52 protein-coding genes and 2 pseudogenes (1 of these 54 running past the window's edge) are annotated in these 56150 nt (G+C 71.1%); 23 read left to right on the top strand and 31 right to left on the bottom strand.

Annotation, left to right across the window (positions count from 1 at the left end; genetic code table 11):
* A protein-coding gene (locus tag VGD70_RS15955) for a glutamine synthetase family protein (RefSeq protein WP_331082241.1) crosses the window boundary here: on the top strand, nucleotides 1-526 show its end. It extends 776 nt beyond the left edge of the window; the window shows 526 of its 1302 coding nt (coding positions 777-1302); its start codon lies off the left edge, out of view; the stop codon is at nucleotides 524-526.
* 36 nt (nucleotides 527-562) lie between these two features.
* On the top strand, nucleotides 563-1687 hold the full coding sequence (locus VGD70_RS15950) for an amidohydrolase family protein (protein ID WP_331082240.1): 1125 nt from the start codon (nucleotides 563-565) through the stop codon (nucleotides 1685-1687).
* On the opposite strand, the gene VGD70_RS15945 is transcribed toward VGD70_RS15950, so the two are convergent.
* The 8 genes from VGD70_RS15945 to VGD70_RS15910 all read right to left on the bottom strand — a co-directional run bounded on the left by VGD70_RS15945 (nucleotide 1665) and on the right by VGD70_RS15910 (nucleotide 10190).
* Nucleotides 1665-2813 carry an alkaline phosphatase PhoX gene (locus tag VGD70_RS15945; protein ID WP_331082239.1) on the bottom strand — a complete coding sequence of 383 codons (1149 nt, stop codon included), beginning with the start codon at nucleotides 2811-2813 and terminating at the stop codon, nucleotides 1665-1667. The genes VGD70_RS15950 and VGD70_RS15945 overlap by 23 nt on opposite strands.
* A 196-nt stretch (nucleotides 2814-3009) precedes the next feature.
* Nucleotides 3010-4134, bottom strand: coding sequence for a 5-methyltetrahydropteroyltriglutamate--homocysteine S-methyltransferase (locus VGD70_RS15940; protein ID WP_331082238.1), 1125 nt, complete (start codon nucleotides 4132-4134; stop codon nucleotides 3010-3012).
* Nucleotides 4131-5312: a 4-hydroxybenzoate 3-monooxygenase gene (locus VGD70_RS15935; RefSeq protein WP_331082237.1), complete on the bottom strand. Its 1182-nt coding sequence runs from the start codon at nucleotides 5310-5312 to the stop codon at nucleotides 4131-4133. Before VGD70_RS15935 ends, VGD70_RS15940 begins: the two co-directional genes overlap by 4 nt.
* Nucleotides 5313-6794 carry an aldehyde dehydrogenase family protein gene (locus tag VGD70_RS15930; RefSeq protein ID WP_414637975.1) on the bottom strand — a complete coding sequence of 494 codons (1482 nt, stop codon included), beginning with the start codon at nucleotides 6792-6794 and terminating at the stop codon, nucleotides 5313-5315. It abuts the gene before it with no gap.
* Nucleotides 6791-7570, bottom strand: coding sequence for an ABC transporter ATP-binding protein (locus VGD70_RS15925; RefSeq protein WP_331082236.1), 780 nt, complete (start codon nucleotides 7568-7570; stop codon nucleotides 6791-6793). The genes VGD70_RS15930 and VGD70_RS15925 overlap by 4 nt, the downstream gene beginning before the upstream one ends.
* On the bottom strand, nucleotides 7570-8346 hold the full coding sequence (locus VGD70_RS15920) for an ABC transporter permease (protein ID WP_331082235.1): 777 nt from the start codon (nucleotides 8344-8346) through the stop codon (nucleotides 7570-7572). Before VGD70_RS15920 ends, VGD70_RS15925 begins: the two co-directional genes overlap by 1 nt.
* Nucleotides 8343-9119 (bottom strand): ABC transporter permease, encoded by a 777-nt coding sequence (locus VGD70_RS15915; protein ID WP_414637974.1) that lies wholly within the window; start codon nucleotides 9117-9119, stop codon nucleotides 8343-8345. The genes VGD70_RS15920 and VGD70_RS15915 overlap by 4 nt, the downstream gene beginning before the upstream one ends.
* A 114-nt stretch (nucleotides 9120-9233) precedes the next feature.
* A complete protein-coding gene (locus VGD70_RS15910; protein WP_331082233.1) occupies nucleotides 9234-10190 on the bottom strand; it encodes an ABC transporter substrate-binding protein in 957 nt (318 codons plus the stop codon).
* A gap of 197 nt (nucleotides 10191-10387) precedes the next feature.
* Between VGD70_RS15910 and VGD70_RS15905 the strand changes: the two genes are divergently transcribed.
* The 5 genes from VGD70_RS15905 to VGD70_RS15885 are packed head-to-tail and all read left to right on the top strand — an operon-like array spanning nucleotide 10388 to nucleotide 14035.
* On the top strand, nucleotides 10388-11206 hold the full coding sequence (locus tag VGD70_RS15905; RefSeq protein WP_331082232.1) for a CoA transferase subunit A: 819 nt from the start codon (nucleotides 10388-10390) through the stop codon (nucleotides 11204-11206).
* On the top strand, nucleotides 11203-11976 hold the full coding sequence (locus VGD70_RS15900) for a CoA-transferase subunit beta (RefSeq protein ID WP_331082231.1): 774 nt from the start codon (nucleotides 11203-11205) through the stop codon (nucleotides 11974-11976). The genes VGD70_RS15905 and VGD70_RS15900 overlap by 4 nt, the downstream gene beginning before the upstream one ends.
* Nucleotides 11973-12683, top strand: coding sequence for a protocatechuate 3,4-dioxygenase subunit beta (pcaH, locus tag VGD70_RS15895; RefSeq protein ID WP_331082230.1), 711 nt, complete (start codon nucleotides 11973-11975; stop codon nucleotides 12681-12683). The genes VGD70_RS15900 and pcaH overlap by 4 nt, the downstream gene beginning before the upstream one ends.
* Complete coding sequence (gene pcaG / locus VGD70_RS15890; RefSeq protein WP_331082229.1) at nucleotides 12680-13231, top strand: protocatechuate 3,4-dioxygenase subunit alpha; 552 nt, start codon at nucleotides 12680-12682, stop codon at nucleotides 13229-13231. Before pcaH ends, pcaG begins: the two co-directional genes overlap by 4 nt.
* A gap of 21 nt (nucleotides 13232-13252) precedes the next feature.
* A complete protein-coding gene (locus VGD70_RS15885) occupies nucleotides 13253-14035 on the top strand; it encodes an IclR family transcriptional regulator domain-containing protein (protein ID WP_331082228.1) in 783 nt (260 codons plus the stop codon).
* A 1-nt stretch (nucleotide 14036) separates the two neighbouring features.
* Here the strand turns inward: VGD70_RS15885 and VGD70_RS15880 are convergent, their stop codons facing one another.
* The gene (locus tag VGD70_RS15880; protein WP_331082227.1) at nucleotides 14037-14930 is read right to left on the bottom strand and encodes a hypothetical protein; all 894 of its coding nucleotides are present in this window, start codon (nucleotides 14928-14930) and stop codon (nucleotides 14037-14039) included.
* A 14-nt stretch (nucleotides 14931-14944) separates the two neighbouring features.
* Complete coding sequence (locus tag VGD70_RS15875) at nucleotides 14945-15412, bottom strand: hypothetical protein (protein WP_331082226.1); 468 nt, start codon at nucleotides 15410-15412, stop codon at nucleotides 14945-14947.
* 145 nt (nucleotides 15413-15557) lie between these two features.
* Here VGD70_RS15875 and VGD70_RS15870 point away from each other — a divergent pair, with 145 nt between their 5' ends.
* Together VGD70_RS15870 and VGD70_RS15865 are read left to right on the top strand one after the other, a co-directional pair.
* Nucleotides 15558-16676 carry a helix-turn-helix transcriptional regulator gene (locus VGD70_RS15870; protein ID WP_331082225.1) on the top strand — a complete coding sequence of 373 codons (1119 nt, stop codon included), beginning with the start codon at nucleotides 15558-15560 and terminating at the stop codon, nucleotides 16674-16676.
* 13 nt (nucleotides 16677-16689) lie between these two features.
* Nucleotides 16690-17250, top strand: a complete 561-nt coding sequence (locus tag VGD70_RS15865) for an HD domain-containing protein (protein ID WP_331082224.1) — start codon at nucleotides 16690-16692, stop codon at nucleotides 17248-17250.
* Nucleotides 17251-17296: 46 nt separating this feature from the next.
* Here VGD70_RS15865 and VGD70_RS15860 read toward each other — a convergent pair whose 3' ends face one another.
* From VGD70_RS15860 to VGD70_RS15850, 3 genes are all read right to left on the bottom strand, one after another.
* Entirely contained in the window at nucleotides 17297-17617 is a 321-nt protein-coding gene (locus tag VGD70_RS15860) for a hypothetical protein (RefSeq protein WP_331082223.1), read from the bottom strand.
* Nucleotides 17618-17749: 132 nt separating this feature from the next.
* Nucleotides 17750-22090, bottom strand: coding sequence for an AAA domain-containing protein (locus tag VGD70_RS15855; RefSeq protein WP_331082222.1), 4341 nt, complete (start codon nucleotides 22088-22090; stop codon nucleotides 17750-17752).
* A 23-nt stretch (nucleotides 22091-22113) separates the two neighbouring features.
* Nucleotides 22114-23055, bottom strand: a complete 942-nt coding sequence (locus tag VGD70_RS15850; RefSeq protein WP_331082221.1) for an MBL fold metallo-hydrolase — start codon at nucleotides 23053-23055, stop codon at nucleotides 22114-22116.
* A 121-nt stretch (nucleotides 23056-23176) separates the two neighbouring features.
* Between VGD70_RS15850 and VGD70_RS15845 the strand changes: the two genes are divergently transcribed.
* The 4 genes from VGD70_RS15845 (at nucleotide 23177) to VGD70_RS15830 (ending at nucleotide 26322) form a co-directional block, all read left to right on the top strand.
* Nucleotides 23177-24304, top strand: a complete 1128-nt coding sequence (locus VGD70_RS15845; protein WP_331082220.1) for a S1 family peptidase — start codon at nucleotides 23177-23179, stop codon at nucleotides 24302-24304.
* A gap of 264 nt (nucleotides 24305-24568) precedes the next feature.
* Nucleotides 24569-25474 (top strand): helix-turn-helix transcriptional regulator, encoded by a 906-nt coding sequence (locus tag VGD70_RS15840; RefSeq protein WP_331082219.1) that lies wholly within the window; start codon nucleotides 24569-24571, stop codon nucleotides 25472-25474.
* 300 nt (nucleotides 25475-25774) lie between these two features.
* Nucleotides 25775-25975 carry a DUF397 domain-containing protein gene (locus tag VGD70_RS15835; protein ID WP_331082218.1) on the top strand — a complete coding sequence of 67 codons (201 nt, stop codon included), beginning with the start codon at nucleotides 25775-25777 and terminating at the stop codon, nucleotides 25973-25975.
* Nucleotides 25975-26322, top strand: a complete 348-nt coding sequence (locus VGD70_RS15830; protein ID WP_331082217.1) for a hypothetical protein — start codon at nucleotides 25975-25977, stop codon at nucleotides 26320-26322. The genes VGD70_RS15835 and VGD70_RS15830 overlap by 1 nt, the downstream gene beginning before the upstream one ends.
* Here the strand turns inward: VGD70_RS15830 and VGD70_RS15825 are convergent.
* The 3 genes and pseudogenes from VGD70_RS15825 to VGD70_RS15815 all read right to left on the bottom strand — a co-directional run bounded on the left by VGD70_RS15825 (nucleotide 26319) and on the right by VGD70_RS15815 (nucleotide 27912).
* Nucleotides 26319-26995: pseudogene (locus tag VGD70_RS15825) on the bottom strand (SDR family NAD(P)-dependent oxidoreductase). The gene VGD70_RS15830 and the pseudogene VGD70_RS15825 overlap by 4 nt on opposite strands.
* Before the next feature lie 36 nt (nucleotides 26996-27031).
* Nucleotides 27032-27433 (bottom strand): rhodanese-like domain-containing protein, encoded by a 402-nt coding sequence (locus VGD70_RS15820; RefSeq protein WP_331082216.1) that lies wholly within the window; start codon nucleotides 27431-27433, stop codon nucleotides 27032-27034.
* Nucleotides 27430-27912: a cysteine dioxygenase family protein gene (locus VGD70_RS15815; protein WP_331082215.1), complete on the bottom strand. Its 483-nt coding sequence runs from the start codon at nucleotides 27910-27912 to the stop codon at nucleotides 27430-27432. The genes VGD70_RS15820 and VGD70_RS15815 overlap by 4 nt, the downstream gene beginning before the upstream one ends.
* A gap of 323 nt (nucleotides 27913-28235) precedes the next feature.
* On the opposite strand from VGD70_RS15815, the gene VGD70_RS15810 reads away from it, so the two are divergent.
* Together VGD70_RS15810 and VGD70_RS15805 are read left to right on the top strand one after the other, a co-directional pair.
* The gene (locus VGD70_RS15810) at nucleotides 28236-28625 is read left to right on the top strand and encodes a Na-translocating system protein MpsC family protein (protein WP_331082214.1); all 390 of its coding nucleotides are present in this window, start codon (nucleotides 28236-28238) and stop codon (nucleotides 28623-28625) included.
* 69 nt (nucleotides 28626-28694) lie between these two features.
* The gene (locus VGD70_RS15805; RefSeq protein ID WP_331082213.1) at nucleotides 28695-31805 is read left to right on the top strand and encodes an AAA family ATPase; all 3111 of its coding nucleotides are present in this window, start codon (nucleotides 28695-28697) and stop codon (nucleotides 31803-31805) included.
* An 86-nt stretch (nucleotides 31806-31891) separates the two neighbouring features.
* On the opposite strand, the gene VGD70_RS15800 is transcribed toward VGD70_RS15805, so the two are convergent.
* The 4 genes from VGD70_RS15800 to VGD70_RS15785 form a co-directional block, all read right to left on the bottom strand.
* Nucleotides 31892-32743, bottom strand: a complete 852-nt coding sequence (locus VGD70_RS15800; RefSeq protein ID WP_331082212.1) for an ABC transporter permease — start codon at nucleotides 32741-32743, stop codon at nucleotides 31892-31894.
* Nucleotides 32740-33723, bottom strand: a complete 984-nt coding sequence (locus VGD70_RS15795; RefSeq protein ID WP_331082211.1) for an ATP-binding cassette domain-containing protein — start codon at nucleotides 33721-33723, stop codon at nucleotides 32740-32742. Before VGD70_RS15795 ends, VGD70_RS15800 begins: the two co-directional genes overlap by 4 nt.
* On the bottom strand, nucleotides 33720-34304 hold the full coding sequence (locus VGD70_RS15790; RefSeq protein WP_331082210.1) for an NAD(P)H-dependent oxidoreductase: 585 nt from the start codon (nucleotides 34302-34304) through the stop codon (nucleotides 33720-33722). Before VGD70_RS15790 ends, VGD70_RS15795 begins: the two co-directional genes overlap by 4 nt.
* A gap of 245 nt (nucleotides 34305-34549) precedes the next feature.
* Nucleotides 34550-35578 carry a 2-dehydropantoate 2-reductase gene (locus VGD70_RS15785; protein WP_331082209.1) on the bottom strand — a complete coding sequence of 343 codons (1029 nt, stop codon included), beginning with the start codon at nucleotides 35576-35578 and terminating at the stop codon, nucleotides 34550-34552.
* Nucleotides 35579-35631: 53 nt separating this feature from the next.
* Between VGD70_RS15785 and VGD70_RS15780 the strand changes: the two genes are divergently transcribed.
* From VGD70_RS15780 to VGD70_RS15750, 7 genes are all read left to right on the top strand, one after another.
* Entirely contained in the window at nucleotides 35632-35883 is a 252-nt protein-coding gene (locus tag VGD70_RS15780; protein ID WP_331082208.1) for a DUF6457 domain-containing protein, read from the top strand.
* Nucleotides 35884-35980: 97 nt separating this feature from the next.
* A complete protein-coding gene (locus tag VGD70_RS15775; RefSeq protein ID WP_331082207.1) occupies nucleotides 35981-37714 on the top strand; it encodes a thiamine pyrophosphate-binding protein in 1734 nt (577 codons plus the stop codon).
* A gap of 13 nt (nucleotides 37715-37727) precedes the next feature.
* Nucleotides 37728-38957: a formyl-CoA transferase gene (gene frc / locus VGD70_RS15770; RefSeq protein WP_331082206.1), complete on the top strand. Its 1230-nt coding sequence runs from the start codon at nucleotides 37728-37730 to the stop codon at nucleotides 38955-38957.
* A gap of 119 nt (nucleotides 38958-39076) precedes the next feature.
* Nucleotides 39077-41215 (top strand): acetate--CoA ligase family protein, encoded by a 2139-nt coding sequence (locus tag VGD70_RS15765; protein WP_331082205.1) that lies wholly within the window; start codon nucleotides 39077-39079, stop codon nucleotides 41213-41215.
* Nucleotides 41216-41408: 193 nt separating this feature from the next.
* A complete protein-coding gene (locus VGD70_RS15760; protein ID WP_331082204.1) occupies nucleotides 41409-42815 on the top strand; it encodes an Nramp family divalent metal transporter in 1407 nt (468 codons plus the stop codon).
* Nucleotides 42816-42827: 12 nt separating this feature from the next.
* On the top strand, nucleotides 42828-43391 hold the full coding sequence (locus VGD70_RS15755; RefSeq protein WP_331082203.1) for a hypothetical protein: 564 nt from the start codon (nucleotides 42828-42830) through the stop codon (nucleotides 43389-43391).
* 106 nt (nucleotides 43392-43497) lie between these two features.
* A complete protein-coding gene (locus tag VGD70_RS15750) occupies nucleotides 43498-44496 on the top strand; it encodes a TerC family protein (protein WP_331082202.1) in 999 nt (332 codons plus the stop codon).
* Between the two features lie 74 nt (nucleotides 44497-44570).
* On the opposite strand, the gene VGD70_RS15745 is transcribed toward VGD70_RS15750, so the two are convergent.
* From VGD70_RS15745 to VGD70_RS15700, 10 genes are all read right to left on the bottom strand, one after another.
* The gene (locus VGD70_RS15745) at nucleotides 44571-44753 is read right to left on the bottom strand and encodes a hypothetical protein (protein ID WP_331082201.1); all 183 of its coding nucleotides are present in this window, start codon (nucleotides 44751-44753) and stop codon (nucleotides 44571-44573) included.
* A 79-nt stretch (nucleotides 44754-44832) separates the two neighbouring features.
* Entirely contained in the window at nucleotides 44833-45000 is a 168-nt protein-coding gene (locus VGD70_RS15740) for a hypothetical protein (RefSeq protein WP_331082200.1), read from the bottom strand.
* A gap of 113 nt (nucleotides 45001-45113) precedes the next feature.
* Nucleotides 45114-45863, bottom strand: a complete 750-nt coding sequence (locus tag VGD70_RS15735) for a GntR family transcriptional regulator (RefSeq protein ID WP_331082199.1) — start codon at nucleotides 45861-45863, stop codon at nucleotides 45114-45116.
* Between the two features lie 195 nt (nucleotides 45864-46058).
* Entirely contained in the window at nucleotides 46059-46826 is a 768-nt protein-coding gene (locus tag VGD70_RS15730; RefSeq protein ID WP_331082198.1) for an IclR family transcriptional regulator, read from the bottom strand.
* Between the two features lie 41 nt (nucleotides 46827-46867).
* The gene (locus VGD70_RS15725) at nucleotides 46868-48463 is read right to left on the bottom strand and encodes a thiamine pyrophosphate-binding protein (RefSeq protein ID WP_331082197.1); all 1596 of its coding nucleotides are present in this window, start codon (nucleotides 48461-48463) and stop codon (nucleotides 46868-46870) included.
* On the bottom strand, nucleotides 48460-50292 hold the full coding sequence (locus VGD70_RS15720; protein WP_331082196.1) for a GMC family oxidoreductase: 1833 nt from the start codon (nucleotides 50290-50292) through the stop codon (nucleotides 48460-48462). The genes VGD70_RS15725 and VGD70_RS15720 overlap by 4 nt, the downstream gene beginning before the upstream one ends.
* A 19-nt stretch (nucleotides 50293-50311) precedes the next feature.
* Nucleotides 50312-51043: an SDR family NAD(P)-dependent oxidoreductase gene (locus VGD70_RS15715; RefSeq protein WP_331082195.1), complete on the bottom strand. Its 732-nt coding sequence runs from the start codon at nucleotides 51041-51043 to the stop codon at nucleotides 50312-50314.
* The gene (locus tag VGD70_RS15710) at nucleotides 51040-52530 is read right to left on the bottom strand and encodes a sugar ABC transporter ATP-binding protein (RefSeq protein ID WP_331082194.1); all 1491 of its coding nucleotides are present in this window, start codon (nucleotides 52528-52530) and stop codon (nucleotides 51040-51042) included. The genes VGD70_RS15715 and VGD70_RS15710 overlap by 4 nt, the downstream gene beginning before the upstream one ends.
* Nucleotides 52531-53583: a sugar ABC transporter substrate-binding protein gene (locus tag VGD70_RS15705; protein ID WP_331082193.1), complete on the bottom strand. Its 1053-nt coding sequence runs from the start codon at nucleotides 53581-53583 to the stop codon at nucleotides 52531-52533. It lies immediately after the preceding gene.
* Between the two features lie 15 nt (nucleotides 53584-53598).
* On the bottom strand, nucleotides 53599-54588 hold the full coding sequence (locus tag VGD70_RS15700; RefSeq protein ID WP_331082192.1) for an ABC transporter permease: 990 nt from the start codon (nucleotides 54586-54588) through the stop codon (nucleotides 53599-53601).
* 164 nt (nucleotides 54589-54752) lie between these two features.
* Between VGD70_RS15700 and VGD70_RS15695 the strand changes: the two genes are divergently transcribed.
* On the top strand, nucleotides 54753-55709 hold the full coding sequence (locus VGD70_RS15695; protein ID WP_331082191.1) for an ABC transporter substrate-binding protein: 957 nt from the start codon (nucleotides 54753-54755) through the stop codon (nucleotides 55707-55709).
* 155 nt (nucleotides 55710-55864) lie between these two features.
* On the opposite strand, the pseudogene VGD70_RS15690 reads toward VGD70_RS15695, so the two are convergent.
* Nucleotides 55865-56150 (bottom strand): annotated as a pseudogene (locus tag VGD70_RS15690) (MFS transporter); the annotation flags it as partial.

Raw genomic sequence — 56150 nt, 5'->3', positions numbered from 1 at the left:
CGGCGACAGTTTCCTCGCGGGTGTGCTGCGGGAGCTGCCGGCGCTGGTGGCGATCGGGGCGGGGCACCCGGCGAGCTTCCTGCGGCTGCAGCCGTCCCGGTGGGCGGGCATCTGGCAGTGCTGGGGCGAGGAGACGCGGGAGACCGCGCTGCGCATGATCGCGGGGAGCGAGGAGTCGGCGAACGCGGAGCTGAAGTGCTTCGACGCGACGGCCAACCCGTACCTGCTGGTGGGCTGCGTGGTGGCGGCGGGCCTGGCCGGCGTGGCCGGGGACCTGCGCCTCCCGGACCCGGTGACCGGCGACCCGGCCCTGCTCTCGGAGGCCGCACGCGAGGCGGCCGGCATCGCGCGCCTGCCCACGTCGGCACTCGAGGCGGCCGACGCCCTGGCGGCCTCCACCGTGCTCGCCGACGCCCTGGGCCCGGAGCTGCACGACGCGATCCGTACCGTTCGCCGTGAGGAGGCCAAGCGCTGCGCCGGGCTGGACGCGCACGGTCTCTCGGCCGCCGTCCGCTGGCGCTGGTGACCGGACAGCGGCGGAGCGGACCATGAGCAGCAGACCATGAGCACAGTCACCGACGAGGTGCCGCTGATCGACCAGCACTGCCACGCGGTGCTGGGGCGGGACGTCGAGCCGGAGGAGTTCGCCGCCGGGCTCACCGAGGCGGCCGCGGCCGGCACCCGGGACCGGTGGCACTCCTCGCTGGGGCTCGCCGTGCGGCGGTGGTGCGCGCCGGTGCTCGACCTGCCCGCGCACGCCTCGCCCGAGGACTACCTGGAGCGCCGCGCCGAGCTCGGCTGGCAGGAGGTGACCGAGCGGCTGCTGCGGTCGGCCGGTGTCGAGCACTGGCTCGTCGACACCGGCTACGCGCCGTCGCCGGGGGTCGAGCCGGGGGAGGTGTGCGGCGCCGGGCACGAGGTGGTGCGCATCGAGCAGGTGGCGGAAACGCTTGCGCCGCGCGCGGGCTCACCCGCCGGGCTCCTCGACGGGTTCCGCGCGGAACTGCGGGAGCGGGCCGCGACGGCGGTGGCGCTCAAGACCGTCGTGGCCTACCGGTCCGGGCTCGACGTCCCCGGCGAGTGCCCGCCGGACCGGGACGCCGCGCTCGCGGCGCAGGGCTGGCTGCGCTCCGGCGACCCCCGGCTGACCGACCCGGTGCTGCACGCGTGGGTCGTGCACGAGGCGACCCGGGTCGGCGTCGAGCTGGGGCTGCCGCTGCAGTTCCACACCGGCTTCGGGGACGACGACCTGCACCTGCGGGAGGTCGACCCGCTGCTGCTGACCGACTTCCTCCGGTCCACACGCGACAGTGGGATCGCGGTGGTGCTGCTGCACTGCTGGCCGTTCCACCGCAATGCCGCCTACCTGGCGCACGTGTTCGACCACGTGTCCGTCGACATCGGACTCACGCTGCCGTTCGTCGGGGTGCGGGCGGACGACGTGCTCGCCGAGGCACTCGAGCTGGCGCCGTTCGACTCGGTGCTCTACTCCTCGGACGGCCACGCCCTGCCCGAGCTGCACCACCTCGGCGCCGTGCTGTGGCGGCACCACTTCGGCCGGCTGCTCGACAGCTGGCTGGCCGACGACGTGCTCGACGTCGACGCCGCCGAGCGGCTCGCGTTCGCCGTCGGCGCCGAGAACGCCGCCCGCCTGCACCCTCGGCTCAGGACCGGAAGGGCCCGGTGACCTCGTAGGTGATGCCGCCGCTGGACGAGCCGGACGTCCCGCGCTGCGAGGAGAAGTACAGCCGGTTGCCCGCCGGGGTGAACGCGGGGCCGGTGATCTCCGACCCGCTCTGCCCGGTGACCCGCAGGAACGGCGCGACGATGTCGTTCGGCGTGATGACGCAGATCTCCATGTTGCCGCCGTCCTCGGCGACGTAGAGGTCACCGGACGAGGAGCCGGTCACGTTGTCCACGCCGGTCAGCGGGGCCGTGCCGGGCGAGACCAGCGAGTCGTCGTAGGCCAGCTCGTACGTACTGGCGGCCAGGTTCAGCTGCCACACCCGGTTGTCGCCCTTGGTGGTGAACCACGCGGTGTCGTTGGCGTAGTGCAGCCCTTCGCCGCCGTTGAACCGCTTCGCGCCCGACACCTGGTTGCGGGTGGCGGTCGGGGAGCCGTCCGGGTCGGGCACCGTGCCCCAGGTGAAGCTGCCCGAGGTGGCGGTGCCGGCCCTGATGACCTGCAGCGTTCCCGAGGACAGGTCGCCCCACGTCGTCGGCAGGAACCGGTAGAGGCAGCCGTCGGGCACGTCCTCGGTCAGGTAGATGGCGCGGCGCACGGGGTCGGCGGCGGCCGCCTCGTGCTTGAACCGGCCCATCGCCGGGCGCTGCACCGCCGCGGCGCCCCACGGGTCGGTCTCGTACACGAAGCCGAGGTCGATCTCCTCGCAGGACAGCCACTTGTTCCACGGCATCGCGCCGCCCGCGCAGTTCAGCCTGGTGTTGGCCAGGATCCGGTAGGCGCCGGTGATGGTGGCGTCGGCGTCGAAGCGAAGCGCGCTCACGCCGCCGCCGGGGTTGATCTCCGAGTTGGACACGTAGATCCAGCCGCCGCCGTCGGCGAACACCGCACCGCCGTCCGGCGCGTTGTGCCAGGTGTAACCGGCGACCTGCTGGCCGGACCGGGCCACGACCCGGCTGGTGAACCCGGCCGGCAGCTGGATGCCGTTGGCGTTGGCCGGCTGTAGCGGGCCGTACGGACCGGGGCCGTTCTGTGCCGGCGCTGCCATCGCCGTGCGCGTGAGGGTGTTGCCGAACGCGGTCACTCCGGCGCCGATGGCGGCCGCCCGCAGGAAGTTCCGTCTCTGCACTTGTGCCTCCGCAGGGTGGTCACTCGCCTACGGTGTGTGGGCGAGTGACCGAAGTGTACGGTTTGCGCACCGCCAGCGGATGAACGTCAGCTGGCCGCTGCCTGGCCGCTCGCTCGACCGTGGCCGGGTCCCGCGGCAAGCGCCAGTGCCCAGGTCCTACCCTGACCCGCCCCTCGGCGAACGGGACCGGGCCGGCTCAGTCGCCCCAGACCTCGTCCGCTATCTCGACGATCAGCGCCAGCTTCGCCACCTGCTCGTCGTACGTGAGCGAGTTGCCGTCCACCGTCGAGGAGAAGCCGCACTGCGGGGACAGGCACAGCTGCTCCAGCGGGACGTACTTCGCGGCCTCGTCGATGCGGCGCTTGATCTCGTCCTTCGACTCCAGGGCGCCGCGCTTCGTCGTGATCAGGCCCAGCACCACCTGCTTGCCCGGCGGCACGAACCGCAGCGGCGCGAACGAGCCCGAGCGCGGGTCGTCGTACTCCAGGAAGAAGCCGTCCACCGCGAGGTCGGCGAACAGCGCCTCCGCCACGAAGTCGTAGCCTCCCTCGGCCGCCCAGGACGACTTGAAGTTGCCGCGGCACAGGTGCGTCGTCACCCGCAGGCCGTCGGGGCGGCCGGCCAGCGCGGTGTTGATCTGCTTGATGTAGCGCAGGTGCTGGTGCTCGGCGTCGTCGCCGCGGGCGGTCAGCTCCGCGCGCTGCGTCGGGTCGTTCAGGTACGCGAGGCTCGTGTCGTCCAGCTGCAGGTAGCGGCAGCCGAGCCGGGCCACCGCGGAAACCTGCCGCGCGTAGGCCTCGGACAGGTCCGCCCAGAACAGGTCCTCGTCCGGATAGACCGCCGGGTCCAGCGCCGCCGGGCCGCCGCGGTAGTGGACCATGCTCGGCGACGGGATCGTCAGCTTGGGGGTGACCGCGTCGCCCGTGAGGGACCGGAGGTAGGTGAAGTCATCGGCGAAGATGGTCTTCGCCAGCCGGACCGGACCGTCCACATGCAACGCCGCGGTGCTGAACTCGATCAGCCCGTCGGCGTTCTGGAACCGGACCTTGATCGACTCGTCGGACCGGCCGATGCCGCCGAGCTGGTAGATGAAGTCCATGTGCCACGACGTCCGCCGGAACTCCCCGTCGGTCGCCGAGCGCAGGCCCACCTCGGCCTGCATCGCCACCACGGACCGGATCGCCTCGTCCTCGGCGGCGCGCAGCTCCTCCGGCGAGATCCGCCCGGCGCCACGATCCTCCCGCGCCCGCAACAACGCGGGCGGCCGCAGCAGGCTGCCGACGTGGTCGGCACGGAACGGGGGAACGGTGTTGACGGTCATTGTGCTCCTTCCGGGAACGGCAGGCCGACGTAGTTCTCCGCGAACGAGGTCGCGGCGGCGGCCGAGCTGGTCAGGTACCGCAGCTGGGACAGTTGCAGGCGGCGGGTGAACGGGTCCGCGTCCGGGGCCCGGTGCAGCATCGAGGTCATCCACCACGAGAAGTGCTGTACCCGCCACACCCGCGCGAGACACGTGTCCGAATAGGACTCCAGGCCCGCGGCGTCGCCGTCGGCGAACCAGCGGGTCAGCGCCGACGCGAGCACCGCCACGTCGACGACGGCGAGGTTGAGGCCCTTCGCGCCCGTCGCCGGGACGATGTGGGCGGCGTCGCCGGCGAGGAACAGGCGCCGGTAACGCATCGGCTCCACCACGAAGCTCCGCAACGCGGTCACGGCCTTGTCCACGATCGGGCCGTCGGCCAGCTCGAACCCGCTCGTGCGGTCGAGCCGGGTGCGCAGCTCCGCCCAGACCCGCTCGTCGGGCCACGCCGACACCGAGGCGTCCGGCGACACCTGCAGGTACAGCCGGGTGAGCGTGGGGGAGCGCATGCTGTGCAAGGCGAAGCCCCGGTCGTGCGAGGCGTAGATCAGCTCCTCGGCCGACGGCGCCACCTCGGCCAGCACCCCGAGCCACGCGTACGGGTACTCGTACTCATACCTCGTCAGCCCGGCGGCGGCCGGGCGGCTCACCCCGTGGAAGCCGTCGCAACCGGCCACGAAGTCGCAGTGCAGCTCCTCGGTCCGTCCGTTGTGGACGTAGTGGACCACGGGCGAGTCCGTGTCGAGCCCGTCGATGCCCACCGCGGGCGCCTCGAACAGCAGCGGCCGCCCGGTGTCCAGCCGCGCGGCCACCAGGTCCGTCACCAGCTCGTGCTGGCCGTAGATCGTGAGCTCCCGGCCGGCCAGCTCGGTGAGCGGCACGTGGTGGCCGACGCCGTCGAACAGCAGCTCCAACCCGTGGTGTACCAGGCGTTCCCGGTGCAGCCGGTCGGCGAGGCCGGCCTTCGTCAGCAGGTCGACGCTGCCCTGCTCGAGCACGCCGGCCCGGATCCGCGCCTCGACGTAGGACCGCGTGTGCCGCTCGAGCACGACCGAGTCGATGCCGCGCAGGTGCAGCAGCTGCGCGAGCAGCAACCCGGCCGGGCCGGCGCCGACGATGGCTACCTGGGTGCGGGGCATCTAGAAAGGGTATTCCGGGATCTGGCCGCGCACGGTGATCCAGCGCGAGTCGGTGAACGCGTCGAGGTTGGCCGAGCCGCCGAACCGGGCGCCGGTGCCGGAGTCCAGCACGCCGCCGAACGGCGCGACCGCCTCGTCGTTCACCGTCTGGTCGTTGATGTGCACGATGCCCGTGGGGATCTGCTCGGCGAGCGCGAGGCCCCGCATCGCGTCGCCGGTGAGGATCGACAGCGACAGCCCGTAGTCGCTCGCGGCCGCGAGCCGCACCGCCTCCTCGGCGCTCGCGAACCGGACGACGGGTGCGACCGGGCCGAACACCTCGTTGGCGTAGGCCGGCATGTCGGTGCGCACGTCGTCGAGCACGGTCGGCCGGTAGAACAGGCCGTCGTAGGTGCCGCCGGCCACGAGCCGCGCCCCGGCGTCCACAGTGGACGTCACGAGCGCGTGCACCTTGTCCCGCTGGCCCGCGTCGATCAGCGGGCCGAGCGCGACCGGGCCGGTGGGGTCGCCGACGGGCAGCGCGTTCGCGTGCGCGGCCAGGGCCTCCACATAGGACTCCGCGATGCTCTCGTGCACGAGGTGCCGGCCGGTGGTCATGCAGATCTGGCCCTGGTGCAGGTAGGAGCCCCACGCGGCGGCGGACACCGCGCGGTCGACGTCCGCGTCCTCCAGCACGATCAGCGCCGAGTTGCCGCCGAGCTCCAGGTGCACCCGCTTGAGGTGCCGCGCGGCCAGCTCGGCCACCGCGCGGCCGGTCCGGCTGGACCCGGTGAACGACACGACGCGCACCCGGGGGTCGGCGACCAGCGCGGTGCCGGCCTCGGCGCCGCCGGGCAGCACGTGCAGCACACCCTCGGGCAGGCCGGCCTCGGCGAGCATCCGGGCGATCGCGAAGCCTCCGCTGACCGGCGTGCGCAGGTCGGGCTTGAGCACCACCGCGTTGCCGAGCGCGAGGGCCGGGGCGACCGAGCGGATCGACAGGATCAGCGGCACGTTGAACGGCGAGATCACGCCGACGACGCCGACCGGGACCCGGCGCAGCAGCGACAGCCGCGGCTCGGCGGTCGGCAGGATCTCGCCGGGAGACCTGGACGCGAGCGCCGCGGCCTCGTAGCACTCCTGCGCGGCGACGCCCACCGCGAACCTGGCGAGCCCGTCGACCGCGCCGGTCTCCCGGGTGACCCAGCCACGTAGCTCGTCGGCGTGCTCCTCGATGAGCGCGCCCGCGCGGCGCAGCACGGCGGCCCGGTCGGCGTAGCTCGCCGCGGCCCAGTCCCGCTGCGCGGCGGCCGCGGCCGTGCTCGCCTCGGTGACGTCCCGCACGTCCGCGACACCGGTGGTGCCCAGCACGTCGCCCGTGGCCGGCGCGACGATCGGCGCGCTGCCGCCGTGCGCGGCGACCCACCCTCCACTGTAGACACTTCCGGCGAAGGCGGCGGGGTCCAGGATGGTGGTCGTGGCGGTGGTCATCGCGGTGGTCATCGCGTCTTCCCTTCGAGCTTGGCCTTCTGGATCTGCGCGTACACCTGGCCACGCAGCTCGGTGAACCGGGCATCGCCGCGGGTGGTCAGCTGGTCGCGCTCGTCGGGCAGGTCGATGGCGAGGTCCTCGGCCACCCGGGTCGGCGACGCGGACAGCATGATCACCCGCTGGCCGAGGTACACCGCCTCGTCGATGTCGTGGGTGACGAACAGCAGGGTGACCCCGAGCCGCTGCCACACCGACCGGATCAGGTCCTCGAGGTCGGCGCGGGTCTGCGCGTCGACCGCGGCGAACGGCTCGTCCATCAGCAGCACCCGCGGCTGGTAGGCGACCGCGCGGGCGATCGCGACCCGCTGCTGCATGCCGCCGGACAGCTGCCACGGGTAGGCCTGGTGCGCGTCGCCGAGCCCGACCGCGTCGAGCGCCTCGTCCACGAGCTCGCGGCGCTTGCCCTTCGCCATGCCCGCGGCACGCAGCGGCAGGTCGACGTTGTCCGCGACCCGCAGCCACGGGAACAGGCTCCGGCCGTACTCCTGGAACACGACGGCGAGCCCATCCGGCGGGCCGGTGACCCGGTGGCCGGCGACCTCGACCTCGCCGCGGGTGGGCGGCAGCAGGCCGGCGATGCAGCGCAGCAGGGTGGTCTTGCCGCAGCCGGACGGACCGACGACGCAGACGAAGCTCCCCTCCTCGACGGAGAACGTCACCTCGCCGATGGCCTCGACCCGGCGACCGCGCGCGTCGTACACCTTCTGGAGCTCCTTGACGACCAGCATCATCGCTCCTTCTGTTGGGCCCGGCTGCCCTGGTACCAGCCGAGCACCCGGTGCTCGACGATCCCGAACAGCACCGACAGCAGCACGCCGAGCAGGCCGAGCAGGAGCACGCCGCTCCACATCTGCGGGATCTGGAAGCCGTCCTTGAACTGGATGACCGCGAAGCCGAGCCCGCTGCTCGCGGCGAACATCTCGCTGATGACCATGAGGATGATCCCGACCGACAGCGCCTGCCGCGCGCCGGTGACGATCTGCGGGCTCGCCGAGCGCAGCACGAGGTGCCACCAGCGCAGCCGGCCGCGGATCCGGTAGGTGCGGCACGTGTCGGCGAGGACCTGGTCGACCGCGCGCACGCCCTCGACCGCGTTGAGCAGGATCGGCCAGAGGCAGCCGGAGACGATGACGAGGATCTTCATCCCGTTGCCGATGCCCGCGATCAGCACGAGGATCGGGACCAGCACCGGCGGCGGCACCGCGCGCAGGAACTCCAGCAGCGGCTCGACGAGCGCCCGCAGCCACCGGCTCGACCCGATGGCCATCCCGAGCCCGATGCCGAGCACGAGCGCGGCCGCGTACCCGATGCCGAGCCGGGCGATGCTGGGCAGCACGTCGTCGTACATCCGCGCGCCGAACCAGGTGTCCGGGAAGACCTCGAGGATCGTGCGCAGCGGCGGGAAGTAGAAGTCGGTGCTGCTCGCGCTGGCGAACCACCACCCGACCACCAGGACGACCGGCAGCCCGATCGCGAGCCCGACCCGCCTGAGCACGGCGCTCACGCCGGCACCTCCGTCCGCATCGACGGGTGCCAGTGCAGGGCGCGGCGCTCGGCGGCGCGGGTCAGCAGGTTGGCGGCCACCCCGAACACGCCGGTCACCACGATCAGCGCGTACATCGCCGGCACCGCGCCACTCGCCCGCGCGGTCGCGATCTCCCGGCCCAGGCCCGGCGAGCCGACGACCAGCTCACCGGTGATCGTGAGGATCAGGGCCACGGTCGCGGCCAGCCGCACCCCCGTCACGACGTAGGGCAGCGCCGTCGGCCAGACCAGGTAGCGCACCCGCGCCCACCGGCCGAGCCGGTAGGACAGCGCCGTGTCGCGGGCGACCGGGTCGATGTCCGCGACCCCGTGCAGCACCTGGATGAGCACCTGCCAGAACGCGGCGTACACGACGAGCACGAGCGTCGAGCTGATCGTCGAGCCGTACAGCACCACCACGAGCGGGATCAGCGCGACCGACGGGATCGGCCGCAGGAACTCGATGGTGGACGACGTCGCCGCCCGCAGCAGGGGGATCGTGCCGATGAGGACGCCGAGCACCACCCCGAGCGCCACCGCGATGACCAGGCCGAGGAGCCACGTGCGGACCGTGTCCCAGACGGCGAGCCAGAACTGCCGCTCGTTGGCCTGGTCCGCGAGCGTGGCGAGGATCCGGCTGGTGGGCGGGGCGTACGTCGCGGACACCAGCCCGATCCGGGGTGCCAGCTCCAGCAGCAAACCGAAGCCGACCAACCCCGCCAACCCCAGCAGAACCTTCCGCACGGTGCTCATGGTTCGTTTCGCTCCGCCGCTAACACGCCGTCGTCCCTCCCGCGCTGCCCGCCGGTCGTTCCGCACGGCTGCGCCGCTCGTCGGTCCAGATGGCGTACGCCTCGTCGCTCCCGCTCACGGCAGCAGAGCGTCCACATCGGCCGCCTCGGACAGCAGGCTGTCCTCCAGGGCCAGGTCGGCGAGGGTCTGCACGGACGCCTTGTTCACCTGGGCGGGCCACTTGGGCAGGGTGACCTTGGCGATCACGTCGGGCGCGATCTCGGTGTAGCTGCCGATGATGTCGCGTGCCTCGGCCGGGTGAGCGTCGGCATAGGACAGTGACTCCCGCATGGCCTCGGTGAACCGCTTGACCAGGTCCGGGTTGTCGCCGATCAGCTGCTGCGCGGCGAAGTACGCGGCGACCGTGAGCTCGGGTGCCGCGTCGACGTAGCTGGACGCGATCTTGCGGCCGCCCTGGGCGAGCACCGCCTGCTGGAACGGCTCCACCACGAACACCGCGTCGACCCGGCCCGACGCGAGCGCGGCCGGCTGCTCGGGGAACGGCAGTGCGGCGAACTTCACCTTGGCCGGGTTCCCACCCGCCTTGCGCACCGACGCCCGCACGCTGGTGTCCACGATGTTCTTCAGCGTGTTCGCGGCCACGGTCCTGCCCTCGAGGTCGGCCGCGGTCTGGATGGGGCTGTCGCCCTTGACCATCAGCGCGGCGAAGTCCTGGCCGTCCACCCCCGTGGAGGCCGTGCCGTTGGACACCACCTTGAGCGGCAGGCCCTGCGAGTGCGCGAGCAGCAGGGAGATCATGTTGCTGAAGCCGAACTGGTACTGGCCCGACACCACCGCCGGCACGATCGCCGCGCCGCCCTCGGCCTGCTCGAGCGTCACGTCGATGTCGCGCTTCGCGAAGAACCCCTTCTCCACGCCGAGGTAGATCGGCGCCACGTCGAGGATCGGGATGACCCCGACGGTGACCTTGTCCGGCTGCCCCGAGCCGGCCGGCGCGCCCCCGCTGTCCGAGCCGCACGCGGCCGTGGCCAACAGTGTGGTCGCCAGGAGAACAGCGAGGGTTCGGCGCATCCGCGGGACTCCATCCACCTGGGGGGAAGATTGAAACAACGTTGTTCGGAGATCGCACGCTAGTTCTCAAGGAGAACGTAGAGGCAGGTCCCGCGAGCGTCAACACATTGACGTGCGACGACGTGGTTACCTATTGTGCGACTGGAGAACAGTCGTTCGTAATGCGTACAACCTTCAGGTGCACAGGAGGCCCGCTGGTGGCCGAGGTGGTGGGACTGGCCGACGGGATCGCCGAGCTGGTGCGGGACGGGGACACGGTGGCGCTGGAAGGCTTCACCCACCTCATCCCCGTGCGGGCGGCGCAGGAGATCATCCGGCAGCGGAGGCGCGACCTCACGCTGGTCCGGATGACCCCGGACATCGTCTACGACCAGCTGATCGGGGCAGGCTGCGCGCGCCGGCTGGTGTTCGCGTGGGGCGGCAACCCCGGCGTCGGCTCGCTGCACCGGCTGCGGGACGCGGTGGAGAACGGCTGGCCCGCGCCGCTGGAGCTGGAGGAGCACAGCCACGCGGGGATGGCCAACCGGTACGTCGCCGGCGCGTCAGGCCTGCCGTTCGCGGTGCTGCGTGGCTACCAGGGCACCGACCTCGCCAGGCACACCGACACGATCAGGACCGTGACCTGCCCGTTCACCGGCGAGGAACTGGCCGCGGTGCCGGCGGTCCGGCCGGACGTCACGGTGATCCACGCGCAGCGCGCCGACCGGCGGGGCAACGTGCAGCTGTGGGGCCTGGTCGGGGTACAGAAGGAGGCGGTGCTCGCGGCCGAGCGGTCGCTGGTGACCGTCGAGGAGATCGTCGACCGGCTCGAGCCCCGGCCGGACGCGGTGGTGCTGCCGTCCTGGGTGGTGTCCGCGGTGGCCGAGGTGCCGGGTGGGGCGCGGCCGTCCTACGCGCAGGGCTACTACGAGCGCGACAACGACGCCTACCGGGCGTGGGACGCGGTGAGCCGCGACCGTGACACGTTCGACGCCTGGCTCGCCGAGCACATCTACGAGACCGCGGAGCCGGTATGACAGACCGCGGACGCGCCCCGGCATGGACGGCCGAGGAGATGATGTCGGTCGAGGCCGCGCGGGCGCTCGCCGGCCACACGTCGTGCTTCGTCGGCATCGGGCTGCCGAGCACCGCGGCCAACCTGGCCCGCCGGGTGCACGCGCCGGACCTGGTGCTGGTCTACGAGTCCGGCGCGATCGGCGCCAAGCCGTCCGTGCTGCCACTGTCCATCGGGGACGGTGAGCTGGCGCTGACCGCGGACGCCGTGGTGAGCGTGCCGGAGGTGTTCAACTACTGGCTCCAGCCCGGCCGGATCGACGTCGGCTTCCTCTCCGCCGCGCAGCTGGACCGCTTCGCCAACCTGAACACCACGGTGATCGGCGACTACGCGCGCCCGCGGGTGCGGCTGCCGGGATCCGGTGGCGCGCCGGAGATCGCCGCGTCCTGCCGCGAGGTGTTCATCATGGTCCGGCAGAGCAAGCGGACGTTCGTGGACCGGGTCGACTTCGTCACCTCGGTCGGCTACGGCGACGGCCACGACTCGCGGGAGAAGCTCGGCCTGCGCGGTCGCGGGCCGGTGCGGGTGGTCACCGACATCGCGGTGCTGGAGCCGGACCCGGTGACCCGGGAGCTGACGCTGACCCGGGTGCACCCTGGTGTCGAGGTCGCCGACGTGCGGGCGGCGACCGGCTGGGACCTCAAGGTGGCCGACGAGGTGGCGGTGACCGAGCCACCGACCGACGAGGAGCTGGCGGTGCTGCGCCGGCTCGTGGAGGGGAGTCCGTCATGACCAACGTGGTGGTGCCCGGATACCGGCGCGACCCCGGCGGGACGCACCCGCCGCTCGCCTCGCCGGGGTACGGGTCGACCGTGCTGCGCGCGCCGAGCCAGGCGCCGGTGCTGCTGCCGCACTCGCTGACCGAGATCACCGGCCCGGTGCTGGGGGAGGGGCGGGTGCTGGCGACCGACCACGACCTCACCACCCAGCACGACGGCGAGCCGCTCGGCGAGCGGATCATCGTGCACGGCCGGGTGCTGGACAGCGACGGCCGCGCGGTGCCGGACACGCTCGTCGAGCTGTGGCAGGCCAACTCCGCCGGCCGGTACTCGCACGTGCGCGACCAGCACCCGGCGCCGCTGGACCCGAACTTCACCGGCGTCGGCCGGTGCCTGACCGACTCGGCCGGGCACTACCGGTTCGTGACGATCAAGCCGGGCGCGTACCCGTGGCGCAACCACGAGAACGCCTGGCGCGCAACGCACATCCACTTCTCGCTGTTCGGCCGCGCGTTCGTGCAGCGGCTGGTGACCCAGATGTACTTCCCGGGCGACCCGCTGTTCTACCAGGACCCGATCTACAACGCGGTCCCGGCGGCGGCCCGGTCCCGGATGATCTCGTCGTTCGACCTGTCCGAGACCGTGCCCGAGTGGGCGCTCGCGTTCGAGTTCGACATCGTCCTGCGTGGCCGGGACCAGACGCCGATGGAGTCGTCGTGACCTTTGGGCTGACCCCTTCGCAGACCGTGGGGCCGTTCTTCTCGCACGCGCTCACCTGGCTGGACGGCCCGGAGGTCGTCAGCGAGGGCACGCCGGGCGCGTTCTGGTTGCGCGGCACGGTGTTCGACGGCGCGGGCTCGCCGGTGCCCGACGCGCTGATCGAGAGCTGGCAGGCCTCGCCGGACGGCCGGTTCGACCATCCCGACGACCCGCGGGGTCCCGTGCCCGGCTTCCGCGGCTTCGGCCGGTCGGCCACCGACGAGGAGGGCCGCTGGGGGATCCGGACGGTGAAGCCGGGCCGGGTGCCCGGTGCGGACGGCCGGCCGCAGGCGCCGCACATCGACCTGTCGGTGTTCGCCCGCGGGTTGCTCGACCGCGTGGTGACCCGGGTGTACCTGCCGGACGAGCCGTCCAACATGGACGATCCGGTGCTGGCCGCGCTCCCGGAGCCCGGCCGCAGCACGCTGGTCGCCCGGCTCACCGACGACGGGTACGCGTTCGACATTCGGCTGCAGGGTGAACGTGAGACAGTCTTCTTCAGTGTCTAGCCGGTGAGCGGGGGTGGTGGCGTGGCCGGACGTGGGTCGGACTTCGTGCAGTCGCTCGAGCGCGGGCTGGCGGTGATCCGCGCGTTCGACCACGAGCACCCGGAGCTGACGCTGAGCGAGGTCGCCGCGGTGACCGGCGTGACCCGGGCGGTGGCGCGGCGGTTCCTGCTGACGTTGGCGTCGCTGGGTTATGTCCGGTCGGACGGCAGGTTCTTCTCGCTGACCGCGAAGGTGCTGGAGCTCGGGTACGCGTACCTGTCGAGCCTGTCGCTGCCGGAGGTGGCGGAGCCGCACCTGGAGGTCCTGGTCGGCGAGGTGAACGAGTCGTCGTCGGTGTCGGTCCTCGATGGTCACGACGTCGTCTACGTGGCGCGCGTCCCGGTGAGCCGCATCATGACGGTGTCGATCAGCGTCGGGACCCGCTTCCCGGCGTACGCGACGTCGATGGGCCGGGTGCTGCTGGCCGGCCTGCCGGACGACGAGCTGGCCTCCTACCTCGCCGACGTCCGGCTGGCGCGGTTGACGGCCCGGACGGTGTCGTCGGTGGCGTCGCTGCGCGGGGAGATCGCGCGGGTGCGGACCCAGGGCTGGGCGCTGGTGAACCAGGAGCTCGAGGAGGGCCTGCGCGCCGTGGCCGTCCCGATCCGCGACCGCACGGGCAAGGTGGTGGCCGCGCTGAACGTCTCGGCCCACGCGAGCCGCACGTCGCTGGAGGCCATGCGCCGGGATTTGCTGCCGCCGCTGCTGAAGGCCGCCGCCCGGGTGGAGGCCGACCTCCCCGGCTCCCGCAGCCGCCGCGCCTGACTCACCGCTCGGACCGCCGGTACTGCGCCCACTGCCGTGCCGCCCTGGTAGGCGCCTCGCGAATCGGCCGCGGGTCGATGTGTCGTAGGTACTCCCACATCCCATATGTCTCGACGGCGAAAGCGTCCACCGCTGCCGATGGTGCGGCAAGCCAACTCGGGGTGGTCGCCGCCCACCGTTCGGCCGACGCTGGACTGTGGCCGGCCTGGATGAGGCGGATCACGAGGTAAGCGGCGTCCACCCAGGCCGCGGCGACGTGCGCCCAGGCCCAGTCGACGAGGTAGGCGGATGCGTCCCGGACAAGCATGTTGTGCTCGTGAACGTCAGTGTGTGCCAGCGTGTTGCCGGCGACGAACTCGGCAGCGACGGGTTCTTCCGCGGCGAACTGTGCCAGATGCGCGTGTGTCCAGGCATCCAGCGCGGCTGGCCGGTCGTCACGGAGGCTCCGCCACGGCCGCACCCGGTTCCACTTGGCGCTGAGGTCGGGTACTCGAGGAGTTGGAGTCGGGGTCAGGTCTCGCACCAAGGTCGACAGTGACTCCGTGATGACCGGTAGGTCCGGTGAGCCCGGCGTGAGGTCTGCGTGCCGGCCAGCGATGTGTTCCAGGCCCAGGAGAAGCCACCCATCGACTTCGACGTCCCACAACAGACGCGGCGCGCGTGTCGAAGGCATCGACCCGTTGACGTGGGCCTCCCTCCGATGCATTCGTGTCACGTCTGTGCCGATCAGGACTCCCTTACAGAACACCCGGTCGCCGTTCGCCACACGCAGGTTTGCCGCGAACGCCGAGTTGCGCCCAACCGTCGACGCATCAACATGGACGATCTCCCCGCAGAGTTCGCGTACCGCTGCGCGGACCCCGTCGGGTAGCTCGTTCCAGTCGTGACGGTGCAACGGTCAGGTGCCTTTCAGTGCTGATCCGGGGAGGCGGGCGAATCGGCGCAGCCGTTGTGGCACTGCGAGCAGTCGCCCGGCGCAGACTTCCACAACTCGTCGTCCACGGCGAACCTCACGCGCCGCATCTCAGCCACCGTTCGCTCGATCGCGGCCCTTGCCTCGACACCGTGCGCCAATCGGTCGTCGTCGGCGATCGGCACGTGGTGGACGAAGAAGCCGAACGTCCTCGCGCAGAATCGCTCGTACTCCACCGTGTCCAGGATGAAGGTGTGCCATCCCAGGTCCACGGCGTTGCAGGGTGACAGCCGCAGGTCGGAGTGGGCGCATGTGTGGATGAACGCGAGGGCTTGATCCATGACTCGCATGGCGTACTTCTCGTTGACCTGCTCGTCCTTGGCCAGGCGCGCCGTTAGCCGGTCGAACACGGACGTTGGGACCAGCGAGCGTCCTGTCTTGAGCTCTGGAACGACCGTAGTCATGCCACCTGTCCTTTCCATCGGGGGTTCCGTCTTCGTTTCCCCTGGTCACTGACTTCGTCAGGAACGTTACGATCAGATGGCACCCGGCAGAACTGACCGGCAGTGCGACTGCGGTCACCGAACGCAGCGAGCGGACGGGAGTGCGATGAAACGTGGCCCGATAGCACTGACCGGCGGTCAGGGTTCGCGCTCGACGGGCGTCGTGTCGGGATTCGTGCTGAAGCTGGCGCGGCAGTCGGCGGCGTTGACACAGGACCAGCTCGCCGAGGCTCTGGCGGTGGACGTGACTACGGTCCAGGGGTGGGAGTCAGGTCGTCGCCCGCTTGCTGCCACGCACGCGGGTGACTTTCTCCGGCTGAGCGCTCGACTGTCTCGCCTCGGTGCGCCGCCGTCGACCCGTCGTCATCTCACGGAGGCGATAGAGGCCGATCAGGTGCTGTCCGCGGGCATCACAGGTGGAGGCGCTGTAGTTCACGCCGAGACACACCCCTTGGCCGCCAGGGTGCATCGCCGCACGCTCACCAACCTGATCACGTGGCCGATCACGCGGACGTTGCCGCAGCAGTTGGAGGAGTTCGCGTCGAAGGTGCCGCGTCGTGGACCGGTCGCGTCGCATCCGTCGTTGGCCGCCGAGGAGCAGCACCGCTTCTTCGACCACTTGCTGACGGTCGTTGAGCGCGGCCGTCGCACGGACGAGCCGCTGTTGCGGCGGCAAGCGGTTTATCTGCTGGGCTTCGACGGCCGGCTGCAGGTGGTCGACTGGCTGCGCGACGAGTGGCGGCGGGCATGGCGCAGCACTGTCCGGGATGGAAACATCACCGGTCTACTCGAGGCTCGGTCCGCCTCGGTGGCGCTCGCCTCGGCCGGCGACAGCACCCACATTCACGACTTCGTCGACCAGACGATCGATACGCGTGCCGAGGTCGCAAACCTGAACTACTGGGCGCATTGGATCGGCGAGCTGAGCGAGGAGCAGACAAGCGATGCTTTTATGTCGAATGACGACACCCGTTCGTGGACCGGGGTGCGGCTGCTACACCACCTCATCAACCGGCTCGATCCCAACTCGTCGCACCTGCCACTCAACCTGCACACACTGCACGTACTCATAGCGTCACGACCAGCGTTGCTCGCCGAGCGGACCGACGTCAGAAAGCGACTCGCCGAGGTGCTCGACAAGCTCGCGTCAAGTGGGAACGTGACGCGAACCGGTCGTGGTCAGGTAGTCGGGCTCCAGTACGCGCTACGCATCGCCGATCGTTGAGGGGGAACAGACATTGTCAGACGAGGCCGCCGAGCTTGCTGCCTTCGGCTACGAACTTGGCGTGCTCAAGCGCATTCGCCGCGCCGGGTGGTGGCACGCGGGCGTGCGCGACCCCGAGTCCGTCGCCGAGCACAGCATGCGGGTTGCTCAGCTGGCCGCGATCATCGCCGCCGAAGAAGGTGCGGATCCGGTGCGCGCTTCGTTCCTCGCGCTGTGGCACGACACGCAGGAGACCCGAACGGGCGACCTGCCGCACACGGTGACCGGTTACCTGACCAAGCCCGACCCGCGGCAGATCACGGCCGACCAGACGGCCGGCCTGCCCGAGCGGTCACGCGACGTGATCCGTGCGGCGGTTGACGAGTACGAGTCGCAGCAGTCCGCCGAGGCCCGCTGTGCCAAGGACGCTGACAAGCTGGAGATGCTCCTGCAGGCAGTCGAATACCGGGAGATCGGGGTAAACCGGGTCGACGGGTGGATCGACTCCGCCCGTAAGAGCATCAAGACCGACACGGGCCGCACGATTGCCGAAGCGGCGCTGACGCTCTCGCCGCTGACATGGCGGGACCGCTGAGTCGGTGACGGCGGCGCCCCGAGGGCGGTGCCAAGGTATTCCGGATCTACGGGTCGTCGGTGGCGCGGCGGACCGTCCAGTCCGCGGTGTGGCCCAGCAGGCCGGGGATGTCCTCGGTCAGGCGGGCGAAGTCGATCGCCTGGGAGATCAGGCCTGTGGGGTTGTCCTCGATCGCCGCCCAGGCTCGCTCGCGGTCGCGTTCGGAGGCGAAGCGGCCGTGGTCGAAGGACTTGCGGGCCGCCGCGCGGAGGGCGTCCAGGTCGTGGACGATGATCGTGATCTCGGCGGACAGCTCGAAGCGGCGCGCCGGGTCGTCGGCCAGGTGGGCTATGGCCCGCAGGTCCGCGCTGCTCAACTCGTGACTCATACCTCGATGGTCACCCCTCGAACACCCCGCTGCCAGCGAAAACGGCATAGATCGGGGAGTATTCCGGGTCGCCCCCTAGTGGGTCGGCGCATGGTGGTCCAGCAGCCGCGTCAGCCTTCACCGCCAAGCGAACTAGGCGCGATTGGGCGAGATGTCGAGCTGGCGCAGCGCGGCCGTGAGCCGGTCCAGCACGTCCGACGACGCCCCGTAGAACGACGACGCGCGGATGCGGAACAACCGCCACCCGCACCGCTCCAGGTCCCGCTGCCTGGCCAGGTCCCGTTCGTACGCGGCCGCGCCGCGCCACTCGTCGCCCTCGCACAGCACGGCCAGCCGGGCCCGGGCGCCGACCACCACGAGGTCCAGCGGGTAGGAGTCCACTGTGTACCGTGGCACCACCGAGTAACCCAGCGACACCAACCTGTTCGCCACGTGCTGGGTGAACAGCGACGGGAACGGCTCGACCAGCGTGTCCTCCGGCGACGGCAGCCGCAGGAAGTCGTCCGCGGGCGAGCCGAGCACGCCGTAGCAGTGGTCGAGCAGCTGGAACCGCATGTCCTCGGGGTTGTCCAGGGCACCCGGCGGGATGGAGTGGAACAACCACATCTGGTCCCGCGCCCGCGACGCCGCCACGTTGTACCGCTGCACGTAGAGATCCCGGGTCAGCGGCACCTGCGCCGGCCCGGCGGCCACCATCGACAGGAACATCACGTCGCGCTCGGCACCCTGGAAGTCCGCCGAGTCACCGCACTGGATCCGCCGCGCCGCCCAGTCCTCCGGCGCGATCCGCTCCAGCAGCCGCCGCTCGATCGCCTTGGCCTGCGCGGTGCCGAGCAGCGAGATGACCCCGAACGTCAGCCCGTCGTAGCGCGGGTCGGCGACGCACTTCTCCAGCTGCTCGACGATGGCCTCGACCTCGACCGGGTTGACCTTGTTGGTGGTCCCGACGACGCGGCCGTCCGGGAGATACACCGCGCGCACGGGCTCGAGCCGGTCGGCGCCGTACTGGCGCACCGGCACCAGCCGGATCCCGTCCGGCTCGTAGGCCACCCGGTTGGAGAACGCGATGATCTCCGGCACGCACCGCCGGTGCTCGGTGAGCGTGAGCAGCCCGCGGTAGCGCATCTTCGCCTCGTCGAACAGGCTCCGCTGCGGGTCCTGCCACGCCGACCGGTACGGGTCGTCCGCGAGGTACTGCCCCGCGAGGTCCCGCAGCTGCTGCTGGTCCACCCCGACCGCGGACGGCGACACCTGCTTGTCGTCGCCGATCACGACCATCCGCGGGGCCAGGTACTGCAGGAACGTCGCCTCGAGCCCGGCCTGGGACGCCTCGTCGACGATGACCACGTCGAACATGTCCCGGCGGATCTGCAGCTGCTCCGCGATCCGGTACACCGGCATGATCCACACCGGCACGGCCGGCCGGCAGCGGTCCATCGCCTGGCGCACCTCGACCCGCCGCTGCGCCGCGTACCGCCCGGTGCCCTTGCCCAGCCGGCGCACCAGATAGGCGTAGTGCTCCAGGTTGGCCCGCGCCTGCCCGGTCAGCCGGTCCGGCGACACCGCGTGCCCCCACGCCCGGGTGGCCGCCAGCGTCTCCACCTCGCGGCGGATCCGGTGCTCGGTGAGCCCGATCTCGGCCTGCAGCGCGTTGACGTCCACCGCGCCCTGGTCGAGCACCCACGCGCCGGTCGACGCCCAGGCCCACGCGTCGGCGAACCCGGCCAGCCGATCGTCCCAAGTGGACTCGGCGGCCGTGGTCTCGACGGCGGTGCGCAGCCTGGGGGAGAGGCGGGCGGCGAGCCCGTCGCGGCGCAGGACCAGCCGGCGCACCTCGTGCAGGCGCTCGAGCCGCTTGTGCGCCACCGCGTACGCGTCGGGATCGCGCTGCTTCGCGGCCTGGCGCAACGCGCGCACGCACGGCGCCGCGTCCGCGTGCCCGGCCGCGACCGAGAGCGTGGCCTCGATCCGGCGCAGCGGCACGATGGCCGCCGCGTGCGCGTCGGCCGCGGCCGCCACGTCGACGAGGTCGGCATAGGTCCGGACCGCGTCCAGGTCGGTCCAGTCCGGGCGCGGCAGGCCGGCGTCGTGGAGCAGCCGCTGCTCGGTCTCCAGCGCCTCGGACAGCCGCAGCACCCGGTGCAGCTGGTCCAGCTCCGTGCTGTGCCACTGCACCCGCTCGTACACCGACCCGGCCGGCATCGCGACCCCGGCGGGCCACCCCCGGTCGAGCGCGGCGAGGATCTTCGTCAGGTCGGCCCACACCAGGAAGGCGCTCAGCCGGCCCGCGTCGGTGGGCGGCAGCCCGTCGACCCGCACCTGGGTGAACAGTGCCTGCGCCTGCTTGACCGGCCGCGCCGAGAGAGCGCCGACCTTCGGCATGCCGTCCGGACCGGTCTTGAGCGCGCCGCCGGCCAGGTGCGCGAGCAGCTGCTGGGCCACCGGCACGAGCAGCGTGGCCTGACCGTCCACTTCGACCGTCGTGAGTGGACCCAAGCGGGCCACCAGGGTGTCCGCCTGGGCCACGAGCGTGGTGATCTGCTGCGCGCGGCCGTGCCACGCCCGGCCGCGGCCGGACCGGATGTCGGCCAGCGCGTCGTTCATCCACTCCTCCCGGCGCCGCGCCAGGTCGTCGGCCTCGTCCGCCAGCTCGCGCAGCCGCCTGCGCAGCTGCTCGCGGGCCTGGGCGTCGATCCGGCGCACGGCGTCGAAGGCGAGGTGCGTCTTCGCCGAGCGATGGTCCTGGTCGGCGGCGGCCGCGGCGCTCTCGGCGGCGACGAGATCGGCGAACCCGGGCGGCGGCGGAACCATGGTGATGTCGACGAGCCGGCCGCCGGCCTCGAGCTCGTCGGACGCGAGCGCCCGGTCGAGCAGCAGCCGCCGCCACTCGACGATGTCCGCAGTGGACAGTGGCGGCTCGTCGCCGGGCCGGACGTCGGCGAGCGCGGCGAGCCAGCCGTACCGTGGCCGCTGCGCCTCCAGCGACCGGGCGATGGCGGCGAGCGTGCCGCGGTAGCCGCCGTGGGTGTGCTCGCGGACCTCGTCCTCGCGGGCGGCGACGAGCCGGGCGTGCAGGTCCGCGCGGCGCAGCCGCAGGCGCTCGATGTCGTCGAGGCAGGCCTGCTCGGTGTCCCGGGCCGCCACCTCGTCGTGCTCGGTGGCGGCCGCGGCGATCCGCTCGACGGCCACCTTCAGGTCGGACATGTCCTCGCGCGAGGTGCCGACCACGGCCACCGACAACGGCTTGATCTCCGCCGGCAGCTTGTCCCGGACCTCGCGCAGCGCCCGGTCGGTGTGCGCGGTGACCAGCACCCGCTTGCCCTGCGCCAGGAGGTGCGAGAGCAGCGCGGCCGCCGTGTGCGTCTTGCCGGTGCCGGGCGGGCCCTGCACGAGCGTCTGCGCCTGGGTGTCGACCTGCCGGACGATCCGCAGCTGGGTGTCGTTGACCGGCAGCGGCAGGAACTCGTCGTCGTCCACGCCGACGAGCGCGCCGGGCACCGGCGGGGCGGCGTGCGGGTGCGGCCGGTGGTCCGGGTCGACGAGGGGCCGCAGCCCGTCGGGCACCTCGCCGGACTCGGTGAGCTGGTCGACGATGGTCTCGAAGATCTCGACGAGGCCCTGCTGCGAGCGCCGGCGCAGGATCACCGCGGGCGCGAACGCGGCCACCGCGTGCGTGGCCGGCGCGGGCACGGTGTCGGTGTCGCGGTACTCGCCGCCCGCGTCGAGCGTGTGCACGACCCGGCGGACCAGCGCGCCGGTCTCCGTCCGGTCGAGCGGGTGGCCGGCGAGCTCGCGGGCCTGCGTGCGGATGTCGTTGACGTGCCGCGGGTTCGGGATGAGGCCGGGGTCGAGCATGTCCAGCTCGACGTCGGCCGCGTCGACCGACTCGACCCGCCGGACCGCGAGCCGCCCGGTGTCGTCGTCGAGGGTGATGGTGACCGGCGCGGTGACCACGTGCCGGCGGACCTCGGGGTGGCCGGGCGGTGCCCACGCGAGGCAGCCGACGCCGACCACGAGCTCGAGCTCCTCGGGGTTGCCGGTGGCCGCGACGTAGGTGGCGAACAGCTGGCTGTACCAGGCCCGCACCTGGCCGTCGCGCCGTTCCCGCTCGGCCCACTCCTGCCAGCCGGCGAGCCACTCGTCGTACCGCTCGCGCAGCACGGGGTCCTCGGGCGGCGGGGGCGGCAGCTCCGGGTCGTCCCAGCGGTCGAGGCTGAACCCGGCCGGCTCCGGCGGCTCGACGCGCGCCACCCGGTCGACGGTGAGGACGGGCTCGTCCAGCCCCGGGTCGCCCCGGTGCGCGGCGACGACCGCGGGGTGGTCGGGCAGCTCGTGGAGCCAGAGGACAGACCGGTAGCCGGCCACGGTGTGCGGTGGGAGGTTGCGCAGCTGCTGGGTGCGGCCGAGGAACTCGAACAGCCGGACGGCGCGGCTCACCAGTGGGTCCGGAGCCACCTCGTTCGCCTCACTCACAGCCCCACGTTACCGGTCCGGGCTCACGCGAGGCAGGTCAACGGCTGCCCGTCGTTGTAGGCGACCATGTCCCGCAGGGCGGCGACCGCGTCGAGCTGGCCGCCCGGCTCGGTGCCGGCCAGCTCGGCGTAGGCACGGTGCAGGTTGCCGACGATCCGCTCCTTGTCCTTGAGCCCCTCGTAGTCGCCCAGCGAGACCTCCCGCGCGGCCTCCAGCGGGGAGAGGCCCGCCGCCTTTCCCTCGCGCGCGGTGGCCTGCACGAACCGCAGGTAGCCCAGCACGTCGTCGATCAGCTCGGGGCCGGAGACCGGGCCGTGGCCGGGGACGATCGTCGCCGCGTCCAGGGGCTTGAGGACCTGGGTGAGCACGTCGACGGCACCCGCGATCGAGCCCTGGAGGAGGAAGGGCGTGCCGCCGTTGAACAGCAGATCGCCGCAGAACAGCAGGCGGCGCTCGGGAACCCACACGATCGAGTCGTTCGTGGTGTGGCCGGGGGTGCCGGTGTGCTGGACCTCGCAGCGCAGGTCGTCGACCCACACGGTGACGCCCTCGGTGTAGGTGAGGAACGGTGGCTCGAGCGTCACGTCGCCCCAGTCGACCTTGGTCCAGAACGGCTCGTCGAACGGCTGGCCCCAGGCGAGCACGCCGTCCCGGGTGCCCTCGTGCGCCACGATCGTCGCGCCCTCGAACAGGAAGTTGCCGAACGTGTGGTCGCCGTGGTGGTGGGTGTTGATCAGCGTGCGGACCGGCCGCGGGGTGACCCGGCGGATCGCGTCGAGGTAGGCGCGGGTGCGCCGCACGGTCGAGCACGCGTCGACGCTGACCACGCCGCGCTCGCCCACGAGGAAGCCGGTGTTGTTGATCCACCAGGTGCCGTCCGGCTGCAGGTAGGCGAAGACGCCGTCGCTCACCTCCTCCAGCCGGGGCGGGGCGGGGGAGGTGATGTCGTGCGCCGTGGAGGTCATCCGTCCACCTTAGGAGCGGACGAAATTTGGTCTAGACCTTGACGCGACGGTGCCGGATACAGCACGTTGGTGAATTGAGAGCGCTCTCATCCTCTCACCCCTGCTGAGAAACGAGAGCACCATGAAGCGAGCGAGATTGCTCGGGTCGGTGGGCGCGTGTGCGCTCGTGGCACTGAGCACGATCGTCGCCGGCGGCACGTCGTCGGCGACCGAAGTGGACACCGCGGTCGCGTCGAACGGCGTGGTCGCGGCAATGCAGCGCGACCTCGGCCTCACCGAGGCGCAGGCGGTCACCCGCCTCGCGCGGGAGTCGACGGCGATCGGGATCGAGCCGGCGGCCCGCGCGGCGGCCGGCGCGGCCTACGGCGGCTCCTGGTTCGACGCGAAGCGCGGCACGCTCGTGGTCGGGCTGACCACATCGGACACCGCGGCCGCGGTCCGCGCGACCGGCGCCGAGGTGGCGCCCGTCGAGCACACCCAGGCCGAGCTGGACGCGGCGAAGGCGAAGCTGGACACGGTCAGGGCCCCGGCCGACGTCGCGGGCTGGCGTACCGACCCGCGCACCGGCAGCGTGGTCGTCACCGTCCGGCGCGGCGCGGACGTCAGCGACTTCCTCGACGTGGCAAGGAAAGCGGGCCCGGTGCGGGTCGAGGAGACCGACCACCTGCCGCGCCCGTTCTCGGCCGGCACGGTCGGCGGCGACCCGTACTACATCAACGGCAACACCCGCTGCTCGATCGGCTTCTCCGTGCACGGCGGCTTCGTCAGCGCCGGGCACTGCGGCGGGGTCGGCAGCTCGGTGGTCGGCTGGGACGGCTCGTGGATGGGCACCTTCGCCGGCTCGTCCTTCCCGGGCAACGACTACTCGTTCATCCAGATCGGCAACGGCTGGTGGGGCGCGCCGGTCGTGCTGGGCTGGGGCACCGTGCCCGACCAGCTCGTGCGCGGCTCCGGTGAGGCGCCGGTCGGCTCGTCGATCTGCCGGTCGGGCTCCACGACGCACTGGCACTGCGGCACGGTGCTGGCCAAGAACGAGACGGTCAACTACGCCCAGGGCGCGGTGTACCAGATGACGAAGACCAACGTGTGCGCCGAGCCAGGCGACTCCGGTGGCTCGTTCATCACCGGCGACCAGGCCCAGGGCGTGACCTCCGGCGGCTGGGGCAACTGCGGCAGCGGCGGGGAGACCTGGTTCCAGCCCGTCAACGAGATCCTCGGGGTGTACGGGCTCTCGCTGGTGACCGCGTAAGTGAGGTGCGCACCGCCGCGCCCCGGGTGGGCGCGGCGGTGCGCGCTCGGCCATCCGCGTGACGTCAGTCTCGACGGCCCGCCGGGCGGCCCCGATCGCCGGATCGCTGAGCTGCGGCTTCCGGTCGCCCGAGGCGTTCCGTACGGCCGTTTGCCGCGGGCGTCCGCACTGGCGGACGGCGGTGCGGCTTCCCGGTAGGGCGGTCGGACGCGTACTCTGAGTTGTCTGATGGTGACCCGAAGATCCAGACCTGGGGAGGCTGAGATGGCCGCGGACGACCCTCGCGGTGCCCCGGAGTCTGCGCCGCTCACCGCGGCCGAGGTCAGCGGAGCGCCGACGGCACGGCGCATCGTGCTCGGTGCCCAGCTGCGGCGGTTGCGCGAGGCGGCCGAGATCTCCCGGGCCGACGCCGGCTACGCCATCCGCGGGTCGGACTCCAAGATCAGCCGGATGGAGCTGGGCCGGGTCGGCTTCAAGGAGCGCGACGTCGGCGACCTGCTCACGATGTACGGCGTCACCGACGAGAACGAGCGTGCCTTCTATCTGGACATGGTGCGCAAGTCCAACGAGCGCGGCTGGTGGCACCGCTACACCGACCTCATGCCCGACTGGTTCTCCAACTTCGTCGGGCTCGAGGAGTCCGCGTCGCTCATCCAGAACTACGAGCTGCTGTTCGTGCCGGGCCTGCTGCAGACCGAGGAGTACGTCCGCGCGGTCGCCAGCCACGGCCAGACCACCCGCATCGACGACGAGACCGAGCGCCGGGTGCGGCTGCGCATGCAGCGGCAGCGGGTGCTGTTCCGCCAGGGCGCGCCCCGGCTGTGGGCGGTCCTCGACGAGTCGGTGCTGCGCCGCCCGCTCGGCGGCGTCGCCACGCTGCGGCGTCAGATCGAGCACCTGCTCGAGGTCACCAAGCAGCCGAACATCACGCTGCAGGTCGTGCCGTACTCGATGAGCGGCTACTCGGCCGAGGGCTCGTTCAGCATGCTGCGGTTCGCCGAGCCGTCGCTGCCGGACGTGGTCTACATCGAGCACCTCAACGGCGCGCTCTACCTCGACCGCCAGAACGAGATCGAGGTCTACGGCCGGGTGATCGACCGCCTGGCCGTCGACGCGGAGACGCCCGACCGCAGCCGCCAGCTCCTGTCGAAGCTCCGCGCCGAGCTCTGACCGCCCGCCGCCCATCGTGGATGGGCCCGCAGTTCTCGCCACCAGGGTGTTCTCATCACTCGATCGGGTGGTAACTGGCGGTATCTGGTTCTCGCCGTGACCCGTTCACCGGCCATTACCTGGGCGGACACCTGCCGTAGCGGATCTTGACCTAATCGTGTGCGCCCATTCATATGCACGTGCATTTACCGCTGCACTCGCACATGTTATCGTCATTGTATGCAGCTGCACGTGCAGGTGCACCCACTGTAGGTAGTCGGGAATCGGGGTGGGCACATGACAGGCAACGTCCGAAATGGCATGTCCGCTGATCGGCTCGAGCACGCTGTGTGGCGCAAGAGCAGCGCCAGCGGTGCGGTCGGCAACTGCGTGGAGCTGACCTGGCCGCAAGGCGAGGTCGTCGCCGTGCGGAACTCTCGCAACCCGGACGGCCCGGTGCTGGTCTACTCACGCACCGACCTGGTGACCTTCCTGGCCGACGTGAGGAAGCGGAGGGCTTGATGGCTTCCAGTGCCGCGTCGTCGGTCCACACCGCGACCAGCACCGATGCCCAACTCCGCGCGCTGGTGGCGCGCGGTTTCCGGTTCATCGACCCCAGAGACGAGAACGGCGAGGTCATCGCCGTCGTCGGCGTGCGGGCCCACCACAACGTGGTCGACGTGGTGCAGCTGCACGGCGAGGACGAGGTCGTCGCCGCCCGAATGCCCTCCGACCAGGACATCTTGGCGCCCAGCCGGGTGTTCTGGCAGGAGGCCGGGCCGGCCCTCGCGGTGCTGGGCGCGATGCTCGCCCTGCCGGACGACCGGATCCCGGGCGCGCTGCTCACCCCCAGCCGGGTCAGCGCCTAGAACGTGGCCCGCCCTCCGCTGATGTCGTAGACCGCGCCAGTGGAGAAGCTGCAACGATCCGAACCGAGCCAGGCGACGAGCTCCGCGACCTCGCCCGCCCGGCCGAGCCGGCCCATCGGGATCAGGCTCGCCAGTCTCGCCATCACCGCCGGATCGGCGGTCGCACTCATGGGTGTCTCGATCACCGCTGGTGCGACCGCGTTGACCAGTACGCCGGTGGTCGCGAGCTCCTTGCCGAGCGCCTTGGTCAGCCCGATCACCGCGGCCTTCGTCGCCGAGTAGACGGCGAGCCCCGGGTTCCCGTCCTTGCCGGCGATGCTCGCCAGGTTCACGACCCGGCCCCAGCCCCGCGCGACCATGCCGGGGGTGACCGCACGGCACAGGTGGAACGTCCCGGTCACGTTGACCGCGAACGTCGCCGCCCACTCCGCGTCGGCACCTCGGCGAGAGGCTTGGCCGGGCCGATCACGCCGGCGCTGTTCACCAGCACGTCGACCCGGCCCACCCGCTCGACCGCCGCCGCCACGGCGGCCGCGTCGGTGACGTCGAGCCGCACGTCGGCGCCGGCCGCGAGGTCCACGGTGACCACCTCGAGCCCGTCCGCCGCGAGCCGTGCGGCACACGCCTGCCCGATACCGCTCGCGCCGCCGGTGACCAGCGCCGTCCGTGCCATGCCGCCTCCTCGAACTAGAACACGTTCTAGGCGAGGTTACCTGGTCAGCCGGGACACCGTCGGCAGCCCGGCGTCCCGCCAGGCGGCGAACCCGCCGACGACGTCGGCCACGCTCGTGAGCCCGAGCTGGGTCATCACCTGGTGCGCGGCGAGGCTGGAGGTGTAGCCCTCGTTGCACATGAGGACGATCTCCTGGTCGCGGTCCCCGGCGCGCAGCTCCTTGAGCCGGTGCTCGCTGGTGACGTCGAGCCGCCACTCCAGCACGTGCCGGGACACCGCGATCGCCCCCGGCACCTCACCGAAGCGCCACCGGTACTCGGTGGGCCGCAGGTCGACGAGGATCGCACCGCGGCGCATGGCCTCCGCGGCCTCGGCCGGGGCGTACCGGACGATGTGCGTGCGCGCCTGCTCGAGCAGCGCGGACACCGTGTCACTCATGACGCGGCCTCCCGGAGAACCGCCGCCTCCGCCTCGAGCGCGGACACGTCCGGCTCCGGCGTGTGGCACGGGATCTCCCGCAGATGGTGCATTCCGCTCGGCAGCCAGCAGTAGAAGTTCATCGCCCGCAGCGGGGGAGAGTAGGCGTGGATCGACACCGTCGGCTCGGTGCTCACGTTCACGAGGTTGTGCAGGTAGTCGACGCCGAAACCGACCGAGTCCCCGGTCGTGTGCCGGCGAGTGCGCAACCCCGTCCGCCGCACCGCGCCGAAATCCTCCAGCAGCGAGCCGCGGGCCACGGTGAACGCGCCGACACTGCCGCCGTGGTCGTGCAGCAGGGTGTCCTGCCCGATGTCCCAGCAGATCAGCCACACCTCGACGGCGTCGTCGACGTGCAGGCGGGAGTAGAAGCGCTCGGTCAGGTCGAATCGCACGATATTCGCCCAGCGGGTCGGTGCCCCGGCGAATTCGGTGACCATTGCGCGCAATTCCGTCGGCGAATAGTGTCGTTCCGAATTGGTCGGAAAAGACGGCGCGACGGACTGATGATGCATTTCCACGAGACAAGCCCTTTCGCTTGGCACCCGCGGTGTCCTCGCTCGCCGGTCGCTGTGTGCGACCTTCGCTCGAGGCCAGCACGAGTGGTATCTCGCTCGGGTCGCCCCGCCGCATGTCCCGCCCTGTTCAGCGGGCACACTGCGGCACGGCCCGATCAGCCGTTAAGGTTTCTGTTCGTCCGGAGAATATCCGGCGGGGGAGCGCGGGCACAATGGGCCCGGCAGTCGGCGAAGGGAATGGCGCCATGCGGATAACGAGGGCGCAGCGCAACGTGGTCGCCGAGAAGATCACCAGCCTCGAGCGCACGTTCTACGGCCGGGGCCCGCGCAACGTCCAGGTGTCGGTCAGCGACGACGACCCGGTGAGCCTCATCGTGCTGTCCCTCGACAGCCTCACCGTCGCCGACGCGGTGCTCCGCGAGCGCGGCCACCGGGAGGCGGTGATCCGCCACCACGAGGCCCTGCACGAGGCCACCCGCAGCGACTTCCTCGAGGCCGTCGAGGGTGTCGTCGGCCGGCCGGCCACGGCCTACCTCGCCCAGGTCCACCCCGACACCGGCAACGCCATCCGCGTGTTCGTGTTCTCCGACCAGATGCACGAGGACGGCGAGTCCGGGTCCGGGGGAGAGGAATAGGCGGACTGTCGGTGGCCTTGCCTACTATCGGGCGCGCCTGAAGAACCTCGCAGAAACGGCGTATCCGATATGACGACAGCAGAGCTCATCGGCCGCGATCATCCCGCGGGCGTGCTGCGTGCCGAGATCGGCCGCGCCGCGGCCAGCCACGGCGGGCTCGTGCTGGTCACCGGCGAGGCCGGCATCGGCAAGACCACCTTGGTCACCGATGCCATGGAGGCCGCGCGGCGGGGTGGCGCGCTGGTGCTGTCCGGGTCCTGCTGGGACTCCGCCGCCGCGCCCGGCTACTGGCCGTGGGTGCAGGTCATCCGCGGGCTGCGCCGGCAGGCCTCCGCCGACGAGTGGGCGGCGGCGCACGAGGCGGCCGGCCCGCCGCTCGCGTTCCTGCTCGGCGACACCCGGTCCACCGAGCAGGCCGACGGCTTCCAGATGTACGACGCGGTCACCAGCGCGCTCGTCGCGGTCGCGCAGTGCCGGCCGGTCCTGGTGGTGCTCGACGACCTGCACTGGGCCGACCCGGAGTCGGTGCGGCTGCTGGAGTTCGTCGCGCAGCACACCTGGTTCGAGCGGCTGCTGCTGGTCGGCACCTACCGCGACGTGGAGGTCGAGGCCACCGACCACCCGCTGGCCCCGCTGATGCTGCCGCTGCTGGCCAGGGCCACCACGGTCACGCTCACCGGGCTCGGCGAGGCCGAGGTCGGCGCGCTCATCGCCCGCACCACCGGCACCGAGCCGGCCGCCGACCTCATCACCGAGGTCCACGTGCGCACCGGCGGCAACCCGTTCTTCGTCGAGCAGACGGCCCGGCTCTGGCACAGCGGCAGCGCGCTCACCACGGTCGCGCCCGGCGTGCGCGACGCGGTGCGCCGCCGGCTGTCGCTGCTGCCGTCGATGGTGTCCACGCTGCTCACCGACGCCGCCGTGCTCGGCCGCGAGTTCCACCGGCAGGTGCTCGCCGCGGTCGTCGCCGCGCCCGTGCCGCAGGTCGACCGGCTGCTCGACGAGGCCATCGCCGCCCGCCTGGTGGTCGCGCTCGGCGACGGCCGGTTCGCGTTCGCCCACGACCTCGTGCGCGAGACGCTGTACGAGGCGCTCGACGAGAGCGAGGCCCGGCGCCGGCACGCCGCCGTCGTCCGCGCGCTCGACCGGTCGGCGGCGCTGACCGAGCGGATCTTCCCCGCCGACCGCGCCCGGCACGCCTACCTCGCCGGCGCGGAGCTCGACCCGGGCCTGGTCGTCGACCACCTCACGGTGGCCGCGCGCGACGCCCGCAAGCGGATGGCGTTCGAGGAGTCGGCCGGTCACAACCGCCGCGCGCTCGAGCTGGTCGGGCCGGACGACCCGCGGCGCGCGCGGCTCGCGCTCGACCTCGGCAGCCAGCTGTGTCACTTCGGTCCACCCGAGGGTGGGTGGGAGTGGCTGCAGGAGGCGGCGGACGTCGCGCTGCGGCTGGACGATCCGGAGCTGCTGGCGCGGGTCGCGCTCACGCTCAACGGTCTGGGTGGACCGGAGGGACGGCCGGACCTGAAGGCCACGACGCTGCGGGCCGCCCACCGTGCGCTGGTCGGCGGCGACCATGCCGGCAAGTCCCTCGACCACCTGGCGCGCGAGGTGATCATGCAGGTCATCGCGCGGGCGCGGAGCGGCAACGACGACGACACACTCGGCTTCTCCCTGTGGACCATGCACGACACGCTGTGGGACCCGGGGCACGCGGCGGAGCGGCTGGAGCTCACCGACGAGCTCATCGCCATCGCGCGCCGGCTCGGGGACGCCGAGATGGAGCAGTGGGCCACGTCGCTGAGCTGGGTGGCGGCCCTGGAGCAGGGCGATCCCCGGTTCCACGACAGGGTCGCCGCGTTCGTCGCGCTGTCCGAGCGGCACCCGGAGACCTCGATGGCGATCGGGGCGTACATCGACCAGAGCATCATCGCGTCGTTCCGCGGCCGGTTCGCCGAGTCGGAGGCGATGCTGGCCAAGGCGTTCGAGGTGCCGAGCGAGCAGAACCACCCGCACATGGCCTACACCGCGCACCACCTGCGCTGGGCGCCGTTGCTGCTGCAGGGCCGCTTCGACGACCTCGACGAGCTGCACCGGCAGGTGGCCGAGGTGGCGTACCCGTACCCGGCGCTGCTGGAGGGGCTCGTCGCGGCGGTCCGCGGCGACCGCGACACGGCCACGCGCTGCCTGGCCGAGCTCGACGCGCGCCCGGAGCCCGTGCCCGGCTCGTTCGTCTCGCTGTGGTTGCGCCTGCTGGCCCAGGTCGCGGCGTTGACCCGGGAGCCGGCCCTGTGCGCGCGGGCGCACGCCGAGCTGGCGCCGTTCAGCGGCCAGTGGCTGGTGGCGCTGTACGGGTGTGATCTCGCCGGCCCGGTCGACCTGTGGCTCGCCTCCGTCGACGCCGCGCAGGGCCGGTGGGACGCGGCGGTCGACGGGTTCACCGAGGCCCTGCGCTCGGCGGAGTCGCTCGGCGCGCGACCGTGGGTCGTCGAGGCCAAGGCCGGCCTGGCGTCGGCGCTTGCCGGCCGCGGCGACCCAACGGAGGCCGCGGCGTTGCGTGCGGAGCTGGCCGAGGAGGCGGCCGAGCTGGGCATCCGCCACCGCTCGGTGCGCCCCGCCGCGCCGTCGGCGCCGGCCAACGAGTTCCACTACACCGGCGAGACGTGGTCGCTCACCATGTCCGGCCGCACGGTGCACGTCCCCGACGCGAAAGGCCTGCGGGACCTGCATGTGCTGCTGTCCGCGCCCGGCACGGAGGTCCCGGCCACCCGGCTGCTGAACCCCGAGGGCGGCGAGGAGGTGGCGGCCGCGGCCCGCCTCGGCGGCGACGAGGTCCTCGACGCCGAGGCCAGGTCGGCCTACCAGCGCCGCCTCGCCACCCTCGACGACCAGATCGACGAGGCCACCCACCGCGGCGACGATCTCCGCGCCGCCGGGTACGACCGCGAGCGCGAGGCCCTCCTGCGCGAGCTCCGCGCGGCCGCCGGCCTGGGCAACAGAACCCGCCGCCTGGGCGACGAGGCCGAACGAGCCCGCAAGACGGTCACCGCGAGAATCCGGGACACCCTCCGCAAGCTCGACGACCGCCACCCCGAGCTGGCCACCCACCTTCGGGAGTCCTTGTCCACCGGTTCCACCTGCTGCTACCGCCCGGCCGCGTCAACCCGCTGGACGCTGTGAGGCCGGCGGCCATCGGCAGCGCCCCGTCACGTGACGCGGCGGGGCCTCCTCCGGAAGAGAAGGCCCCGCCACCACCCCCAGTCCGGCTACTTCCTGTTGTAGAGGCGCATCGTCAGGGTGCCGAAGATCGCGATGATCACTGCGCCCGCCACCAGGACCCAGGTGATCTCGCCGGCGTCCGGGGCGCCCTGCATCAGGCCGCGGACCGCCGCCACCAGGTGGGTGATCGGGTTGATCTCGACGAACGTGCGCAGCCAGCCCGGCATCGTGGCCGGTTCGACGAACACGTTCGACAGGAACGTCAGCGGGAACAGCACCATCATGCTGACCCCCATCACCGACTTCTCCGACCGCAGGAACAGGCCGAACATCGTCCAGATCCACGAGAACGCGAACGAGAACGCCACCAGCAGAGCGATCGCGATGACGACGCCGAGTGCGCCGCCGCCCGGGCGGAAGCCCAGGATCAGGCCGACCACGAGGATGACCGTGGCCGCGGTGACATAGCGGAACACGTCGCCGAACAGGGCGCCCACCAGGGCCGCCGGGCGCCAGACCGGCAGCGTGCGGAACCGGTCGAACACGCCCTTCTCGATGTCGATGTTGACGCCCATGCCGGTGTACATGGTGATCATGACGACGCTGGTGACCATGATGCCCGGCAGCAGGAACTGCAGGTACTCGGTGACCGAGCCGGCGAGCGCACCCCCGAACAGGTAGGTGAACATCAGCGTCATCATGATCGGGAACGCGGTGACGTCGAACATCTGCTCGGGCACGTGCTTGATCTTGAGCATGGCCCGCCAGCCGAACGTCACCGACGCCGACCAGGCGCTCGGTTTCGGCGGTGCCTCGCCGGCGGCGAGCACGGCGTTCAGGTTCGACGCCGCGGGCGTGTAGCTGCTGACGGTGGGCTCGGTGGTAGTAGCGGTACTCATGCCGCGACCTCCTCGGACTCGGTGGCGGGGTGATCGGTGAGGGCCAGGAACACCTCGTCGAGGGTCGGCTGGCCCAGGGCGAAGTTGTCGACGGTGATGCCGGCCGCGGCCAGCTCGGCGAGCGCGCGGGACGCCTGCTCGGCGGCCTCGCGGTCGCTGTCCTCGCCGGAGAGCTGCGCGGTGAGCGCCACCGGGTCGGCGTCGAGCTGCACGCCGGTGCCGAGCACCGAGGTGAGCACCCGCAACGCCTCCCCGCGCTGGGCGGCGTCGCGCAGCCGGACGTGGATCGAGCCGGCGCCGACCGAGGCCTTCAGCTCGCCGGGGGTGCCCTCGGCGATGACCTTGCCGCGGTCGATCACCGCGATCCGCGACGCGAGCTGGTCGGCCTCGTCGAGGTACTGCGTGGTGAGCATGACCGTGGTGCCCTGCGCGACGATGATCCGCACGATGTCCCAGACCTGGTTGCGGCTGCGGGGATCGAGGCCGGTGGTCGGCTCGTCGAGAAAGAGCACGTCCGGCGTCTTGAGGATGCTCGCCGCGATGTCGATGCGCCGCCGCATGCCGCCGGAGTAGTTCTTGACCTGCTTGTCGGCGGCGTCGGTGAGCCCGAACGCCTCCAGCAGCTGGGCCGACCGGTCGCGTGCGGCGGGCTTGCGGTGGCCGAGCAGCCGGCCGATGAGCACCAGGTTCTCGGTGCCGGTGAGGTCCTCGTCGACCGACGCGTACTGGCCGGTGAGGCTCACCAGGCTGCGCACGGTGTCGGCCTCGCGGACCACGTCGTGGCCGAACACGCGGGCCTCGCCGCCGTCCGGGCGCAGCAGCGTGGCGAGCATCTTGACCGCGGTGGTCTTGCCGGCCCCGTTCGGGCCGAGGACGCCGTACACGCTGCCGGCGGGCACCGCGAGGTCGACGCCGTCCACCGCACGCGTGCTGCCGAAGGTCTTGACGAGGCCGGACGTCTCGATGGCCAGGTCGGTCATGGTCGTTCCCCTTTCGTTCGGGCGAGGTAGGGGCGGGCCGCGCGCGCCTCCCGCAGCGCGTGCCCCCACCAGGTCAGCTGGTCGAGCATGGTCGTGACGGCGGCTTCGAGGACGTCCCTGTCCCGCGGGGTGCCGTCGCCGCGCACGGCCAGGAGGTCGATGGCGACCTCGTCGCGCACGGCCATCGTGTGCAGCTCGGTGAACACCACGCGCAGTGCCTCCACCGCGTAGTGCCCGCGGCTGCGGCAGCCGTAGGAGACGAAGCCGACCGGCTTGGCGTGCCACTCGTCGTAGGCGTAGTCGATGGCCTGCTTGAGCGACGCCGGGAAGCTGCGGTTGTACTCGGGCGTGACGACCACGTAGCCGTCGGCGCGGTCGACCGCCGTGGTGAACATGGTCATCTGCGGGGTCGCCTCCTCCGGGTAGCGGTCGGGAAAGTCGAACTCGGCGAGGTCGAGGACGTCGATCTCCAGGTCACCCCGCTGCTTGGCGCGATCGACGAACCACTGGGCGATCGCGTCGCCGACGCGCCCGTCCCGAGTGCTCCCGACGATCACCGTGATCCGCAGCCGCGCGCCCATCGGTCCCTCCTCGTGCCTCACCCCGTGGGCGCGAGATCGGGTGCTAGATCGGATCTAGCGGCTGCTGGACGAACCCCAGTTCAACTTGCCGGTTAATTAACCGCGAAGTTTAGCTCGAAAGGAGACCCTGTCAAGGACGAACTGGACATTTCCGAAGCCGTCGCGGTTCGGCGCTCACCCACGAGAAAGCGCGCGCCCCGACGGGTCTCGTCGGGGCGCGCGCTCGTCGTGGAGCTGCCGGACGGTCAGCCCGGGATCGTGCGCGGGGTCAGCTGGGGCGTTGCCGTGACCTGCTCGTTCAGCAGGTCCGCCAGCGCGCTGACCACGCGCAGGGTCGGCGCCTCGGCGCCGGTGAGGTCGGCGAGCTCGACGACCGCCTTCAGGATCACATCGAGCTCGAGCGGCTTGCCCTTCTCCAGGTCCTGCAGGGTCGACGTCTTGTGCTCGCCGGCCCGCTCGGCCCCGGCCATGCGCCGCTCGATGGAGATCTCCGGGTGCGCGTCGAGCCGCGCGGCCACGTCGAGGGTCTCCTTCATCATCTGGATCACCAGCTCACGGGTGGTCAGATGGCGGCAGATCCCGGCCATGGTGGCCCGGGTCAGCGCGCTGATCGGGTTGAAGGCGATGTTCCCCATCAGCTTGAGCCAGATGTCCTTGCGCAGATCGGGCTCGACCGGACACTTCAGGCCACCGGCGACCATCGCCTCGGCGAACGAGGTGCAGCGGGACGAGATCTCCCCGCTCGGCTCGCCGATCGAGAACCGGGTCCCCTCCAGATGGCGGATCACGCCGGGGGAGGCGATCTCGGTGGCCGCGTACACGACACACCCGATCGCCCGTTCGACAGGTAGCGCGGCGGACACCGCTCCGCCGGGATCGACGCTGTCGATCCGGTACCCCTCGTACTTGGACGGGACGCCGTGGAAGTACCACCACGGGATGCCGTTCTGCGCGGCGATGATCGTGGTCTCGTCGTGCAGCAGCGGCTTGATCATCGGGCCGGCGTCGGCGTATCGGTTTGCTTTCAGGCCAAGGAAAATGTGGTCGACCGGCCCTACGTCGGTCGGGTCGTCTGTGGCATGTGGACGGGCCTCGAAATCTCCGCGTGGGCTCTCGACTCGAACGCCCGACGCGCGGATCTTCTCCAAGTGGGGACCTCTGGCAATGAGATGCACCTCGACACCGGCTCGGTGCAGGGCGGCACCGACATACGCGCCGATGGCGCCGGCCCCAAGAACAGCAACTTTCACCGCAAGCTCCGTTCTTGTGTTCATTTGGTATGCAGCATACAGTATGAGATGTTCGGCAAGACGAAAAGTGGTGAGTCATGGATCGGCTTGCGCAGTGGACCTCGACGGCGAGCGCGGAGCTCGGGCTGGACGCCGCGGGGATCGATGGCGACAAGGTGTTCGAGCTGGCCAGAGACGTGCAACGGTCGGTGGGCAGGTCCGCCGGGACGGTTGGCGTCTATCTGCTCGGCATGGCGATGGGCCGGGGAATGTCCGAAGCGGACGCGGTCGCCAGGCTGACGGAGCTGGCCGAACAGTGGTCAGGCCACACCTGCGACTGGCGCGATTGACAAAACGTAGACCGAGACGCTGGCCGTCACTAAAGTCATACGGTATGCAGTATGCGCCACCACTCAACACGCATGACATGAGGAGATGACTAGGCAGATGGCTTCATCGGTCGAGACGACGCCAGAGAGCGCCAGTTCGGTCGCGGTACCAGCCGAGAACCAACCCGAGTTGATCTCCGGTGGTCATCTGGTGGCCAAGGCGCTCAAGGCCGAGGGCGTGGACGTGATCTTCACGCTCTGCGGCGGACACATCATCGACATCTACGACGGCTGCGTCGACGAGGGCATCGACGTCATCGACGTGCGCCACGAGCAGGTCGCCGCGCACGCCGCGGACGGCTATGCCCGGATCACCGGCAAGCCGGGCGTCGCGGTCGTCACCGCGGGGCCGGGCACGACGGACGCGGTCACCGGCGTCGCCAACGCGCTGCGCGCGGAGAGCCCGATGCTGCTGATCGGCGGCCAGGGCGCGTTGAGCCAGCACAAGATGGGCTCGCTGCAGGACCTCCCGCACGTGGACATGATGAGCCCGATCACGAAGTTCGCCGCCACGGTGCCCAGCACCGAGCGGGCCGCCGACCTCGTGTCGATGGCGTTCCGCGAGTGCTTCCTCGGCGCCCCGGGCCCGTCCTTCCTGGAGATCCCGCGGGACGTGCTGGACGCGAAGGTGCCGCTGGCGAAGGCCCGGATCCCCAAGGCCGGCGCGTACCGCGCGTCGACCAGGTCCACCGGTGACCCGGCGGCCGTCGAGCGGCTCGCCGACCTGGTCGTCGGCGCCGAGAAGCCCTGCGTGCTGCTCGGCAGCCAGGTGTGGACCACCCGCGGCACGGACGCGGCCGCCGAGTTCGTCCGCACGCTCAACGTGCCGGCGTTCATGAACGGCTCCGGCCGCGGCACGCTGCCCCCGGGCGACCCGCACCACCTGCAGCTGGCCCGCCGCTACGCGTTCCAGAACGCCGACCTGATCATCATCGTCGGCACCCCGTTCGACTTCCGGATGGGCTATGGCAAGCGGCTGTCGCAGCAGGCCACGGTCGTGCAGGTCGACCTCGACTACCGCACGGTCGGCAAGAACCGCGACATCGACCTCGGCATCGTCGGCGACGCCGGCGCCGTGCTCGCCGCGGTCACCCAGGCCGCGTCCGGCCGGGTGGACAACGGCGCGGTCGCCCGCAAGGCGTGGCTGGAGGAGCTGCGCGCGGTCGAGACCCAGGCCTACGAGAAGCGGCTGCCCCGCCAGCTCTCCGACGCCTCGCCGATCGACCCGTACCGGCTGGTGCACGAGATCAACGAGTTCCTCACCGAGGACTCGATCTACATCGGCGACGGCGGCGACATCGTCACCTTCTCCGGCCAGGTCGTGCAGCCCAAGTCGCCCGGCCACTGGATGGACCCCGGTCCGCTCGGGACCCTCGGGGTCGGCGTGCCGTTCGTGATGGCGGCCAAGTACGCGCGGCCGGACAAGGAGGTCGTGGCCCTCTTCGGGGACGGCGCGTTCAGCCTCACCGGCTTCGACTTCGAGACGCTGGTGCGGTTCAACCTGCCGTTCGTCGGCATCGTCGGCAACAACTCGTCGATGAACCAGATCCGCTACGGCCAGATCGAGAAGTACGGCGCGGACCGCGGCCGGGTCGGCAACACGCTCGGCGACGTCCGCTACGACGAGTTCGCCCGGCTGCTCGGCGGCTACGGCGAGGAGGTCCGCGACCCCAAGGACATCCGGCCGGCGCTCGAGCGCGCGCGGGAGAGCGGCCTGCCCTCACTGATCAACGTCTGGGTCGACCCCGAGGTCTACGCGCCGGGGACGATGAACCAGACCATGTACAAGTAGAGGGGGACGGCACATGGGAAAGGCACTCGAGGGCGTGCGCGTCCTCGATATGACCCACGTCCAGAGTGGACCGTCGTGCACCCAGATCCTGGCGTGGCTCGGCGCGGACGTGGTGAAGATCGAGGCGCCGACCGGGGACATCACCCGCAAGCAGCTGCGTGATCTGCCCGATGTGGACAGCCTGTACTTCACGATGCTGAACTGCAACAAGCGCAGCATCACGCTGAACATGAAGTCCGAGCGCGGCAAGCAGCTGTTCACCGAGATGGTCGGCAAGTTCGACATCCTGGCCGAGAACTTCGGCCCGGGCGCCATCGACCGGATGGGGTTCAGCTGGGACAAGCTGCAGGAGCTCAACCCGCGGCTGATCTACGCGTCGATCAAGGGTTTCGGCGACGGCCCGTACACCCACTTCAAGGCCTACGAGGTGGTCGCCCAGGCGATGGGCGGCTCGATGTCCACCACCGGCTTCGAGGACGGCCCGCCGCTGGCGACCGGCTCGCAGATCGGTGACTCGGGCACCGGCATGCACACCGTGGCCGGCATCCTGGCCGCGCTCTACCAGCGCGAGCACACCGGCCGCGGGCAGCGGGTCACCGTCGCCATGCAGCACGCCGTGCTCAACCTGTGCCGGGTGAAGCTGCGTGACCAGCAGCGGCTGACGCACGGTGCGCTCAACGAGTACCCGAACCGGGAGTTCGCCGACGAGGTGCCGCGCTCCGGCAACGCGTCCGGCGGCGGGCAGCCCGGCTGGGCGGTGCGGTGCGCGCCCGGCGGGCCGAACGACTACATCTACGTGATCGTCCAGCCGGTGGGCTGGGAGCCGATCGCCAAGCTGATCGGCCGCCCGGAGCTCGCCGACGATCCCGAGTGGGCCACCCCGGAGGCGCGGCTGTCCAAGCTGGACAAGATGTTCCAGATGATCGAGGACTGGACCATCGACCACAGCAAGTGGGAGGTGCTGGCCAAGCTCAACGCGCACAACATCCCCTGTGGCCCGATCCTGTCCACGAAGGAGATCATCGAGGACACCTCGTTGGCGGACAACGAGATCGTCGTCAAGGTCGACCACCCGGAGCGCGGCGAGTTCACCACGGTCGGCATGCCGATCAAGCTCTCCGACTCGCCCGCGGACGTCCAGCGCTCCCCGCTGCTCGGCGAGCACAACCAGGAGATCTACGGCCGGGAGCTCGGCGTGACGGACAACGAGCTCGCCGAGCTCAAGGCGAGCGGGGTGATCTGAGGTGTCGAGCGTTCTCTGCTCCCCGGGGAGCACAACCAGCAGTGTCATCTACGGCCGCGGGCTCGGCGTGACCGACGACGAGCTCGCCGAGCTCAAGGCGAACGGAGTGATCTGACGTTATGTCCGACGTAGACAAGGCGGCTGTCCGCGAGGTCCTGGACAAGGCCAGGGCCGAGGGTCGTGACTCGCTCACCGCGCCCGAGGGCAAGCGGGTCTGCGACGCGTACGGGATCCCCACCCCGCGTGAGGGTCTCGCCGCCACGGCCGACGAGGCGGCGAAGCTCGCCGAGGAGATCGGCCAGCCGGTGGCCTGCAAGATCGTCTCCCCGGACATCCTGCACAAGACCGAGGCCGGCGGCGTGATCATCGGCGTGGACGGCGGCGACGCCGCCCGGGCCGCGTTCGACACGATCATCGCGAACGCCAAGGCGTACAAGGAGTCGGCCTCGATCACCGGTGTCCAGGTCCAGGAGATGGTCGGCGGCGGCCACGAGGTCATCGTCGGCGCCACCACCGACGGGACGTTCGGCAAGATCGTCGCGTTCGGGCTCGGCGGCGTGCTGGTCGAGGTCCTCAAGGACGTCACGTTCCGGCTCGCGCCGCTCGACGTGGCCGAGGCGCGGTCGATGGTCACCGGCATCAAGGCGGCGGAGGTGCTCCAGGGCGCCCGCGGCGCCGAGCCCGTCGACCTCGACGCGGTCGCCGACGTGATCCAGAAGGTGTCCGCGCTGGTCACCGACTTCCCGGAGATCAGCGAGTTCGACCTCAACCCGGTCTTCGCCTCGGCGAGCGGCGCCACCGCGGCCGACGTGCGGATCCTGCTGGAGACCGAGGAGCGCGTCCAGCCGGTGCAGCACACCCAGGAGGACATCCTCCGGGCGATGAACACGATGATGAACCCGCGCTCGGTCGCGGTCATCGGCGCCTCCGACCAGGCCGGCAAGATCGGCAACTCGGTCATGAAGAACCTGATCAACGGCGGCTTCGCGGGGGAGATCTACCCGATCAACCCCAAGGCCGACTCGATCATGGACCGCAAGGCGTACAAGTCGGTCGGCGACGTGCCGGGCGAGGTGGACGTCGCGGTGTTCGCGGTGCCGGCCAAGTTCGTGCCGGCCGCGCTGACCGAGTGCGGCGAGAAGGGCGTCACCGCGGTGGTGATGATCCCGTCCGGGTTCGCCGAGACCGGCAACCAGGAGCTGCAGGACGAGATCGTCGAGATCGCCACGCGCTACAAGGTCCGGATGCTCGGCCCGAACATCTACGGCTACTACTACACGCCGCAGAACCTGTGCGCGACGTTCTGCACGCCGTACGACGTGAAGGGCGGCGTGGCGCTCACGTCGCAGTCGGGCGGCATCGGCATGGCCATCCTGGGCTTCGCGCGCACCACCAAGATGGGTGTCTCGGCCATCGTCGGGCTCGGCAACAAGTCCGATGTGGACGAGGACGACCTGCTCACGTTCTTCGAGCAGGACGACAACACCCAGTGCGTCGCGATGCACCTGGAGGACCTGAAGGACGGCCGGGCGTTCGTGGAGACCGCCCAGCGCATGACCAAGAAGAAGCCGGTCGTCGTGCTCAAGGCGGGCCGCACGGACATGGGTGCGCGGGCGGCCAGCTCGCACACCGGCGCGCTCGCGGGCGACGACAAGGTGTACGACGACATCCTCCGCCAGGCCGGGGTGGTTCGGGCGCCCGGTCTCAACGAGATGCTCGAGTACGCCAGGGGTCTGCCGCTGCTGCCGACCCCGAAGGGCGAGAACGTCGTGATCATCACCGGGGCCGGCGGCTCCGGGGTGCTCCTGTCCGACGCGTGTGTCGCCGAGGGACTGTCCCTCATGGACATCCCACCGGACCTGGACGAGGCGTTCCGCGCGTTCATCCCGCCGTTCGGCGCGGCGGGCAACCCGATCGACATCACCGGTGGCGAGCCACCGTCGACGTACGAGGCGACCATCCGCCTGGGCCTGGAGGACCCGCGCATCCACGCGCTGATCCTGGGCTACTGGCACACGATCGTCACGCCGCCGATGGTGTTCGCCGAGCTGACCGCGAAGGTGCTCGCCGAGGCGCGTGCCAAGGGGATCGACAAGCCGGTGGTGGCGTCGTTGGCCGGCGACACCGAGGTCGAGCAGGCCTGCGATTACCTCTTCGAACACCGGGTGATCGCGTACCCATACACCACCGAGCGGCCGGTCGCGGTGCTCGGTGCGAAGTACCGGTGGGCGCGGGCCGCCGGCCTGATCGACGGCTGACGCCGCCGACCAATTGTTTCAAAGGGTGGCCGTCGTGGACGGAACGGCGGCCACCGCAGGGGTCGACAGGCAGGCGGTCAAACCGAACACTGGAGGTCCAATGGTGGATTCTCACAACCCTCCCGCCGTGGGCAGTGGTGAAGTCGCTGTCGCGGGCGAGGAACGGGTATGGCGAGCCGGGCGGCTCGAACCCATGCCCATTCGCCCATTACCCGACGCACCACCGTCCATTCACCTGCTGGGTCCGACCGTCTTCCTGGTCGCACTCGGCGTCGGCATGGGCGAGTCGTACATGTGGCCACGGCTCGTACTGGTCTTCGGACCGGAGATCAGATGGCTGTTCCTGATCGGCGTCACCCTGCAGGCCGTGGTGATGCTCGAGATGGCGCGTTACGCGATGGCGACGGGGGAGAGCATCTTCTCCGGCGCGGCTCGCGTGTTCAAGCCGTTGATGTGGTTCTTCTTCGTCACGGCCATATTGGTCTACATCTGGCCGGGTCACCTCTCCGCGGGCGCCGCCGCGTTCGAGGAGATAACAGGCATCCCGTGGGTCGTGACCGCCTGCGTTGCCCTGATCCTGGTCGGGATCCTGTTCAGCCTGGCCAGTGTCATCTACAACCTGCTGGAGAACGTGCTCGCCATCCTCATCGGCGTGCTCGTCGTCGGCACCGCGATCATCGCGTCCATCGTCGGTAGCTGGGGCGACCTCGCCTCGACCCTCGGCGGCATGTTCGCCTTCGGGTACTTCCCGGCGGAGGCACTGTCGTCGACCTGGTTCCCGATCGTGGTCGGCTCGATCGCGTTCGCGGGACCGTCGGGCATGCAGCAGATGTGGTACACGCTGCACCTGCGTGACAGCGGCGCCGGCATGGGCGCGCACGTCCCGCAGATCCGCGGGCTGCGCAGCGCGAAGGACCAGGAGGCCATGCCTTCGCGCGGGTTCATGTTCGACACCGAGGACCCGGCGGAGATGGCGAAGTGGCGTGGCTGGCGCAAGTGGGTCACGTTCGACGCGTTCCTGCTCTTCTGGGGCATCACGATGCTGGTGACGATCTCGTTCACCGTGCTCGCCCAGTCGGCGGCCAGGGAGAACCCGAACGTCAAGGGTCTGATCGAGGGCGGTGACCGGTCGGCCGCGCTGAGTGCGATGTCCGACGCGTTCGCCGCCGCCGGCGGTCCGGTCCTCGGTGGACTGTTCTTCGGGTTCATCGCGCTGATCGGTCTCAACGCGACACTGGGTCTGTTCGACTCGTTCTCACGCGGTCAGGCGGACATGACCTACTTCCACGTGCCGGGCGCGAAGCGGTTCAAGATCTCGCACCTGTACGCGGGATTCCTGTGGGGTGTCATCACGTTCGGCATCCTGATCCTGCTGTTCGGCCCGGCCGACGGACCGAGTGGCGTGCTGGACATCCTGGCGTTCCTGTCCACGTTCGCCATGGGTGCCTACTGTGTGGTTCTGTTGCTCGTCAACAACACCATGTTGCCGAAACCGATCCGGCCCAAGTGGTGGTCCAACGCGATCATCGGGTTCGGCGCGGTGTTCTACCTGGGCATGCTGTTCTACAGCCTGGCCAGGTTCGGCGTCGTGGTGAACTAGGGAATGAGTGCGATGCGCCTCTACCGACTGTTCCTGCTCACGTTCCCCGGGCTCGTTGTCGGGTTCATCGCCGGTGTCGTCGCCGGTGGGCTGGCCGCGTTCGTCGGCCAGCCCACCGGGTGGGCGCTGGTGTCCGCGCTGACCCTGGCGGTGCCGCTCGGCCTGCTGGGTGGCGGGTACACGATGCTCCTGATCAACGAGAAGGTGCGGCTCGGCGGGTTCGCGCCCGCGGCGCTGTACTGGCTGGTGGCCTTCCCGCTCGCCCGCATGCTGCACGAGGTGCTGACCAGGTTCATCCTCACCGGCAAGCCAGGCCTGCCGCCGGACCCGCTCGGCTTCCTCGCCTACCAGGGCATCGTCAGCGCCGGCTTCGCGATCGGGTTCCTGTGGCTGCACGAGCGCATGGCACCGCGCTGGTGGCAGCGGCTGGCCGCGCACGACGAGGACGCGCGGCGGGTCTACCTGCGATACGCCTCACACGCTCAGGCCATGTACGAGGCCAAGGAGCGGCGCAAGGCGGCGACCAGCCGTTACCGTGGCGCAAGTGGCAAGAAGGCGACCACCCCGGCGCGTTGATCGCCGGAGCGCAACAACAGGGCCCGCCAGGATCTCGTCGATGCACCACGCATAATCCTTCGGTGCATCGACGAGTCCTGCCCCCGCGCGGGCGGAAAGGAAGCCGATGAACGTCCCCCTCTGGTTGTGGCTCGTTACCGGAGTCGGGCTGACCGCGATCATCTCCGTCGACTTCTACCTCGTCTCGCGCAACCCGCGGAAACCATCGCTCAAGGAGTGCCTGGCCTGGATCGGGTGCTACGTGGGCCTCGCCGTCCTGTTCGGACTCGCGATCTTCGTCTTCGAGGGTCACCAGTACGGTGGCGAGCTCTTCGCGGGCTGGATCACCGAGTACTCGCTGTCGGTGGACAACCTGTTCGTGACCATGCTGATCATGGTCAGCTTCGCCGTGCAGCGGGAGCATCAGCAGAAGGTGCTGTCGATCGGCATCGTGATCGCGCTGGTGCTGCGCGTGATCGTCGTCTCGATCGGCTCCGCGGCCATCGCCGAGTTCGACTGGCTGTTCTACGTCTTCGGCGCCTTCCTCCTCTACACCGCGGTGCAGCTGCTCGTGAGCAGCGCCGAGGACGAGGAGTTCAAGGAGAACGCGATGCTGCGCATCGCGAAGAAGATCCTGCCCGCGACGGACAAGTACGACGGCGCGAAGATCACCACGAAGGTCGACGGCAAGCGCCTGGTGACCCCGATGCTGATCGTGATGGTCGCGATCGGCACCACGAACCTGCTGTTCGCGGTCGACTCGATCCCGGCGATCTTCGGGCTCACCAAGGAGCCCTACCTGGTGCTGACCGCGAACGCGTTCGCGCTCATGGGCCTGCGCCAGCTGTACTTCATCATCGGCGGGCTGCTGGACCGGCTCGTCTACCTGTCGACCGGGCTCGCGATCGTGCTCGCCTTCATCGGGGTGAAGCTGGTCATCGAGACCCTGCACAACCACGGGGTCTCGTGGGCCCCGCAGATCCCGATTCTCGTGTCATTGGGCGTCATCATCGGTACGCTCGCGCTCACCGCGGTGGTGAGCCTGCTCAAGGTCCGGCGCGACCGGGACAAGGAGCTCGACCAGGTCGCCGACGAACGCCCCGCGCCAGTGGAAGCCACTGAGTAACAAACCTCGGTGGGTTGGGCCGCACGGACCGCGGCCCAACCCACCGAATCTCTTTGCTCGGCTACCCGCTCGCTCTACGCGGAGGTGCTGACCCGCTCCGCCGGGGCGGTGCGCAGGTAGTCCTCGACGCCGCGGGCGGCATCCTGTCGCTGCTTCTCCATCGCGGTCGCGAGGCCGAGGCCGAGAGTCCGGCCGTCGGCGCTCCAGCCGCGGGGAGAGCTGGTGAGGGCCTTGAAGGTCGCTCGCCAGTTACGCATTGCTGTCACCTCCTGTGGGGCGAGCCGCACGGACCGCGGCTCGTTTCCACCGTCTTCTGGTTACCCGGCCTGGTTGGAGCTAGGCCGAGGTGGTCGTCACAGGGCGCTCGGGGGCGCCGTGGCGCAGGTAGTCCTCGACGCCACGAGTGGCCTCCTGACGCTGCTTCTCCATCGCGGCGGCGAGGCCGAGACCGAGGGCACGGCCGTCGGCGTTGAAGCCGCGGGGAAGGCTGAAGAGCTTGCGCATGTGCATTCACCTCCTCTGGTGCGGGCAGCACGGTCAGCCCTAGCGTCGCGGCATCGCGACGAGGGTCGGTCGAGAGAGCGACGAGTGGTCGCTCCGGTGGTGGGGCTGGTGGTTCAGCCCTGGGATGGTGCCCGGCGTCGGCGCCGGGCGGGCAGCGCGAGGAGCTGCTGGTCCTCGTCGCCGTCGTGCAGGCGTTGTTCGAGGTAGGACTTCCGCGTCCGCTCGGTGTGCTCGTGCATGATGCGGGCGGCGGTGTCCGCGTCTCGCTTCTCGATCGCGTCGATCAGCTTGGCGTGCTCCTGCCAGGACTGCTTGCCACGCTGCCGGGCGATCGGGGTGTAGTACCAGCGGACCCTGCGGTCCACCTGGGTGGCGAAGTCCAGCAGCACCTTGTTGCCGGACAGCTCCGTGACACAGCGGTGTACGGCCGCGTTCAGGGCCACCGCGGTGTCGACGTCGTCGTTGTTGAGGGCCTCGAGGCCCTGCTTGTTGAGGTCCCGCAGCCGGGCGATGCCGTCGGCGTCCGCGTGCAGTCCGGCCAGTCGGGCGGACTCGCTCTCCAGCAGGGAGCGGACGGCCAGCAGCTGGTCGGCCTCCTCCTGCGTGGGCGCGTGGACGAAGGCGCCGTAACCGGGGCGGAGGTCGACCCACCCCTCGGTGTTGAGCCACTGCAGGGCCTCGCGCACCGGCTGCCGCGAGACGCCGAGCATCTGCGCGAGCTCGCTCTCGACCAGGTGTTGACCGGGAGCCAGGCGCCGCGAGATGATCAGCTCCTGCATCGCCTGATAGACGTGCTCACGCAGGGGAACCGGCCGATCGATCCGGCGAGCCGCCAGCTCTTTCGGCAACTCGGTCGGCTGCATGGTGGACTCCAACGGTTTGGGTCTGGCTCGGAACACAACTTTGTTCGTTGTCTACAGCATACAGCGCGGCTGTGGCCGGTTCCGGCATTGGTGAGGGCCTTCACAGTGCGTGACCGGCGCCACTGCTCCGTTCGGGAAAATAGCCCGTCACGCTGGGAATATCCGCCCAATCGTCCGGGACACGTTCCTCTGTGCTCAGCGGGGTCGTGCTGTCTCTCTTGCCATCTCTCTCGACAGGGCCAGTGCCGCCGTCCGCACCGCAGGCGCCAGGCGCTCCAGGTCAAGCCTGTGGGCCGACCCCGCTATCGAGATCGCCGCGATCACCCTTCTTCTGTGGTCGTGGATCGGGGCCGCCACCGCCACCACGCCCGTCTCGCTCTCCTCGCGGTTGATGCCGTAGCCGCGGTCCAGCGTCCTTGCCAGGTCCTGGCGGAGCATGCCCGGCATGATGATCGTCTTCGCGGTCAGTCTCGGGAGGCCCTCGGCTATCACGCTGCGCAGGTAGGCGGGCGGGCCCAGGGCCAGGAACACCTTGCCGCTCGCCGTGCAGTGGGCCGGCAGCCTTCCGCCCACGCGGGACACGATCGGCATCGAGCGGCGGCCTGTCACCTTCTCCAGGAACAGGGTGTCGGTCGCATCGAAGACAGTCAGGTGGATGTTCTCGTGGGTCGCCTCGTACAGGTCCTCCAGGTACGGGAGGGCCGCCTCGCGCAGGCCGCGTTGGCGAGGCACCCTCTGGCCCAGCACGAACAGGGCCATCCCCAGGCGATACCCGGACTCGGTCCTCTCCAGGCCGCCCCACGAGACCAGCTCCGCCACCAGCCTGTGCGCCGTCGGCTTCGGCAACCTGGTCCGGGCCGACAGCTGCGCCAGCGTCAGCTCCACGTCCGCCGGGCCGAAGGCGTCCAGTAGCAGCAGCCCGCGGGCCAGCACCGACTTCGGCGGGTCCGGCACCTCGTTCATGGACCGATCCTGGTGGCTGGCCCGGCCCGCGGCAAGGAACATCAGCTGCCCTTCCGGTTCCTGATCGGCACATCAACCAGCAGGGGACCGTCCAGCGCGCCCGCGCCGGCGACCACCTCGCGCAGGTCCTCGCTGCTCTCGACCCGCCTCCCGGGGACTCCGAAGAACCGGGCGGCGTGCCGCCAGTCCAGGCGGGGCGCACCGGGTAGCGCCAGGTCGAGGCCGGGATGCGGGCCGGGGCTGCCGGACTCCGCCAAGGTCTCCTTCAAGGTCCGGTACTCGCCGTTGTTCATCACCAGGAACGTCACCGGCACCCGGTACCGCGCCGCGCTCCACAGGCCCTGCAACCCGAACATCGCACAACCGTCACCCAGCACGGCCACCACCGGACGGTCCGGCGCACCCAGGCGCGACCCGACCGCCGCGCCGATGCCCCAGCCCAGGCCGCCGCCGGCGGTGTGGACGAACGAGTCCGGCCGGTCCAGCCGCAGGAGCGGGCGCAACAGCACACCGATCGTGATGGCCTCGTCGACCAGCACCGCGTCCGGGGGGAGCGCCTCGGCGATCGTCTGGGCCGCCACTTCGGGAGCGAGCGGTGCGGTCCCCGCGCTCGGCCGCGCTCTGGGTCTCGTGGTCGCCTGACGGGCGGGGTGGGCGGGAACGCGCCCAGCCAGCTCGGCGAGCGTCGCGCGGATGCCGCCGGTCAGGCCCAGCGCCACCGGGAAGTTACGGCCCAGCTCCGCCGGGTCGTCGTCGAGCTGCACCACCGTCGTCCCGGGTGGGATGGGGGGCTCGGGGGTGTAGTGGTGCGGCGAGAACGCGTGGCTGCCGACGACCAGCACCACGTCGTGCGGGCCGAGGGCCTCGCGGACGGCTGCGTTGCGTGGGGCCGGCATGCCGGCGTGCAGCGGGTGGGTGAAGGGGAAGTTCATTCGATCGTGCATCGGCTGGTGGTAGACCGCCGCGCCCAGGCGTTCGGCCAGGGTCACCAGCTCGGCAACCGCGCCGTCGCGGCCGACGCCGTCGCCGGCCACCACCGCGGGGTGGGCCGCGGCGGCCAGGATGCGGGCGGCCTCGTCGAGACCGGTGGCCGGGCCGAGCGGGGTGAGCGGCGACCGCGCGGGCACGTCGACGTCGGTCTCCTCGCGCAGCAGGTCCATGGGGATCGACACGAACACCGGGCCGGCCGGCGGTCGGGCGGCCAGCGCGAACGCCCGCCGCAGGACGATCGGCAGGTCCCGGCCGTGCTGGACCTCGACGGCCAGCTTGCTCGCGGCCGCCGCCAGCCCGACCAGGTCACCGGCGAGCATGGGGTCCTCGAGCAGGTGCCGCCGGTCCTGCTGGCCCGCGGTGACCACCAGCGGGACCCGCGACCGCTTGGCGTTGAGCATCCCGATCAGCCCGTTCGCCAGCCCCGCCGCCACGTGCAGGTTCACGAACGCCGTGCGCCGGGTGGCGCGCGCGTACCCGTCGGCCATGGCGACCGCCGACAGCTCCTGCGCGGCCAGCACATAGGGGAGGTCCGGCGCGCCGGCGAGCGCGTCGAGCAGCGCCAGCTCGGTGGTCCCGGGGTTGCCGAAGATCCGGTCGACACCCTCGCCGCGCAGGATCTCCAGCATCGCCTCGACGGGAGTCATGCGAGGTCACCGGCCAATCCGTCGGCGATCATCGCGGCCAGCGCCATGATCGTGAGGGACGGGTTGACCGACAGGGACGCCGGCAGCACCGACCCGTCACCCACGTACAACCCGTCGACGCCGTGCGCGCGGCCGGCCGCGTCGACCACCGACCGCGCCGGGTCGTCGCCCATCCGGACCGTGCCCTGCACGTGCGACGTGGACAGCCCGCTCCACACCACCCGCGTCGCGCCGGCCGCGCGCAGCACCTCGACCGTGAACGCCAGCGCGTCGCCCAGCCGCCGCCGCTCCGCCGGGGAGAACCCCTTCGTGATCACCGGGTGGCCGCCCGGGTCCAGCTCGACCGTGCCGGTGTTCTCGTCGTTGGCCATCACGAGAAGCCCGGCCCAGTACCGGTAGTCGCGCATGACCGTGGCCAGGTCCACGCCCCACAGCGGGCGGCCGAGCGGGTCGATCATCCCGGCCGCGAAGCTCACCGGCTCCTGGATCGTGGTCCCCTCGACGACGAACGACCGCTGGTGGGTCAGGCAGTGCGCGGTGATCGGGTACACCTGGTGGCAGTCCTGCGGCTGGTCGAACAACCCGTACACCAGCCGCGCCGGGTGCAGGCCCAGCGTCGCGCCGGCCAGCCGCGTGCTCGGCGTGTCCAGCTCGACGTAGTCCACAGTGGACAGCAGGATCTGCGGCGTGTTCAGGCTTCCCGCGGCCAGCACCACCACGGGCGCGGCCACCTCGCCGCTCGAGCCGTCGGGGTTGCGGTAGCGCACCCCGGTCACCCGCGGCGTCGCCGACGTCGACAGCAGCACCTGGGTGACCGTCCGGTTCGTCAGCAGCCGGATCTCCCCGCGCCCGAGCGCCGGCGCGAGGTAGGTGTTCCACGTGTCGCGGCCGGCGTTGGTCGGGCACCCGGTGGTGCACGAGCCGCAGCGGCCGCACGTGTGGTCGGTGTAGGAGCGCACCGGCTCCAGGCACGTGCCCAGCTCGGTGAACCCCGCCGCGACCGTGTGCACGCTCGGCGTCCAGTCCGCGCGCTCCCGCACCCCCAGCCGTTGCTCGACGCGTGCGTACCAGGGGTCCAGGTCCGCCGGCGCGAACGGCGCCCCGCCGGGCCCGCGCAGCCCGGTCTCGGCGTGGAACCGCGCGAGGTCGAAGTCCGCGGCCCGCATCGCCACCTTCGTGTTGATCACCGTCGTGCCGCCGACGCACCGGCCGGCGAGCAGCGCGACCGGCTCGTCGTCGTCCGTGCGCGGCACCGTGCACCGGGCGGGCCACCACAGCTGGTGGCGCGCGGCCAGCTCGAACCGGGTGCGGTCCTCGGCCGGGTGCAGCCCGCCGGCCTCGACGAGCAGCACGTCGTGCCCGCGCCGGCCGAGCTCCGCGGCGATCAGCCCACCGCCGGCCCCCGAGCCGACCACGACCACCTCGGCACTCTCCCGGGCGGAGGACACCGGCGCAGGGGGCGCACAGTCCAAAAAGGACCAGTTCTTGCGCAGCCGGGCGGCTTGCGGGGGAGCGAAGCCGATCACCTCGTGGCCTGTCGGCCCCGGTTGTCCGGGTTCGGCGTAGTCGCCGTAGAACGCCTCGACGGCGAGGCCGCGCAGCAGGGCGAACGCCTCGGTGTGCGCGATCCGGGCGAGCGAGTCGGCGCCGGCGTCCAGGCACGTCGCGACCAGGCCGATCGCCGCGTGCACCGCGTCCTCCTCGGCCGGCGGCATGCCCGCGAGCACCCGCTCGACGTAGGAGACCGGGCCGATCCCCGTCGAGCCGGGGACGGCCAGCTCACAGAACCTCGCGAGCACCGCGGTCTCCTCGTCGCCCAGCACATCCATGCGTTTTCCCCCCGAGTGTTCAGTGCTTGGCCGAGCCGCCGTCGACGTTGATGGTCTGGCCGGTGAGGAACCCGCTTCCCTTGGCGCACACGTAGAGCAGCGTCGAGGTGAGGTCCTCGGGCCGCTCGACCCTCGGCACGCTCTGCAGCGCGCGGACGCGCTCGAAGCCCCCGCCGGCGCCCGTGCTGCGGGCGGCGGTGTCGGTGTGGGTGAGGCCGGGGGCGATCGCGTTCACCGTGATGTTCTCCGGACCCAGCTCGGTGGCGAGCGCGCGGGTGAACCCGACCAGCCCGGCCTTGGACGTCGTGTACGCGACCAGCTCCGGCGGGCCGAGGAAGACGACCGCGGAGACGATGTTGACGATCCGGCCCCAGCCGGCGGCCCGCAGGTGCGGCAGGGCCGCGCGGGTGACGAGGAACGGGCCGTCGAGGTTCACCCGCATGACCCGGTGCCAGTCGTCCACAGTGGTCCGGTCGAACGGGATGGGCGGGTAGATGCCGGCGTTGTTCACCACGACGTGCAGGGCGCCGAACTCCCGCGCGACCTCGTCGACGGCGGCCGCGACGGACCCGGCGTCGGTCACGTCGGCGCGCACCGCCAGCAGGTCGCCGCCCGCCGCCGCGGCCTGGCGCGCGGTCTCGCCGAGGTCGGCCACGTCCAGGCCGGCGACCCGGTACCCGTTGCGGGCCAGGGCGACGGCGAACGACTGGCCGAGGCCCATGGCGGCGCCGGTGACGATCGCGACGGTCATGAGGTCTCCCCTGTTGCCATCGCGTGGAGCAGGCGTGGCTGGGTCAGCTCGGCGCCGGTCAGCTCCGCGCACAGGCGGCCGCGGTGGAACACGGCCACCCGGTCGCACAGCTCGACCAGCTCGTCCGGGTCGGTCGAGCTGATCAGCACGACCCGGCCGGCGGCGGCCAGCTCGCGGATGATCTCGTGCATGTCGGCCTTCGCGGCGACGTCCACCCCGCGGGTGGGGTCGTCGAGCAGCACGACGTCCGGCTCGGCGGCGAGCCACTTGGCGAACACGACCTTCTGCTGGTTGCCGCCGGACAGGCGCCCCGCGCTCGCGTGCACCGAGTCGGTGCGGATCCGCAGCCGCGACACCAGCTCCTGCGCGGCCGCCACCAGCCGGCGCCGGCGCGGGAACGGGCCGTACCGGCCGAGCGCGCCGGAGCTGACCTGGCTCACGTTGTCCCACACCGGCTTGTCCAGCATGAGGCCGATCCGCGCGCGGTCGCCGGGCACGAGCGCGATCCCGCCGCGCACGGCGGTCCGCGGCGTGCGCGGGCCGGGCCGGCCGGACGGCAGCCGGACCCGGCCGCGGGCGAGCCGGCGCAGGCCGCCGACGACCTCGAGCACCTGGGAGTGGCCGGAGCCGGCCTTGCCCGCGCAGCCCACGATCTCGCCGCGCCGGGCGGTCAGCGTCACGCCGTCGAGCAGGCCCGGGACGGTCAGGTCGTCGAGCACGAGCGCGCCCTCGGTCCTGCGCGCTGCCCGGGCCGGGCGCGGCGGCTCCTCCTCCCGTGGGCCGACCATCGCGGCCACGATGTCCCTGATGGACAGCTCGGTCCGCGGCCGCGCGGAGACGACCGTGCGGCCGTCGCGGAGCACGGTCACCCGGTCCGCGACGAGCATGACCTCGGCCAGCAGGTGCGAGACGTAGAGCACGGCGACCCCCCGGGCACGCAGCCGGCCGACGATGCCGAGCAGGTGCTCGGCCCGGTCCACCGGCAGCGCCGAGGTGGGCTCGTCGAGGATCAGCACGGACGGCTCGTCGAGCAGCGCCCGGGCGATCTCCACGAGCTGGCGCTCGGCCAGCGTCAGGTCCGCCACGCGGGTCCGCAGTGGACGGTCCAGCTCGAGCTCCGCCAGCACGGGCGTGGCCTTGCGGGCCATCGCGGTCCGGTTCACCAGCGGTCCGCGCCGCGGCTCGCGGGCGAGGAACAGGTTGGCGAGCACGTCGAGGTCCGGGAACACGTTGAGCTCCTGGGAGACGACCGCGACACCGCGGGCCGCCGCCTGCCGGGTGCTGGCGAACTCGACCGCGCCTCCCGCGAGGCGCAGGCCACCCGCGTCCGGGCGCAGGGCGCCGGCGAGGATCTTGACCAGCGTGGACTTGCCGGCACCGTTCTCGCCGAGCAGCGCGTGCACGCTGCCCGGCTCGAGGGTGAAGTCGACCCCGTCGAGCGCGGTGACGCCCCCGAACCGCTTGCGGATGCCCGTCGCCTCGTACACCTAGCTTGCCTCGTTCAGCGGCCGGGTGTGCGCGCCCAGGTCGGCGAAGAACTCGTCCAGCTTCGGGCCGAACCACTTGTCCTTGGCCGGCTCCGACCCCTGGCGCGCGATGATCTCGTCCACGTTGTCCTTGGTGACGAGCAGCGCGCCGGCGTCGACCCAGCCCTCGGGCAGCGGCTTGTCCTTGGTGGCCGCCTCGGCGAGCATGCGGATGGCGACCGCGCCCTTCATGAAGTGCTCGGGGGAGAGGGTGGCGAAGTTGGTGCCGTCCTTGACCGCACGCAGGGTCGCGGCGTTGAGGTCGAAGCCGGCGGTGAGGTACTTCCCGTTGTTCTCCTGCTTGATCTTGGCGAGGTTGTAGCTGTCCTGGTCGCCGGTGCCGAGGAAGGCCAGCGCCCGCGGGTTGGCCTTGACCAGGCCGTTCCAGATGCCGAAGTTGAGCGTCGGCTCGATCTTGGTCTCGAAGGGGCCGAGCACCCGCACGTTGGGGAGCTTGGCCGCGAACGCCTGCTTGATGCCGTCGGCCCGCTGGTCGAGCACCGGGACGCCGGGCACCGTGGTGCCGACGACGACCGTGCCGCCGGCGTCCGGGCCGAGCAGCCGGATCGCCTCCTCGGCGAGCATGCGGCCGATGGCCACGTTGTCGTTGCCGACGTAGGTGGTGACGTCGCTGCCGTCGAGCGGCACGGTGTCCACGGCGACCAGTCGCCGCTCCTGCCGGACGAGGTCGGACATGGGCCGCACGAACAGGTCCGGTGCCAGGTTCTCCACGGCGATCCCGTCGACGGCGGTCCGGCCGAGGTCCTGGAGAAGCTTGACCTCGGCCGGACCGTCCACCCCCGGCGGGCCGCTGACCTGGAGCTCGACCCCGTCGAACTTGGCCGCGGCGTACTCGCCGCCGTCGGCCATCTGCTGGGCGAAGTCCTCGCTGGTGGTGGCCACGGCGAAGCCCAGCTTCGTGCCCCCGGACCCGCCGGACGTGGCGCCGCAGCCGGCGAGCAGTAACGTGGTGGCCGCGATCGCCAGGCCTCGCGTGGACCTCGATGTCGACACGGTTGTCTCCTTGTTTCACAGCAGGAAGTCGGTGGTCGCGGCACGCCGGCGGCGCAGCAGGCTGTCCAGCGCCACCGCGAGGAGGATCACCACGCCGGTGGCGAACAGGTTCCAGTTGATCGGCACCCCGAAGTAGACGAGTCCACTCGCGACGGTGCCGAGGATGACCGCGCCGAGCACCGAGCCCCACACCGTGCCCGAGCCGCCCCGCAGCGGCGTGCCCCCGATGATCGCGGCGGCGATGGCCTGCAGCTCGTAGCCCGAGCCGATCGTCGGGTCGCCGGAGGCGAAGAACGCGAGCGTGAGCATGCCACTCAGGCCGGCGAGCGCGCCGGAGAGGGCGAGCACCTGGATGCGGGTGCGCGGCAGCGAGATGCCGGAGAACCGGGCGGCCTCCGGGTTGGAGCCGATCGAGCGCACGGTCGTGCCGAACCTGGTGCCGCGCAACACGATGGTGAGCACGAGGGCGGTGGCCAGCAGCACCCACACGGGCACCGGCACGCCGAGGACCTCGCCGCCGACGATCCTGAAGAAGGAGTGCGTGCGCGGCAGGTCGGCGACGTTCTTGCCGTCGCTGATGGCGAGGGCGAGCCCGCGGTAGAGGGACAGCGTGCCCAGCGTGGTGATGATCGACGGGATCTTGATGGCCTCGCAGATGATCCCGTTGACCACGCCGAGGAAGCAGCCGAGCGCCACCCCGGCGACGGCCCCGAGCCAGGGGTCCACACCGGACTGGATGAGCGTCGCCGCCCCGATGATCGCCAGCGCGTAGACCGAGCCGACGGACAGGTCGAGCTCGCGCATGGCGAGGAGGTAGGTCATGCCACAGGCGAGAATCCCGACGAACGCCGCCTGCTCGACGACGTCGATCAGCTGTGCCATATGCAGGAAGGCCGGCTGGAAGGCGCCGATGACCAGCACCAGGACGACCAGGGCGGCGATGACGCCGAACTCGTCGACCCGGAAGATCCGGCCGGCAACGATGCGGCCGCGGCTGCTGGTCACACGGAGAATGCTGCGGGCGGTGCCGATCAAGCGCCAAGGCGGGCATTTCACTGAACGAAACGGTGCTGCGTGCGCCCGGGGTGTTGACGCTACAGTGCGTCACCACTACGTTCGAAAAGAGAATTTCTGTTCGCTATACGAACGCCCGACCGAGGAGTCCGGTGATGCGACGACGCTTCGCTGCCCTGTTATGTCTTTCGGCCCTGTTCGCCGCGGGCTGCGGCGCGAGCTCCGACTCCGGCGGTTCGACACCCGGCAAGCCCGACGACGTCAAGGTCGGCCTGATCTCGATCCTCGACGTGGCGCCCATCTATCTGGGCAAGGAGAAGGGCTTCTTCACGTCCCGCGACATCAACCTGACGCTCCAGCCGGCCGAGGGTGGAACGGAGACGGTGCCGTCGGTGATGAGCGGGAACCAGCAGTTCGGGTTCAGCAATGTCGTGACGCTGCTGTTGGCCCAGGAGCAGGGCCTCCCGGTGAAGGCGGTCACCAACGGCACGAACTCCACGGGAGTCGACGGCAAGGACTTCGGCGCCCTGATGGTCGCGTCCGGCAGTCCAATCAAGACGGTCGCGGACCTCAAGGGCAAGAAGGTCGCGGTCAACACGTTCAAGAACGTGGTGGAGCTGGCCGTCCGGGCCTCGGCGCTGAAGGCGGGCGTCGACCCGTCGTCGATCGAGTTCGTGAAGCTGGGCTTCCCCGAGATGCCGGCGGCGTTGGCCGACGGTCGCGCGGACGCGGTGTTCGTGGTGGAGCCGTTCCAGCAGATCGTGCTGTCCCAAGGAGGAAAGGCGATCGCGTCGAGCTACGTGGACATCGCGCCGGACCTGTGCGTGGCCATGTACTTCACGTCGAAGCAGCTGCTGGGCGAGAACCCGGACCTGGTGAAACGCTTCACGGCGGCGATGAACGAGTCCCTGTCGTACGCGGACGCCCACCCGGACGAGGTGCGGAACGTCCTGCCGACGTACACGAAGATCGGCCCGGAGCTGATCCCGAAGCTGACGTTGCCGAAGTGGCCGGCGGAGGTGAACCAGGAGTCGCTGAAGACCATCGCGAGCCTGGGGAAGAAGGAGGGAATCCTCCCAGGAGACCCGAACTTGACGGACTTGCTGCCCTAGGTTATTGCTAAGGCCTGTCTCGTAGATCATCGGGTGAAGTCCTGCGCCGACCACCGGAACCTCAGGGGACCGTGACGGCACCCAGCCACCACCCACCTCGATACCCGCACTATTCGCCGGGACGCAACGGACATTTTAAATCCCGGGGAGGCGGACTAGCCGGAAGCCACCCGCTGTGGCGGCAGCCCCGGCAGGAAGCGGCCGGGCTGGCGAAGCTTCAGGCACAGCGCCCCCGAGGCGACGGCCAGCACACAGGCCAACATGAACACCGCCGGATACCCCCAGGACGGCACCACCAGAGCGGCGAGCCCCACCCCCAACACGCCACCGAACGCCTTGGCGCTGTAGACGGCGGCGTGGGTCTGCCGGGCCCCAGCACTCTGGTCCCCGAAGAACTCCCGCACCAGGCTCGCGAACAACGGGTAGAACGCGCCGCCCCCG

Source organism: Actinophytocola sp. (genome assembly GCF_036402745.1).
Lineage (GTDB): Bacteria > Actinomycetota > Actinomycetes > Mycobacteriales > Pseudonocardiaceae > Actinophytocola.
This window is presented reverse-complemented; position numbering and strand designations above follow the sequence as displayed.

Bases quoted from the DNA above. Each gene is read 5' to 3' on its own strand.
- VGD70_RS15720 (WP_331082196.1), bottom strand. From the start codon at position 50,292: ATGGATGTGCTGGGCGACGAGGAGACCGCGGTGCTCGCGAGGTTCTGT.
- VGD70_RS15850 (WP_331082221.1), bottom strand. From the start codon at position 23,055: ATGACCTCCACGGCGCACGACATCACCTCCCCCGCCCCGCCCCGGCTG.
- VGD70_RS15800 (WP_331082212.1), bottom strand. From the start codon at position 32,743: ATGAGTACCGCTACTACCACCGAGCCCACCGTCAGCAGCTACACGCCC.
- VGD70_RS15735 (WP_331082199.1), bottom strand. From the start codon at position 45,863: ATGCAGCCGACCGAGTTGCCGAAAGAGCTGGCGGCTCGCCGGATCGAT.
- VGD70_RS15810 (WP_331082214.1), top strand. From the start codon at position 28,236: ATGCGGATAACGAGGGCGCAGCGCAACGTGGTCGCCGAGAAGATCACC.
- frc (WP_331082206.1), top strand. From the start codon at position 37,728: ATGGGAAAGGCACTCGAGGGCGTGCGCGTCCTCGATATGACCCACGTC.
- VGD70_RS15835 (WP_331082218.1), top strand. From the start codon at position 25,775: ATGTCCGCTGATCGGCTCGAGCACGCTGTGTGGCGCAAGAGCAGCGCC.
- VGD70_RS15950 (WP_331082240.1), top strand. From the start codon at position 563: ATGAGCACAGTCACCGACGAGGTGCCGCTGATCGACCAGCACTGCCAC.
- VGD70_RS15765 (WP_331082205.1), top strand. From the start codon at position 39,077: ATGTCCGACGTAGACAAGGCGGCTGTCCGCGAGGTCCTGGACAAGGCC.
- VGD70_RS15730 (WP_331082198.1), bottom strand. From the start codon at position 46,826: ATGAACGAGGTGCCGGACCCGCCGAAGTCGGTGCTGGCCCGCGGGCTG.
- VGD70_RS15940 (WP_331082238.1), bottom strand. From the start codon at position 4,134: ATGACCGTCAACACCGTTCCCCCGTTCCGTGCCGACCACGTCGGCAGC.
- VGD70_RS15760 (WP_331082204.1), top strand. From the start codon at position 41,409: ATGCCCATTCGCCCATTACCCGACGCACCACCGTCCATTCACCTGCTG.
- VGD70_RS15750 (WP_331082202.1), top strand. From the start codon at position 43,498: ATGAACGTCCCCCTCTGGTTGTGGCTCGTTACCGGAGTCGGGCTGACC.
- VGD70_RS15715 (WP_331082195.1), bottom strand. From the start codon at position 51,043: ATGACCGTCGCGATCGTCACCGGCGCCGCCATGGGCCTCGGCCAGTCG.
- VGD70_RS15790 (WP_331082210.1), bottom strand. From the start codon at position 34,304: ATGGGCGCGCGGCTGCGGATCACGGTGATCGTCGGGAGCACTCGGGAC.
- VGD70_RS15725 (WP_331082197.1), bottom strand. From the start codon at position 48,463: ATGACTCCCGTCGAGGCGATGCTGGAGATCCTGCGCGGCGAGGGTGTC.
- VGD70_RS15795 (WP_331082211.1), bottom strand. From the start codon at position 33,723: ATGACCGACCTGGCCATCGAGACGTCCGGCCTCGTCAAGACCTTCGGC.
- VGD70_RS15755 (WP_331082203.1), top strand. From the start codon at position 42,828: ATGCGCCTCTACCGACTGTTCCTGCTCACGTTCCCCGGGCTCGTTGTC.
- VGD70_RS15745 (WP_331082201.1), bottom strand. From the start codon at position 44,753: ATGCGTAACTGGCGAGCGACCTTCAAGGCCCTCACCAGCTCTCCCCGC.
- VGD70_RS15785 (WP_331082209.1), bottom strand. From the start codon at position 35,578: ATGAACACAAGAACGGAGCTTGCGGTGAAAGTTGCTGTTCTTGGGGCC.
- VGD70_RS15875 (WP_331082226.1), bottom strand. From the start codon at position 15,412: ATGACTACGGTCGTTCCAGAGCTCAAGACAGGACGCTCGCTGGTCCCA.
- VGD70_RS15740 (WP_331082200.1), bottom strand. From the start codon at position 45,000: ATGCGCAAGCTCTTCAGCCTTCCCCGCGGCTTCAACGCCGACGGCCGT.
- pcaH (WP_331082230.1), top strand. From the start codon at position 11,973: ATGACCAACGTGGTGGTGCCCGGATACCGGCGCGACCCCGGCGGGACG.
- VGD70_RS15935 (WP_331082237.1), bottom strand. From the start codon at position 5,312: ATGCCCCGCACCCAGGTAGCCATCGTCGGCGCCGGCCCGGCCGGGTTG.
- VGD70_RS15840 (WP_331082219.1), top strand. From the start codon at position 24,569: ATGGCCGCGGACGACCCTCGCGGTGCCCCGGAGTCTGCGCCGCTCACC.
- VGD70_RS15815 (WP_331082215.1), bottom strand. From the start codon at position 27,912: ATGGTCACCGAATTCGCCGGGGCACCGACCCGCTGGGCGAATATCGTG.
- VGD70_RS15820 (WP_331082216.1), bottom strand. From the start codon at position 27,433: ATGAGTGACACGGTGTCCGCGCTGCTCGAGCAGGCGCGCACGCACATC.
- VGD70_RS15870 (WP_331082225.1), top strand. From the start codon at position 15,558: ATGAAACGTGGCCCGATAGCACTGACCGGCGGTCAGGGTTCGCGCTCG.
- VGD70_RS15900 (WP_331082231.1), top strand. From the start codon at position 11,203: ATGACAGACCGCGGACGCGCCCCGGCATGGACGGCCGAGGAGATGATG.
- VGD70_RS15845 (WP_331082220.1), top strand. From the start codon at position 23,177: ATGAAGCGAGCGAGATTGCTCGGGTCGGTGGGCGCGTGTGCGCTCGTG.
- VGD70_RS15695 (WP_331082191.1), top strand. From the start codon at position 54,753: ATGCGACGACGCTTCGCTGCCCTGTTATGTCTTTCGGCCCTGTTCGCC.
- VGD70_RS15805 (WP_331082213.1), top strand. From the start codon at position 28,695: ATGACGACAGCAGAGCTCATCGGCCGCGATCATCCCGCGGGCGTGCTG.
- VGD70_RS15930 (WP_414637975.1), bottom strand. From the start codon at position 6,794: ATGACCACCGCGATGACCACCGCCACGACCACCATCCTGGACCCCGCC.
- VGD70_RS15915 (WP_414637974.1), bottom strand. From the start codon at position 9,119: ATGAGCACCGTGCGGAAGGTTCTGCTGGGGTTGGCGGGGTTGGTCGGC.
- VGD70_RS15910 (WP_331082233.1), bottom strand. From the start codon at position 10,190: ATGCGCCGAACCCTCGCTGTTCTCCTGGCGACCACACTGTTGGCCACG.
- VGD70_RS15780 (WP_331082208.1), top strand. From the start codon at position 35,632: ATGGATCGGCTTGCGCAGTGGACCTCGACGGCGAGCGCGGAGCTCGGG.
- VGD70_RS15830 (WP_331082217.1), top strand. From the start codon at position 25,975: ATGGCTTCCAGTGCCGCGTCGTCGGTCCACACCGCGACCAGCACCGAT.
- VGD70_RS15925 (WP_331082236.1), bottom strand. From the start codon at position 7,570: ATGCTGGTCGTCAAGGAGCTCCAGAAGGTGTACGACGCGCGCGGTCGC.
- VGD70_RS15860 (WP_331082223.1), bottom strand. From the start codon at position 17,617: ATGAGTCACGAGTTGAGCAGCGCGGACCTGCGGGCCATAGCCCACCTG.
- VGD70_RS15775 (WP_331082207.1), top strand. From the start codon at position 35,981: ATGGCTTCATCGGTCGAGACGACGCCAGAGAGCGCCAGTTCGGTCGCG.